Source organism: Pseudomonas sp. IPO3749 (assembly GCF_013386605.1).
GTDB lineage: Bacteria > Pseudomonadota > Gammaproteobacteria > Pseudomonadales > Pseudomonadaceae > Aquipseudomonas > Aquipseudomonas azotoformans_A.
In genome coordinates, this window is the sequence record NZ_JACARN010000060.1 from 55,421 (window position 1) to 113,091 (window position 57,671).

General features: G+C 62.8%; 21 protein-coding genes and 1 pseudogene (2 of these 22 running past the window's edge). 10 read left to right on the forward strand and 12 right to left on the reverse strand.

Annotation, left to right across the window (positions count from 1 at the left end):
• The 3 genes in view from HX812_RS22795 to HX812_RS22805 are tightly spaced (each overlapping or abutting the next) and all read right to left on the reverse strand, a layout consistent with a single transcriptional unit that may run on beyond the window.
• On the reverse strand, window positions 1–48 hold the beginning of the coding sequence (locus HX812_RS22795; RefSeq protein WP_038846655.1) for a glycerol kinase. It extends 1,368 nt beyond the left edge of the window; the window shows 48 of its 1,416 coding nt (coding positions 1–48); it begins with the start codon at window positions 46–48; its stop codon lies beyond the left edge, outside the window.
• The gene (locus HX812_RS22800) at window positions 45–1,307 is read right to left on the reverse strand and encodes an NAD(P)/FAD-dependent oxidoreductase (protein WP_050572436.1); all 1,263 of its coding nucleotides are present in this window, start codon (window positions 1,305–1,307) and stop codon (window positions 45–47) included. Before HX812_RS22800 ends, HX812_RS22795 begins: the two co-directional genes overlap by 4 nt.
• Complete coding sequence (locus HX812_RS22805; RefSeq protein WP_038846653.1) at window positions 1,297–2,700, reverse strand: NAD(P)/FAD-dependent oxidoreductase; 1,404 nt, start codon at window positions 2,698–2,700, stop codon at window positions 1,297–1,299. The genes HX812_RS22800 and HX812_RS22805 overlap by 11 nt, the downstream gene beginning before the upstream one ends.
• 499 nt (window positions 2,701–3,199) lie before the next feature.
• Between HX812_RS22805 and HX812_RS22810 the strand changes: the two genes are divergently transcribed.
• The 4 genes from HX812_RS22810 to HX812_RS22825 all read left to right on the forward strand — a co-directional run bounded on the left by HX812_RS22810 (window position 3,200) and on the right by HX812_RS22825 (window position 7,347).
• Window positions 3,200–4,111 (forward strand): arginase family protein, encoded by a 912-nt coding sequence (locus HX812_RS22810; protein ID WP_038846652.1) that lies wholly within the window; start codon window positions 3,200–3,202, stop codon window positions 4,109–4,111.
• A 77-nt stretch (window positions 4,112–4,188) separates the two neighbouring features.
• On the forward strand, window positions 4,189–5,367 hold the full coding sequence (locus tag HX812_RS22815; protein WP_038846650.1) for a cystathionine beta-lyase: 1,179 nt from the start codon (window positions 4,189–4,191) through the stop codon (window positions 5,365–5,367).
• Complete coding sequence (locus tag HX812_RS22820; RefSeq protein WP_038846649.1) at window positions 5,364–6,383, forward strand: amino acid ABC transporter substrate-binding protein; 1,020 nt, start codon at window positions 5,364–5,366, stop codon at window positions 6,381–6,383. The genes HX812_RS22815 and HX812_RS22820 overlap by 4 nt, the downstream gene beginning before the upstream one ends.
• A gap of 34 nt (window positions 6,384–6,417) precedes the next feature.
• Window positions 6,418–7,347, forward strand: coding sequence for an esterase family protein (locus HX812_RS22825; RefSeq protein ID WP_038846648.1), 930 nt, complete (start codon window positions 6,418–6,420; stop codon window positions 7,345–7,347).
• Here HX812_RS22825 and HX812_RS22830 read toward each other — a convergent pair whose 3' ends face one another.
• The 3 genes from HX812_RS22830 to HX812_RS22840 all read right to left on the reverse strand — a co-directional run bounded on the left by HX812_RS22830 (window position 7,348) and on the right by HX812_RS22840 (window position 11,537).
• Window positions 7,348–8,736, reverse strand: coding sequence for a lyase family protein (locus HX812_RS22830; protein WP_038846646.1), 1,389 nt, complete (start codon window positions 8,734–8,736; stop codon window positions 7,348–7,350).
• A 12-nt stretch (window positions 8,737–8,748) separates the two neighbouring features.
• Window positions 8,749–10,053: a cation:dicarboxylate symporter family transporter gene (locus HX812_RS22835; RefSeq protein WP_033897419.1), complete on the reverse strand. Its 1,305-nt coding sequence runs from the start codon at window positions 10,051–10,053 to the stop codon at window positions 8,749–8,751.
• Between the two features lie 128 nt (window positions 10,054–10,181).
• The gene (locus HX812_RS22840) at window positions 10,182–11,537 is read right to left on the reverse strand and encodes an adenylosuccinate lyase family protein (protein ID WP_038846645.1); all 1,356 of its coding nucleotides are present in this window, start codon (window positions 11,535–11,537) and stop codon (window positions 10,182–10,184) included.
• A 113-nt stretch (window positions 11,538–11,650) separates the two neighbouring features.
• Between HX812_RS22840 and HX812_RS22845 the strand changes: the two genes are divergently transcribed.
• Entirely contained in the window at window positions 11,651–12,382 is a 732-nt protein-coding gene (locus tag HX812_RS22845; protein ID WP_177076877.1) for a GntR family transcriptional regulator, read from the forward strand.
• On the opposite strand, the gene HX812_RS32445 is transcribed toward HX812_RS22845, so the two are convergent.
• Both HX812_RS32445 and HX812_RS32450 read right to left on the reverse strand, forming a co-directional pair.
• Entirely contained in the window at window positions 12,379–13,437 is a 1,059-nt protein-coding gene (locus HX812_RS32445; protein WP_372849483.1) for a methyl-accepting chemotaxis protein, read from the reverse strand. The genes HX812_RS22845 and HX812_RS32445 overlap by 4 nt on opposite strands.
• Window positions 13,438–13,503: 66 nt before the next feature.
• Window positions 13,504–14,019: pseudogene (locus tag HX812_RS32450) on the reverse strand (MCP four helix bundle domain-containing protein); the annotation flags it as partial.
• Window positions 14,020–14,273: 254 nt separating this feature from the next.
• On the opposite strand from HX812_RS32450, the gene HX812_RS22855 reads away from it, so the two are divergent.
• Entirely contained in the window at window positions 14,274–15,629 is a 1,356-nt protein-coding gene (locus tag HX812_RS22855; protein WP_038846643.1) for an MATE family efflux transporter, read from the forward strand.
• Here HX812_RS22855 and HX812_RS22860 read toward each other — a convergent pair.
• Window positions 15,613–16,200, reverse strand: a complete 588-nt coding sequence (locus tag HX812_RS22860) for a TetR/AcrR family transcriptional regulator (RefSeq protein ID WP_033897425.1) — start codon at window positions 16,198–16,200, stop codon at window positions 15,613–15,615. The two genes, HX812_RS22855 and HX812_RS22860, sit on opposite strands and share 17 nt — an antisense overlap.
• Window positions 16,201–16,341: 141 nt before the next feature.
• Here HX812_RS22860 and HX812_RS22865 point away from each other — a divergent pair, with 141 nt between their 5' ends.
• Window positions 16,342–17,514 (forward strand): MFS transporter, encoded by a 1,173-nt coding sequence (locus HX812_RS22865; RefSeq protein WP_038846640.1) that lies wholly within the window; start codon window positions 16,342–16,344, stop codon window positions 17,512–17,514.
• Here the strand turns inward: HX812_RS22865 and HX812_RS22870 are convergent, their stop codons facing one another.
• Window positions 17,515–17,880, reverse strand: a complete 366-nt coding sequence (locus HX812_RS22870; protein ID WP_038846637.1) for a type II toxin-antitoxin system HicB family antitoxin — start codon at window positions 17,878–17,880, stop codon at window positions 17,515–17,517. It lies immediately after the preceding gene.
• On the reverse strand, window positions 17,877–18,128 hold the full coding sequence (locus HX812_RS22875; RefSeq protein WP_038846635.1) for a type II toxin-antitoxin system HicA family toxin: 252 nt from the start codon (window positions 18,126–18,128) through the stop codon (window positions 17,877–17,879). The genes HX812_RS22870 and HX812_RS22875 overlap by 4 nt, the downstream gene beginning before the upstream one ends.
• Window positions 18,129–18,337: 209 nt before the next feature.
• Here HX812_RS22875 and HX812_RS22880 point away from each other — a divergent pair, with 209 nt between their 5' ends.
• From HX812_RS22880 to HX812_RS22890, 3 genes are read left to right on the forward strand one after another with little or no spacing between them, the layout of a single operon-like run.
• Window positions 18,338–32,374 (forward strand): non-ribosomal peptide synthase/polyketide synthase, encoded by a 14,037-nt coding sequence (locus tag HX812_RS22880; RefSeq protein WP_038846634.1) that lies wholly within the window; start codon window positions 18,338–18,340, stop codon window positions 32,372–32,374.
• Window positions 32,375–32,428: 54 nt separating this feature from the next.
• Entirely contained in the window at window positions 32,429–40,159 is a 7,731-nt protein-coding gene (locus HX812_RS22885) for an amino acid adenylation domain-containing protein (protein WP_372849486.1), read from the forward strand.
• A gap of 10 nt (window positions 40,160–40,169) precedes the next feature.
• The gene (locus HX812_RS22890; protein ID WP_256738063.1) at window positions 40,170–55,130 is read left to right on the forward strand and encodes a non-ribosomal peptide synthase/polyketide synthase; all 14,961 of its coding nucleotides are present in this window, start codon (window positions 40,170–40,172) and stop codon (window positions 55,128–55,130) included.
• Window positions 55,131–55,276: 146 nt separating this feature from the next.
• Here the strand turns inward: HX812_RS22890 and HX812_RS22895 are convergent, their stop codons facing one another.
• Window positions 55,277–57,671, reverse strand: partial view of a TonB-dependent siderophore receptor gene (locus HX812_RS22895; protein WP_038846626.1) — the 3' portion only. The gene runs 47 nt beyond the window's last position; only the last 2,395 of its 2,442 coding nucleotides appear in the window; its start codon lies off the right edge, out of view; the stop codon is at window positions 55,277–55,279.

The window sequence follows — 57,671 nt, forward strand, 5'->3', positions numbered from 1 at the left end:
CAGCACGCGGGTGCTGGTGGTGCCTTGGTCGAGGGCGGCAATTCTCATGGGGTCTCTCCTTGGCTCGGCGGGGTGTGTGCGTGGCCGACAACGTCGACATCAAGTTGCTGGATACGGGCGTTGAGTTTCAGGGCGGCAATCGGAATCAGCAGACGTCGCTCTGGCAGGCAGGCCAGTGTTTTGCTCCAGATCGGTAGCCCGTCGGCATATACCGTCAGCGCGCCTTCGCAGGCTTTGCTGACACGCAGTTGCAAGTGCTCCAGGCCCGCGACGCCGGTGGGCGCAAAACGTTGCGGTACGCAGAGCTTCAGTGGACCCCGGCAATTGATTGTCAGGGCGTGGTGGGCGGCGGGGATTTCACCGCGCAGGTCCTTGGCCAGCAGGCGCGCGATCCGTGCGCCTTCGCGATAGGACCAACCGGCGGTTTCCACCGGGCGCAGCAGGTTACCGGCGGCGAAGTAGGCCGGGTCCGAGCAGCGGCCGTACTGGTCGATCACCGGGCCCTGACTGTTGGCGTCCAATAGCAGATGGCCCTGGCGCACCAGGCTGGCTTCGGGCAGGAAGTTGCCGGTGAGCAGCACGCCATCGCACTCCAAGCGCTGCACCTGCCCATTCGCCAGGCGTATGCTGGCCGCTTCGACCCGGCCAGTGCCGTGGATTTCCAGCAGCTCGGCACCGTAATGCAGGGGCACGCCGCACAGCCGTGGGAACAGCGACAGCGGCCAGCGCGCGGTGGCGCGCCAGTTGGACTCGATCATGGCCACCGGCTGGATACCGGCGCGACGGCAACTGAGGATCGACGACAGGCTGACCAGTTCGGTACCAACAATCAGCGGGCGTTCGAAAGGCTTGAGGTGGTGCAGGTACAGGTAGGCTTGCAGGGCGCCGGTATTGATCACCCCCAGTGGCCGGTCGCCGCCGATCAAGCGTGCCGAACGCGGGTTTTCACGCACGCCGGTGGCCAGCAACACACGCTTGGCGTTGAGGGTGACGATGCCGGCGCTGCTGACCAGGCGCAGTTGGCCGCTTTCGCCCAGGTGCGTCACGGTGTGGCCCAGGCGCAGTTCAACCCCGGCCGCAACGGCCTCGGCCACGTTGCGACGGGCGTAGTCCGGGCCGGAGTAGATCCGGCCATACTCGCGAAAGCCGAACGGCGGGTGGCCGCAATGGCGGGGCACGCCGCCGGGCAGGCTTTCGCGCTCGATCACCACCACCTGTTTGACGCCCTGGCGCCGCAATTCGATGGCCGCTGACAACCCGGCCGGGCCGCTGCCGATGATGGCCACCTCCACGTATTCAGGCTTCATGGGCAGCTCCCGTGGCCAATGGCAACGCCAAGTGCCCGGCGCTCAATTCGGCCACGCGGGCACCGCAGTAGAAACCCTGGCATCGACCCATGCACACGCGGGTCCGGCGCTTGAGCCCACCCAGGTCGCCAGGGGGCAGGGGGCTGTCGAAAGCGGCCTGGATTTCCCGCGCCGTCACCCATTCACAATGGCAGACGATTTCAGCACCGGGCTGCTGATAATCGCGGGGCAGGTGCTCGGCGAGGTTGGGCATATGCGGCCAACTCGGATAAGGGACAGGTCGGTGCTGTACCCGCTGGCGGTAGAGATTGAACACGTGCCGGGCGATGCCCAGTGCCGCCGTCAGCCCAGTGGAGCGGATGCCGCCCACGGTGATCCAGTGCTGCTCGGGCACCTCCCGAATGCGATAGTCCTTTTTCTCGCTGGCCGGGCGCAGGGCTGCGTAGGTGGCGGTCACTGGCATGCCGTCGAGCGCCGGAATGCGCGCCACGGCGGCGTCGATCAACTGGCTCAACACCTCGTGGCTGAGCCCGGCATGCACGCGGTCATCCTGTTCTTCGGCGGTTGGGCCGACCAGCAGGTTGCCGAACACCGTACGGGTTATCACGATGCCCTTGGTACGCTCGTTGGGCACCGGCAGGATGATGTTGCCGAGCAAGGCGGCGGCAGCCTTGTCGAACACCACGAACTGGCCTTTGCGCGGGTGGATGCTGAAGTGGCTGTCACCCAGCAAACGCTGCTCCAGCCGATCACCAAACAGGCCGGCGCAGTTGATCACGGTCGTCGCGTTGAAGGTGCCACGAGACGTGGATAACCGCCACGCCTGACCGTCGAAATGCCCGGCGTCGACCTCCGTGGCGGTGAGCACCGTGGCGCCATGGACAAGGGCTTGTTGCAGGTAGCCGAGTGGCGCCGACCAGGGATCGATCAGGTATTCCCCCGGTACGTAGACCGCGCCCAGCAACCCCTTCGCCAAGTGCGGCTCTGCACGATGGATTTCATCGGCGGCTATTAAGCGCGCATCACTTACCCCGTTGGCATGCGCCTGCTGCAGGATGCCATCGAGCTTGGCCAGGTCATCTTGATTCCAGGCCACCACCATGGCGCCGGTCTTGAGCAGCGGCAGGTTCATCTGCGCTTGGATCGCCAGGTACTCCTGGTAGCCGGCCTGCATGCAGGCCAGTTCCACACTTGCGGGTGGTGCATCGAAGCCAGTGTGCAAGATGGCGCTATTACCTTTGCTGGCACCGGAAAGAATGTCCGTGCCTTTTTCCAGCAACAGCACCCTTGCGCCTTCCAGGGTGAAGCGTCGGGCCATGGCGCAGCCGACGACGCCGGCGCCAATGATGGCGACATCGTAAACATCGGCGGGGTGGGCAATTGAAGGGTTCATTGAGAGGCTTGATCCTTGTGTCGGTAACGTGAATCACATACCGAACAGGGAGCAGTGACTGTGCCAGTCGAGGTTCTGGGTGTGGAAATGTTGTTTTAAGGGGCATCAAGTCGGTCATACAACGGATAGTGGGCTGCTTAATGCCATAAAACATTGGTTTTCATTGGTTTTGTGTGCGGTTTGCTGGGTTTTAGTTGTTTGCTACTTTGCGACACAGTGGGGCAATTCAACGTTACAAGTGCACTCAAGTGAGGCGTTTACTTAGTGGTTATTCGAATAAGACTAATTGTTCGTCCAACTATCGATTGAACGTTGTTATTTGAATAACGTTAATTCGGTCAAATAAGCTCTGATGAATGACCGATAGCGCGGGATAAAAACCAATAACAACATTTAAATCCAACACTGGCGCACTCCCTGCGATGACCAGGGGGTAGCGGCACGAAGAAAAAACAGCCGCCCTGCAGTTGAACCCGAGAGAATCCAGAGAGGATGTTCCATGCGTAACTTCGCAATCATTGAAGCCCCGTCCGTGCTCGGGCATATCCCCACTCACCTGGGCGTGGCCCGCATGCCCGAGGCCTTGCTCAAGGCAGGTCTGGCTGAGCGGTTGGGTGCGCGGCATGCCGGTCGGGTGGAGTCGCCACCGTGGCGAGAAGAGCGCGACCCGCAAACCCATATCATGAACCCCCATGCCATCAATGAATATTCCATCAGCCTGGCCAACAAGGTTGGTGAGGTACTGGACAAGGGCGAGTTCCCGGTGGTGATCGGCGGTGACTGCTCGATCCTGCTGGGGACGCTGTTGGGGCTGCGTCGTCGTGGCCGTTTCGGACTGTTTTACCTGGATGGTCACGCCGACTTCTACGAAGCCGAAAAGAACCCGATCTCCGGCGCCGCTTCCGCCAGCGACCTTGGCTACGCTACCGGCCGAGGCCCGGCGGTGGTAGCGGATATCGAAGGGCGCCGCCCGTTGCTGCGTGATGACGATGTGGTGCTGTTCGGCTATCGCGATGGAGCGATCCAGGCGCGCAACCGCTGCCAGCCGATTCCGGAAGACCTGCTGGCGTACAACCGCAACGAAGTGCGCATCCTCGGCACCGAGACGGCAGCCGAAGAGGCCGTGGCGCACCTGACGCGCGTCGACGGCCCGGAAGGTTTCTGGATTCACGTGGATGTGGACGTACTCGACCAAGGCATCATGTGGGCCTGCGATCACCCGCAACCCGACGGTTTCTCCTGGGACGACCTGGCCACCACGTTGCGCACCGCCATGCAGTCGCCCCAGGCCATCGGCATCCAGTTCACCATCTACAACCCCGACATGGACCCCGGCCACCTGAGCGGTCGCGGCCTGGCCGGCACCATCGCGCGCGCCTTGGCTCCGTTCGGTCAACGCCAGGTCGGCTAAATGTCGCTGAAGTGGCCGGTACGCCGTGCCACTTCATTCTCTGATTTTTCCTACCACCTGGACGTGGAGGTATCCCCATGCCCCGACATCGACAAACCACTGCACTCGACCCTCGCCCTCGGGCGCCGGCTGGCTTCCGCTCGCTGGCCACCGCCACTTACCGTGGCTCCACCACACTGTTCGACAGTGCCCGCGCGGTGCGTGACGACTGGTGCCCCGAACGCGTGCCTTACGCCTACGGCCTGCACGGCACGCCCACCAGCCTCGAGCTGGCCGCGCGCGTGGCCGAACTGGAAGGCGCCGAGCATTGCTTCATCACGCCCGGCGGTCAGGCGGCGATAGCCCTGGTGTACTTCGCTTTTTGCGCTGCGGGCGACCATGTGTTGGTGCCCCAAAGCGCCTACGGCCCCAACAATGACCTGGCCCGGGACCTGCTGGGCAAGCTTGGCATCAGCGTCCAGACCTATGACCCCACGCTCGGTTCCGGCATCGCCAGCCTGATCCGGCCCAATACCCGCCTGATCTGGTGCGAGAGCCCCGGCTCGGCGACCATGGAAATCCAGGACGTGCCCGCCATCGCGGCGGTTGCCCACGCGTCCGGTGTGCTGCTGGCGTTGGACAATACCTATGCCAGTGGGGTGTTTTTCGATGCCTTCGCCCACGGCGTGGACGTGTCGATCCAGGCCCTGACCAAGTACATCGGCGGCCACAGCGATGTGCTGCTCGGTTCGGTTTCCAGCCGCAACGCCGATCACTACCAGGCGTTGGGCCTCGCACGCTCGTTGCTGGGGATGGCGGTGTCGCCCGACGATTGCAGCCTGGCACTACGCGGTTTACAGACGTTGTGGGTGCGCCTGGCCCATCTGCAAACTGCGACCTTGCAGGTTGCGCAATGGCTCAAGGGCCGGCCGGAAGTGGACAAGGTGTTGCACCCGGCATTGCCTGATTGCCCCGGTCATGAACTGTGGCGGCGTGATTTCAGCGGTTCCACCAGTGTGTTTTCAGTGGTGTTCAATCCGGAGTTATCCGGTGAAGCGCTGCTGGATTTCATCGATCGGCTGAGCCTGTTCCATATCGGCTACAGCTGGGGCGGCGTGACCAGTCTGGTGGCGCCGCATTTCAACCTCAACCGCGATGAGCGCCAGTACGGCGACCGACTGGTGCGTTTCAACATCGGCCTGGAACACGTCGACGACTTGATCGCCGACCTTGAACAAGCGTTTTCCCCAGACAAACACCGTGGAGATGGCCAATGAAAACCTTGCAGCGCTTGATGATTGCGGGTGCGGTACTCGGTGTCAGCCACCTGGCCCATGCCGGTGCGACCCTGGATGCGATCCACAAGAAAGGCTTTATCCAATGTGGGGTGTCCGATGGCATCCCGGGGTTTTCGGTGCCGGATAAAAACGGCAAGCAGCAAGGCCTGGACGTGGACTTCTGCCACGCGGTTGCCGCCGCCGTGTTTGGCGACGCCAACAAAGTGCGGTTCACCCCCACCAACGGTAAAGAGCGCCTGGCCGCGCTGCAGTCGGGGGAGATTGACATCCTCTCGCGCAGCACCACCTGGACCAGTTCCCGCGATGCGGGCATGGGCCTGGTGTTCACCGGCGTCACCTACTACGACGGTGCCGGGTTCATGGTCAATAAAAAGCTCGGTGTGAGTACCGCTCAACAGTTGGACGGCGCCTCGCTCTGCATCCAGGCTGGCACCACCACGGAGATGAACGCTTCGGACTTCTTCCGCAGTCACGGCCTCAAATACACGCCCATCACCTTCGACACCTCCGAAGAAACCGCCAAGGCCTTGCAGGCCGGGCGCTGCGATGTGATCACCGCCGACAAATCCCAGCTCAACGCCCAACGCAGCCAGATGACCACGCCGTCCGACTTCGTGATTCTGCCGGAGACGATTTCCAAGGAGCCGCTGGGGCCTTCGGTGCGTCGCGGTGATGATGAGTGGTTCAGCATTGTGCGCTGGACGTTGTTCGCGATGCTCAACGCGGAAGAGGCGGGGATCACTTCGGCGAATGTCGAGGCTGAGGCCAACGCCACCAAGAACCCGGATGTGGCGCGTTTGCTGGGCGCCGACGGCGTCTATGGCAATGACCTCAAGCTGCCGAAGGACTGGGTGGTGCAGATCGTCAAGCAGGTGGGCAACTACGGCGAAGTGTTTACCCGTGCGTTCGGCCCGGACACGCCATTGGCGATCGACCGTGGCCTGAACAACCTGTGGAACCACGGTGGCATTCAATACGCACCGCCGGTGCGCTGATCTATCCTTTGACCATACTGATGGAGCCAACTCGATGCTTCTGAAAACCCTTAGCCACGCCCTGGTCCTGCTCGCTACCCTGGCGATGACCAGCCTGGTGGCGAACGCCGACACCGGCCGCGTCGATGACACCCAGTCGATCACGAGCAAAACCCTTGGGCAGGCCGTCAAATACACGATCTACCTGCCGCCCGACTACGGCCACTCAGCCCGTTCGTACCCGGTGCTGTATATGATGCACGGCGGTGACGATGGGCGTTACAACGACTGGTTCGTGCAGGACAACCTCGGCGCCGTGCTCGACCGCCTGATCAACGAAGGGGCGATCCCGGCGATGATCGTCATCACCCCCGATGGCTTGCGTAACCCCGAGAACAAATACGCCACGTATTTCATGAACGATGCGGACGGCAAATTCCAGTGGGAGACGATGTTCATCCAGGAATTTATCCCGGCCATGCAGAAGCAGTACCGCATCCTCGATGACAAGCGCTTCCGTGCTATCGGCGGGTTGTCCATGGGCGGGTTTGCCTCGTTGATGTATGCCTTCAAGTACCCCGACCTGTTCAGTGCGGTCGCGGTGATGAGCGCTGCGGTACGCACCGACGAGCAGATCACCCAGATGGATGCGGCCGGTTACGAGCGCCGCTATGGGCATGCCTGGGGCGAGGGGTTGGTTGGCGAACAAAGGCTCAATGCGCAATACCGCCACAAAAACGTGCTGGACCTGGTCAAGAGCACGCCGGTGGCCGACATCAAGAAAACCAAGTACTACCTTGACGAGGGCACCAACGACCCGTTCTTCCTTGGCAATGTGTTGCTGCACCTGGAGTTCAACAAACTTGGCGTGGCGCACCAGTTCCTGGCCCGGCCCGGTGCGCACAATTACGATTTCTGGGCGCCGGGTTCCGAGCCTTTATTGAGGTTTGTCGGGTTGAACTTCCAGGAACGTAGCGTGCAGTGATCAGCCGGGGCTGATCATGCTTTCCGGCCGCACCCGTTGGTCATACTCTGCGGCGCTGATCAGCCCCAACTGCACCGCCGCCTCCTTGGGTGACAAGCCTTCATCCGCCGCCTTGCGGGTGATTTGCGCCACGCGGTCGTAACCCAACAGCGGGTTCAGTACCGTCGCCATCAACAACGAATGCTCCACATTGCGCGCCAACTGTGGGCGGTTCAGCTCCAGGCCGCTCAGCAGCTTGTGGGTGAACAGGCTGACGCAGTCGCTGAGGACCTCGATCGAGTGCAGCAGGTTGTGGATCAGCACCGGCTTGGCCACGTTCAATTCGAAGGTACTGGAAGCGCCCGCCAGGGTAATGGTGGTGTGATTACCCATCACCTGCATCGCCGCCTGCACCAGCACTTCGGCGATGGTCGGGTTGCGTTTTCCGGGCATGATCGAGGAGGTCAGGCCATCGTCCGGCACGATCAATTCACCCAGGCCGCAACGCGGACCCGAACCGAGCAGGCGGATGTCATTGGCAATCTTGGTCAAGGAAACAGCCAGTACATTCAGCGCCCCGGAGGCTTCGACCAGGGCATCGTGGGTGCCCATGCCTTCGAATTTGCAGGGGTTGGTTTCGAAGGGTTCGCCGGTGAGTCGGCTGATTTCTTCGCAAAACGCCAGGTCAAAACCGACCGGTGTGTTCAACCCGGTGCCCACCGCCGTGCCGCCCTGGGGCAGCAGGCGCAGGCGCGGCAGGCAGGCTTCGATTCGCGCGATGCCATGCTGGATCTGCTGGGCAAACGCACCAAAGGCCTGGCCCTGGCTCATCGGCACCGCATCCATCAGGTGGGTGCGGCCGATTTTCAGCACGTCCTGCCAGGCCTGTGCCTTGGCGTTGAGTCCATCGCGCAGATGGCCCAAAGCAGGCAGTAGGCGACCGCGCAGTTCCAGCACCGTGGTCAAATGCATCACCGTGGGGAAACTGTCGTTGGACGATTGCGAGCGGTTCACATGGTCATTGGGATGTACCGGCGACTTGCTGCCCAGTTCACCGCCAAGCGCGAGGTTGGCGTGGTTGGCGATGACTTCGTTGGCGTTCATGTTGGTCTGGGTGCCGGAACCGGTCTGCCAGACCGACAGCGGGAAGTGCAGGTCAAGGTCGCCGTTGGCCAAGGCCTGCGCCGCCAGTTCGATCGCGTGTGCCAGGCTCGGGGCCAGCGCGCCGAGCCGTGCATTGGCGCGGGCACACGCGCGTTTCTGTTGGCCAAAGGCGCGGATCAGGCTGGCGGTGAACGGCTGTTTGCTGCCGAACACCTCCAGTGCTCGTTGGGTCTGTGCGCCCCAGTAACGGTCGGCCGGGATCGACACCGGGCCGAACGCGTCATGTTCGATTCGCAGAGCAGTCATCACCAGGCTCCGTTAAAGCGCCGCGCCGGCAGCACGGCCGAGCACGCGTTGATATTCATCCTGGGCGGTCTGCTGGGAGAACTCGCCAGACCACTTGGACACCACCACCGTCGCCACGCTGTTGCCGATGGTGTTGCAGGTGGCAATCGCCATGGACATGAAACGGTACACGCCAAACAGCAGCGCCAGCCCTTCTGCCGGCAGCACGCCGATAGCAGTGACGGTTGCGGCAAACACCACGAAGCTGCCACCCGACACCGCCGCCGCGCCCTTGGAGGTCACCAGCATGATCGCGATGATGCCCAGCTGTTGCTCCCAGCTCAGCGGCACGCCGTAGGCGTTGGCGATAAACAGCACGCACAGCGACATGTAGATCGATGTGCCGTCGAGGTTGAACGCGTAGCCGGTGGGCAACACCAGGCCGACGCTCTGCTTGGAGCAGCCGAATTTTTCGAGCTTTTGCAGCAGACGCGGCAGGGCGCTTTCCGACGATGCGGTGCCGAGCACGATGAAGATTTCATCCTTGATGTAGGTGAGGAAGCGCCACAGGCTGAAGCCGCTCAACCGGCACACCGCGCCCAGCACCACAAAGATAAAGAACGCAATGCCGACGTAGAACATCAACACCAGGTTGGCCAGGGACATCAGCACCGCGGTGCCATTGCTGCCCACGGCATACGCCACCGAACCGAAGGCCCCCAGGGGCGCGAACTTCATGATCAGGTTGATGAACTCGAAGAAGCATTCGGAGATGCGGTTCAGGCCGTCTTCGATCACTTCACGGCGCTCGGGCTTCAAGGCCAGCAGGGCGAAACCGAACAACACCGAGATCACCAGCACCTGTAACAGTTGGCCACCGGCGAAGGCACCGACGAAATTGTCCGGGAAGATGCCGTAGATGAAGTCCATGGTCGACGCGGGCGCATGGCCCTTGGCAACCGCAGCACTGGCGGCGGCAGCGGCGGCACTGCTCGGGTGCGCGTCGTGCATGCCGGAGCCGATCTGCAACAGGTTGCCCCACAGCAGACCGATGGCCAGGGCGATGGTGGACACCACCTCAAAGTAGATCAACGCACGCAGGCCGACCTTGCCGACGCGTTTGATATCACCGGCCGAAGCGATGCCGTGGACCACGGTGAAAAACACCAGCGGCGCGACAGCGGTCTTGATCAGCTTGAGGAAGATATCGCCGAGGATCTTGAAACTGGCGGCCAGTTCCGGGGCGAGAAAGCCGAAGGCGATCCCGAGGAACATGGCGGCGACGACCTGGAAAGTCAGGTCCTTGTAGAGCGGTTTTTTTGCGGGGGTGGATGACATGTCTGTGATCTCATTGTTGTTATTGGCTGTGTTTAAACGATGTGTCAGGAGCCTGGCTTTTGTGGTGAGCGAGCTTGCCTCGCGCGGGGCAAGCCCGCTCACTACAAAAACCCGATGTGCCCTAAAGATCAGCGTTTGACTGAGCCTGGGCGCGCCAGCGCGATATCGACCATCTGTGGCGCCAGCCCCAGGTAGTTGGCCGGGTCGGTCAGGCGTTGCAGTTCGGCCAGGTCCAGTTGCGCGGTGGCTTCGCCCTGGGCGAGGAGAGCGTCGAGCAGGCTGGTGCCCTGGTCATTGGCCATGCGGCACGCGGCGTAGACCACATCGTGGGCGACCTGGCGGCCGAGGGCCGGGGCGAGGCCCATCATCACGGCTTCGGCGACGATCAGGCCCTGGGTCATGTCGAGGTTCTTGCGCATGCGTTCGGGGCGCACTTCCAGGCCGGCGAGCATGAAGGTCGCCTGGCCGAGGGACGCGGCGCTGAGGGCGAAGGCTTCGGGGATGGCGATCCACTCCGCCTGCCACGGGCCGGTGGAGCGTTCGAAGTCCTGGATCATCGCATCGAGCATCAGCCCGGCGTGTTGGCGCACGCCCTTGGCGGCGGCGTACATCAGCTCGCAGGAAATCGGGTTGCGCTTCTGCGGCATGGTGCTGCTGGCGCCACGGCCTTTTACGAAAGGTTCGTACACTTCGCCCAGTTCGCTGGTCATCATCATCATGATGTCGAGGGCGATCTTACCCAGGGAGCCGGTGACCAGACCGAGGAAGTTCAAGGTTTCGGCCAGGCCATCGCGGGCCACGTGCCAGGTGGCTTGCGGCACGCCCAGGCCCAGTTCGGCCATCAAGGCTTCCTGTACTTCCAGGCCCTTGTCGCCGAGGGAGGCGAGGGTGCCGGCGGCCCCGGCGAACTGGCCGATTTCGACGCGTGGACGCAGCTCCACCAGGCGCTCGGCGTGGCGATCGAACATGCTCAACCACACCGCGCACTTGTAGCCGAAGGTGATCGGCAGCGCGTGTTGCAAGTGGGTGCGGCCCGCCATCGGTGTGTCGCGATAGCGCTCGGCCAGGCCGGCGAGCAAGCCGCGTACGGCCTGGATATCCCGCTCGACGATGGCCAGCGCAGCGCGGACCTGCAGGACCACGGCGGTGTCCATGATGTCTTGGGTGGTGGCGCCCCAGTGCACATAGCGGCCGGCTTCACCGCAGATCTTCGACAGTTGCTCCACCAACGGCAGGATCGGGTAACCCACGATCTCGGTCTCGTGTTGCATCAGCGCCAGGTCCAGGGCCTCGTATTTCGATAGCGTGGCGATCTGCTCGGCGGCCTCGTTTGGGATCACGCCGCAACGGGCTTCGGCGCGGGCCAGGGCGACTTCCACTTCGATGTAGCGTTCGATCAGGGCTTTATCGGAAAACACACCGCGCATTTCGGCGGTGCCGAACATGTCACGGAACAGGGCGGAATCAAAAACGGTGCTCGACATGGGAAAATCCTAATTGTTATTTTTAAACCATACATATTTAATATGTCCGTACATTATGATTACGCCTGTGCTGATACACTGTCAACTCGACAACGAGGGTAAAAATGGAAAGCGTGAGCCAGAGGCGTTATGCGGCGGTTGCCAAGGACTTGATCGATCAGATTGGCAGCGGCCATTACCCGGTAGGGTCGTTGTTGCCGACCGAGTTCGAACTCTGCTCGCTGTACGCGGTGAGCCGGCACACCGTGCGCGCGGCCATCGATCAGTTGCAGGGGCAGGGCATGGTCTCGCGGCGCAAGCGCGTGGGCACGCGGGTCGAAGCCGCCTCACCCCAGGGCGGGTATTCCCAGGCGATGGCGTCGGTGGCCGACCTGGTGCAGGTGGCCGAAACTCATATCCGCGATATCCAGGACGTTCGCGAGTTCGTCGCTGATATCGCGTTGGCACGGCGCCTGGGGCTGGAACCGGGCGGGCATTACTTCTGCGTGTCGAGCATCAAGGTCGATGCCAGCGCCGGCAACGCACCGTTGTGCTGGACCGATGTGTACGCCGAGCAGACCTATGCCGAGGTAATTCCCGAAGCGCGCAAGCACCCGGATGAACTGATCGCCGCGTTGATCGGCAAGGCGTTCTCGCGGCATATCGATGTGGTGGACCAACAGGTGCGGCCGGTGCAGCTGTCAGCTGAGTTGGCCGCCAGCCTCAAGGCGCAGGGCGGCGCGTTGGGGCTCAATATCATCCGCCAGTATCGCGACGAGGCTGGCGGGGTGATCGCGGTGTCGGAAACGGTCTACCCCGCAGACCGTTTTACCCTGACCATGCAGATGAAGCGCGACAAACGTTAGGCCACGTTGAAAAACGCCACCTTGGTACTCAAGCGATCTGCCAGCTCCGCCAGTTCGTGATTGGAATGCTCCACCTGCTCCGAGCCCGCCGCCGATTGCACGGTGGAGCTATGGATGCGTGTGACATTCTGCGCAACTTCTTCCGCCGCCGCGCTTTGCTGCACCGAAGCACTGGCGATCTGCGCGTTCATCGCATTGATCGCACCCACTTCCTGGCTGATCTTGCCCAGGGCCACCTGTGAATCGCGGGTCTGCGCCACGGTGACCTGGGCCAGGCTGCGGCTGCGTTGCATGATATCGGCGGCGTCCTGGGTGCCGCTTTGCAGCTTGCCGATCATGTCGCGGATCTCCTGGGTCGATTCCTGGGTGCGTGTCGCCAGCGAGCGCACTTCATCGGCCACCACCGCAAAACCACGGCCATGTTCACCGGCCCGCGCCGCTTCGATGGCCGCGTTGAGTGCCAGCAGGTTGGTTTGGGCGGCGATGGCGTTGATCACTTCGATCACGGTTTCGATGCTTTCACTGTCGCTGGACACTTGGTTGACCCGGCTGGTGGCCTGGTCGAGGATGGTCGCGAGTTCTTCGATAGCCACGCTTACTTCGCCGACCAGGCGGTGGCCACTGTCGACTTCTGCGTCTGCCAAAATAGTCGCCTTGGACGCAGCGGACGCGTAGCCCGAGACCTCGCTGACCGAGGCCGCCATTTGCGTAATTGCAGCCGCTACGTGCTGGGCTTCGCTGGTTTGCAGGGTGATCTGCTGACGGTTGTCGCTGGCTACGGACAACAGGGTGACCGAAGCGTGACGCAGGGCTTGGGCTGCCGAGCGTACTTCGGTGATGGTGTCGCCCAGGCGCGCCAGGGCGTTTTTCAAAATACCCATCACGCTGTCGGGGTAGCGGGTTTCGATAGGCTGGTTCAAGTCGCCATTGGCCAGGCGACGGATCGCCTCGGCGACTTCTTCCGGCTCGGCGCCAAGGGTGGCCTTGACCTTGCGGATGATCAACAGGGAAACCAGCACGCTCAAGAGGATCGCGACGGCGCTGGCCAGCAGCATCAGCACGGCAAAGTTACTGGCGGCGGCTTGCACCGTGTCCAGGCGTTGCTTGATCTGGGCTTCTTCGAAGTCGATCAGGGCATTCACGCGTTTGAGCCATTCGGTGTAGTGAGCCGACGACTGGGCCAGCAGCAAGTCCTGGGCGCCGGCGATGTCATTGCCGCGACGCAGGCTGATCACCCGTTCGGTGGAGGCCAGGGCCTGGGTCTCGATGGCCTTGATATCAGCCAAAAGACGGGACTCTTCGGCGCTGGCGGCGGCGTTGGCGAACAGGCGATCCATCATCACCGCAGAGTCCTGGTAATCGCGCTTGAGCTGGTCGATCTCGGCCAGGTGGCGGTTGATCGACGGTTCATCCTTGACCAATACGGCATCGCGGATGGCGATGGCGCGGTTGTGCACGCTGCCACGGAAATTGATCGCATAGCGCTGCACCACGGCGGCTTTTTCGGCCACGTCCTTGAGGGTGCTGTCGATAAAACCCACGCGCTGGATACCGACGGCGGTGATCAGCACCAGCAACGACAGGGTGGACGCAAAGCCCAGTCCGATACGCATCGCCAACGAGACAGGTTTTTTCATGGAAAGCTCGATATTCAGGGAGTTGAGAGGTGATGGCTAATAGCTATCTTCGCGGGGGAATCTATCGACCCGCCTGTCACGCGTCCAATCAGAAATTGCTGACCCTGCCATCGAGCGAATTGATGGAATAAAACCTGGATATCCCGAATGCCTGCGCGACGCTTGCCGGGTGGTGGAACCCGAAAGCACAGGAAGATGGGATCCACTTACGGTATAACCCTCGGACGCTTTAGTGATCCGAGGCCCCGTTTTTCATGCAAAGCCCTCTGCAACGCCCGCTGTGGCAGATCTACCTGATCTTTCTGGCACCGATGGTGCTGTCCAACTTCCTGCAAAGTTTTTCCGGCACCCTCAACGGCATCTATGTCGGGCAAATGCTCGGCACCCAAGCATTGGCGGCGGTGTCGGGCATGTTCCCCATTGTGTTTTTCTTCATTGCCTTGGTGATCGGCCTGGGGGCGGGCGCCTCAGTGTTGATCGGCCAAGCCTGGGGGGCGCAGGAAACGGGGATGGTCAAGGTGATTACCGGAGCAACCTTGACGCTGGGCGCGCTGGTGGGTGTGATCGCAGCGGTGCTGGGCAGTCTGTTTGCGCGCCCGGCCTTGCAGGCGTTAGGCACGCCGGTTGATGTGCTGGACGATGCGGTCGGCTATGCGCAGAAGATGATGTTGATCATGCCGTTATTGCTGGTGTTCATCCTCTACACCCAGTTGCTGCGTGGCGTCAGCGACACGATCTCGCCGTTGCTGGCGTTGATGGTGTCGACCCTGGTCGGCCTGTTGCTGACCCCGGCCCTGATTGGCGGCTGGATCGGGCTGCCGCCCATGGGCATCCAGAGCGCGGTGTATGCCGGGCTGGTGGGTAACGCCCTGGCCATGCTGTTTTTGATCTTGCGCCTGCGCCACAAGAATCATGTGATGGCGCCCGATCGTGAGTTGCTTGCGGCCTTGCGCCTGGACCGCGTGATTCTCGGAAAAGTCCTGCGCATCGGCTTGCCCACCGGCCTCCAGATGGTAGTGCTGTCGCTGTCGGAATTGGTCATCCTTGCCCTGGTCAACGGCCACGGCTCCCAGGCCACGGCGGCGTATGGCGCGGTGACACAGATCGTCAACTACGTGCAGTTCCCGGCCTTGTCGATTGCCATCACCGCTTCGATCCTGGGTGCCCAGGCGATTGGTGCCGGGCGGTTGGAGCGTATCGGGCCGATTCTGCGCACGGGGTTATTGATCAACCTGTGTCTCACCGGTGGCCTGATTGTATTGGGTTATGTGTTGTCCCACTGGTTGCTCGGGCTGTTCATTACCGACGATGCGGCACGGGTCAACGCTGAGCACCTGCTGCATATCATGCTGTGGAGCATCCTGGTGTTTGGCTTCCAGGCGGTGGTGGGCGGGATCATGCGGGCCAGCGGTGTGGTGCTGATGCCGGTGGTGATTTCGATTTTCTGCGTGCTGTGCGTGGAGCTGCCGATGGCTTACCTGTTCAACGCGCATTTTGGCCTGGAAGGCGTGTGGATGGCGTTCCCGGTGACCTACCTGGCCATGCTGGCCTTGCAGACCGCGTATTACCGGTTGGTGTGGCGACACAAGCAGATCAAGCGGTTGGTGTGAGGCTCAGGCCGCGCAGCAGCAGTTCAAGACCTAACAGGCCCTGTTCGAGTCGCTCGTCCGGGTGTTCATCCCGGGCGATCCACAGGGCAGTGCTGACCAGGCTGCCGTTGATCAGTTGCGCCAGCGCAAGGCTCGGGACGTGGGGGACGGCTCCAGCCTGCATCAACGCCTCAATCAGTTGGCGCAATGACTCCACGCAGTGTTGCTGGGAGCCCGTGTCACCCAGCACGGCCGGCGCATCCTGCAATACGATGCGTTGGATTTCGTCATCCTGTGCCATGCGCAAGTAGGCACGGCAACGTTCGCAAAAGCCGCTCCAGAGGTCTGAAGCTTCATCTGAGATGCGCTGTAAACGCGCGTCCATCTCGCTGTCGAGTTGGGCAACCACGGCGGCCAGCAGACCTTTCTTGTCCCCAAAGTGATGGTACAGCGCCCCTCGGGTCAGGCCGGCACGGGCGGTGAAGTCGTCCATCGATGTATTCGCGTAACCTTGTGTAGCAAAAGCCTGGCGCGCGCTGGCAATCAGCCGGGCGCGGGTGTCTTCGATCATTTCGGCACGGGCTCGGCTCATGGTAGGGCTCACAATCGACAAGGGAAAGATTGACATACGCCGCGTATGTTAAGCATGATTTATCACATACGCACCGTATGTATTTTGCCTCGATTCTTGCGGATAGCAAGTTTCGGGGCATTCATGAAGAGGTCGAGCAGGATGGCAAACCCTTACGCCGAGTTGTTCCAGGTCCCTGGCGCCCGGGCTTTTGTGCTGGCGGGCATGCTGGCGCGCATGCCGGTATCGATGACGGGGATCGGTTTGATCACCATGCTCTCGCAGGTGCATGGCGGCTATGGCCTGGCGGGCTCGGTCGCAGCGGTCTTTGCCTTGGCCACGGCGTTTTGTGCGCCGCAGGTGTCGCGGCTGGTGGACCAATACAGTCAGGGCCGAGTGCTGCCGATTGCCGCATTGATGGGTGGCGGGGCGTTGTTGATGTTGCTGCTGTGTACGCGTCTGCAAGCACCGAACTGGCTGCTGTTCCTGTTCGCCGCGTTGGCCGGATGCATGCCCAACATGTCGGCCATGGTGCGGGCGCGCTGGACCGAGGTGTACCGGGGCCAGCCCAAGCTGCAAACCGCGTTTGCCCTGGAGTCGGTGCTGGACGAGGTGTGCTTTATCATCGGCCCGCCGATTTCGGTCGGGTTGAGCGTCGTGCTGTTTCCGGAGGCGGGGCCTTTGGTCGCCGCGTTGTTGCTGGCGGTGGGTGTCACCACCTTTGTATTGCAGCGTGAGACCGAACCGCCCGTGCATGCACATCAGGGCAACCACGGTCGCTGGCTGATTGCGTCACCCTCGGTGCTGATCCTGATGATCCTGCTGCTGGCCATGGGCGTGATTGTCGGCGTGGTGGATGTGGTCAGCGTCGCCTTTGCCCAGCATCAAGGCCGGCCGGCGGCGGCGAGCATCGTGTTGTCGGTGTACGCCATTGGCTCGTGCCTGGCAGGGCTGGCGTTCGGCACCCTGAAACTCCAGGCGTCGCTGCCCCGGCAGTTCCTGTTCTGCGGCATGGCGACGGCGTTGACCACCTTGCCATTACTGCTGGTGACTAACATTCCGGGGCTCGCGGTGGCGATCTTTATCTCCGGGTTGTTCTTCGCCCCTACGTTGATCGTGTCCATGGCCCTGGTGGAGCAGATCGTACCCGCCAGCCGCTTGACCGAAGGCATGACCTGGCTGATCACCGGCCTCAGCATTGGCGTGGCCATTGGCGCTGCCAGTTCCGGGTGGATGATCGACCACTTTGGCGCCACCAGCGGGTTCTACGTGGCGTTGGCGGCGGGCGCGGTGGTGCTGGGGGCGGCAGTGTTGGGTTATCGGCGGTTGGGCTAATCAGCTAACCGCAGGGCATGCATCATTGTCATGATGCTGTAAAAACTCGTTCAAGGCCTGGCGCGTCAGGTCATTGAGGGTCACCTTTTTACGGGTTGCCGCCAGGGCTGCCGCCAAGTGCAGGTCATGGCCGACCCGAACATTGAAGGAACCTTTACAGGGCTTCTCCGGGGTATGCCCTAGGGTCTGGCAAGTGACGAGGTAGTCATCCACCGCCTCACGAAATGCAGCGTCCAGCTCAGCGACGGTTTTACCTTCGTAGCTCACCAACGCCTTGATGAACAGAATCTTGCCGAACAGGCAGTTGTCTTCGACGCTGGCTTCGATGGAGCCGATGTAGCCCTTGTGTTTCAGTTGGTTGTTCACTGAATCAGTTCTCCTGATTTCAATTGTTCGATGATCTGGCGCCGAATGTAGTGTTTCAGTTCGTTGCCAGGGTGAGGCTTGTGCAAGGTGATCATTGCACTGGGGTCGCCGATGTCGAACTTGACCCGGCTTCCAGCCCCTTCAATCTGTGTGTAGCCCAGTCGACGCAGCAGCGTTACGAGCTCAGGCCAGGTAAATGCCATGTGCTCATTGAGCAGTTTGGCGAGCAGCTTTTCATTTTTGGACACGGCGTTCCCTGCGTGTAACTAAATGTAGTTGCAAAAAGTGGTGTTCGTCAATGCTAGCTCGGGTTTGGATGTCTTTGCTGAGATTGATGTAACCCTTGATGACACCTCGCTCCACGCCTTCCACTCCCCGCTAATTTTTCCCTGTCCGGTTCGTTTTATAGGGACGACGTGCCTTTGTGCTTCCCGCCTATTGCTCCGGACTCCAAGAAATGAATGCTGAAGACTCCTTGAAACTTGCTCGCCGGTTTATCGGGTTGCCCCTGGAAAAGCGCCAATTGTTCCTGCAGGCCTTGCAGAAAGAAGGGGTGGATTTTTCCCGGTTTCCGATTCCGGCAGGGGTGGAGGCGGAGGATCGCCAGGCGCTGTCCTACGCGCAGCAGCGCATGTGGTTTCTCTGGCAATTGGACCCGGCCAGTGGCGCCTACAACCTGCCGGGCGCTGTACGCCTCAAAGGCACGTTGAACCTGGGTGCGTTGGAACAGGCGTTTTCTAGCCTGGTCGCGCGGCACGAAACCCTGCGCACGGTGTTCCAGCAACAGGCCGATGAGCGCCTGTTGCAAGTGGCGACAGCAACGCCGTTGGCCGTCGATCAACTCGACCTGAGTCACCTGGCTCCCGCTGAGCGCGAACAAGCCGTCAACGACGCCGCGATCCGTCAATCGCTGCTGCCGTTCGATCTGGAGAACGGCCCACCGTTGCGCGTGCAATTGCTCACGCTCGACACGCAGGAGCACGTGTTGCTGCTGACCTTGCACCACATCGTCTCCGACGGTTGGTCGATGAATGTGCTGATTGAGGAGTTCATCCGCTGCTACGACGCCCATGAACGCAATGAAGCACCGCAACTGCCGGCCTTGCCGATCCAGTACAGCGACTACGCCCTGTGGCAACGTCGCTGGTTGGAAGCCGGTGAGCAGGCCCGCCAATTGGAGTACTGGCAGGCGCGCCTGGGCGATGAACACCCGGTACTGGAACTGCCCACGGACCGCCCACGCCCTGCCATGCCGAGCTACCAGGGCACACGCCATAACTTCGCGATTGAACCCGCGCTGGCTGTACAACTGCGCAGCGTTGCGCAAAAACACAACGTTACCCTGTTCATGCTGTTGCTCGGCGCGTTCAACGTGTTGCTGCATCGCTATACAGGGCAAGGCGATATCCGTGTCGGCGTGCCAATCGCCAACCGCAACCGTACTGAAGTCGAAGGGCTGATCGGCTTTTTCGTCAACACCCAAGTGCTGCGCACCGAGCTGAGCGGGCAAACCCTTATCACTGAGCTGCTGCAAAGCATCAAGGAGCATGCACTGGGCGCCCAGGCCCATCAGGAATTGCCGTTCGAGCGCCTGGTGGAGGCCCTCAAGGTCGAGCGCAGCCTCAGCCATACGCCGTTGTTTCAGGTCATGTACAACCACCAGCCGGTGGTCGCTGATATTGCGAGCGTCAGCACGGCCTCTGGCCTGGAGCTGGCGCTGGTGGAGTGGCAAAGCCGCACCACTCAGTTCGACCTGACCCTCGACACCTATGAAAAATCCGGCACCCTGCACGCCGCGTTGACCTACGCCAATGACCTGTTCGACGCGGCGTCCGTCGCGCGCATGGCCGGGCATTGGATCCGCTTGCTGCAAGCCATGGTGGCTGACGGTGAGCAGCGCATCGGTGAGTTGCCGATGCTGGATGCGGATGAGCAGCAAGTGCTGGTCCTCAACTGGAACCAGACCGCCGAGGCTTATCCGACCGAGCGCGGCATCCATCACCTGATTGAAGACCAAGTGCAGCTCGCGCCCGACGCGCTCGCGCTGGTGTTCGGTGCCACAACGCTGACCTATGCGCAGTTGGATGCTCGCGCCAACCAGTTGGCCCATGCCTTGCGCGAGAAGGGCGTAGGCCCGGACGTGCTGGTCGGCATCTGCGTGGAGCGCTCGATTGAAATGGTGGTCGGTCTGCTGGCCATTCTCAAGGCGGGTGGCGCCTACGTCCCGTTGGATCCTGAATATCCTCAGGAACGCCTGGCCTACATGATCGAAGACAGTGGCATTCAGTTGTTGCTCAGTCAGCACAGCCTGTTGCCAAACCTGCCTGTCGAGGGCATTCAGGTGATTGCCCTGGACCAGCCCGCCAACTGGCTCGATGGCTACAGCACCGACTCGGCAAACGTCACCCTTCACGCGCTGAACCTGGCCTACGTGATCTACACCTCCGGCTCCACCGGCAAGCCCAAGGGCGCCGGCAACAGCCATCGCGCGCTGGTCAACCGCCTGTGCTGGATGCAGCAGGCCTATGGCCTGGACGCCAGCGATGCGGTCCTGCAGAAAACCCCGTTCAGCTTTGACGTCTCGGTGTGGGAGTTCTTCTGGCCGCTGATGACCGGCGCACGCCTGGTGGTCGCGGCGCCTGGCGAGCATCGCGAACCGGCACGCCTGATCGAGACGATTGGGCAGCACCGCATTACCACGTTGCACTTCGTGCCCTCGATGCTCCAGGCGTTTATCCATGAGCCGGGCGTGCAGGCTTGCACCCGCCTCAAGCGCATCGTATGCAGCGGCGAAGCCTTGCCGCTGGATGCGCAATTGCAGGTGTTCGCCAAGTTGCCCCAGGCCGGTCTGTTCAACCTCTACGGGCCGACCGAAGCAGCCATCGACGTCACCCATTGGACCTGCGTCGACGAAGGCGCCGACAGCGTGCCCATCGGCCGCCCCATCGCTAACCTCGGCACCTACGTGCTCGATGCCCAGCTCAACCCGGTTCCCGCTGGCGTCAGCGGCGAGCTGTACCTGGGCGGCACTGGCCTGGCTCGTAGTTATCATCGACGTCCGGCACTTACTGCCGAACGTTTTGTGCCCAGTCCTTTCGGTGACGGCACGCGTCTGTACCGCACGGGTGACCGCGTGCGTCAGCGCGCCAATGGCGTCATCGAATACCTCGGCCGCCTCGACCATCAGGTCAAGCTGCGTGGCCTGCGCATCGAGCTGGGTGAAATCGAGACGCGCCTGATGCAGCACCCCTCGGTGCGCGAGGCGGTGGTACTTGTGCAGGGCGGCAAGCAGTTGGTGGCCTACCTGGTGCTGGAAGACCAGGCGCCGGTCGATCTCAAGGCCTGGCTGCTGAGCAGCCTGCCGGAGTACATGGTACCCACCCATATAATGTACTTGGCCAAGCTGCCGGTGACCGCCAACGGCAAGCTCGACCGCAAGGCCTTGCCGGTGCCGGATGCTGCGCCACAACAGGCTTATGTCGCACCGGAAAATGACCTGCAAAAAGCCCTGGCTGCCATCTGGAGCGATGTGCTGGGTGTGGAGCAGATCGGCCTGGAAGACAACTTTTTCGAGCTGGGCGGCGATTCGATCATCTCCATCCAGGTGGTCAGCCGTGCGCGCCAGGCGGGGATTCGCCTCAACCCGCGGGACCTGTTCCAGTACCAGAACATCCGCAGCCTGGCGCGTGTGGCGACTTTCGAGCAGGCGACGATCATCGACCAGGGGCCGGTCACCGGCGAGGTGATCCTTACGCCTGTGCAGCACAGCTTTTTTGAGCAGGCGATTCCAGCGCGTCAGCATTGGAACCAGTCGCTGCTGCTGACGCCACGGGAAACCCTGGAACCTGCACGGCTTGAAGCGGCTTTGACCCAACTGATCAACCACCACGACGCCCTGCGCCTGCGGTTTGTGCAACAGGCTGACGGGTGGCGGCAAACCCATGCCGAGCCCGTGACAACGGCTGAGGTGTGGCAAACCCAAGTCGCTGACGACGCTGAGTTGGCCGCACTCTGCGACGAAGCCCAGCGCAGTCTTGACTTTGAGCAGGGCCCGTTGTTGCGTGCTGCCCTGGTGGCGATGGCCGACGGCGCCCAGCGCTTGCTGTTGGTGGTGCATCACCTGGCGGTAGACGGCGTATCGTGGCGCATCCTGCTCGAAGACCTGCAACAGGCTTACCGCAATGCCGCGTTGCCGGCCAAGACCAGTGCCTATCAACTGTGGGCGCAGCAATTGCAGGCCCATGCGTTGACGCTGGGCGAGCAACTGCCGTACTGGCAGGCCCAGACTGTTAGCGCCGATCTGCCGTGCGATAACCCCCAGGGCGGCCTGCAAAACCGCTTGGGCAGCAAAGTCGAAATTCGCCTGAGTACCGAACGTACCCGTCAACTGCTGCAAGACGCGCCAGCGGCCTACCGCACCCAGGTCAACGACCTGCTGCTGACCGCACTCGCACGGGTCATCAGCCGCTGGAGCGAACAGCCCGCCGCGCTGATCCAACTGGAAGGCCATGGCCGCGAAGACCTGTTCGACACGGTTGACCTGAGCCGCACTGTCGGCTGGTTCACCAGCCTGTTCCCGGTACGCCTGCAAGCCGATGGCGAGCTGTCGGGTGCAATCAAATCGGTGAAAGAGCAACTGCGCGCCATACCGCACAAGGGCATCGGCTACGGCCTGCTGCGCTATCTCGGGACGCCTGACGCCCGTGAAGCCCTGTCGAACCTGGCTACACCGCGCATCACCTTCAACTACCTGGGCCAGTTCGACCGCCAGTTCAACGAGTCGGCGCTGTTCGTTCCGGCTGCCCAAGGCAGTGGGCAGGCCCAGGATCCCGAGGCGCCGCTGGCTAACTGGCTGACGGTGGAAGGGCAGGTGTATGGCGGTGAACTGGCCCTGCAGTGGGGTTTCAGCCGTGAGATGTTCGATGTCGCGACGGTCCAGCGCCTGGCGGATGACTACGTGGCCGAACTCAAGGCCTTGATCGAGCATTGCTGCGACACGCCGGCAGGGCAAGTCACCCCTTCCGATTTTCCGTTGGCACGCCTGACCCAGCCGCAGTTGGACGCCTTGCCCATCGCCGGGCCGGCGATTGCCGATGTCTACCCGCTGTCGCCGATGCAGCAGGGTATGTTGTTCCATACGCTGTACGAGCCCGAGGCCGAGGCTTACATCAACCAGTTGCGCCTGGACATCGACGGGTTGGACTTGCTGGCATTCGGTCGGGCCTGGCAGGCCGCGCTGGACCGCCATGACATCCTGCGCAGCAGCTTCCACTGGCTCGGTCTGGAAAGCGCCCACCAGGTGATCCAGCGCCAGGTGGATGTGCAGTTGCAAGTCATCGAAGACATCGACGCCGACTTTGATGCGCTCGCCGCTGCCGAGCGCGGCAAAGGCTTTGTGCTGAATGCGGCGCCGCTGTTTCGCCTGATGCTGGTGCGCGGTGCCGGCACCGCCTGGCATCTGATTTTCACCAGCCACCACATCCTCATGGACGGCTGGAGTAACGCCCAGTTGCTCGGCGAAGTCATCGCTCACTACGCCGGGCAACACGTGCCGACGCCGCTGGGGCAGTTCCGTGATTACCTGGGGTGGTTGCAGCAGCAAGCCTCAGGTGAAGCGTTCTGGAAAACCAGCCTGGCACCGTTGCAAACGCCGACCTTGCTGGCCCAGGCGCTGCGTGTGCCGACCGACGGCAAGGGAATGGCCGATCATCAGGTGCTGCTGAAGGGCGATTTCACGCAGGCCCTCGGTGAGTTTGCCCGCCGCCAGAAAGTCACCCTCAATACTGTGCTGCAAGGCGCCTGGAGCCTGTTGTTGCAACGCTATACCGGGCAAGACTGCGTGGCCTTTGGTGCCACTGTCGCAGGCCGCTCGGCGCCATTGCCGGGGATCGAACAACAACTGGGCCTGTTCATCAACACACTGCCCATCATCAGCACAGCCTCGCCCGCGCAGTCGGTTGCCGGCTGGCTGAGCGAACTGCAAGCGCTCAACCTGAGCCTGCGCGACCACGAACATGTGCCGCTGTATGACATCCAGGGCTGGGCGGGGCAGCAGGGTAGTGCGCTGTTCGACACCTTGCTGGTGTTTGAAAACTTCCCGGTGGCTGAAGCCTTGAAACAAGGCGCTCCCGCCGGCCTGGCGTTCGGCCGCCTGCACAACCATGAACAGACCCACTATCCGCTGACCCTGGGGATTGAGTTAGGCACCAGCCTGCGCCTGGAGTTTGGCTATGACCAAGCGCGTTTCAGCGCACAGCAGGTCGCTCGACTGAGTGGCAACCTGCAACATTTGCTGGTTCAGATGCTCGCCGATGCCCAGGCACCGCTTGGCAATCTGCGTCTGCTCGACACCGTTGCCCAGCGCGACGTGCTCGCCCTCAGCCAGTCGGCAGGTGCCGCACAAAATGACCTGCGCGTGCACGAACGTATCGCCGCCCAGGCCGCTGCCACGCCGGAGGCGCTGGCGGTACAAGCAGGCGATGCACGCTTGAGCTATGCACAGCTCAATGCTCACGCCAACCGTCTGGCCCATCGCCTGTTGGCGCTGGGCGTTGGGCCTGGCCAACGCGTCGGCCTGGCGGCTCGACGCGGTCCGCAATTGATTGTCAGCTTGCTCGCCGTGCTCAAAAGCGGCGCCGCCTATGTGCCGCTCGACCCGAGCTACCCGGTGGATCGCCTGACCTACATGCTGTCGGACAGCCGCCTCGATCTGCTGCTCAGCGAAATCGGGTTGCTTGCCGACCTGCCGCTGCCTCAAGGGCTGGAGCGTGTGGACTTCACCGCCTCCGGCACAGAGTTGGCAGACTACCCGTCGACCAATCCACTCAATCACACAAGCGCCGCTGACCTTGCGTATGTGATCTACACCTCCGGCTCCACTGGCCAGCCCAAGGGTGTGGCCATCGATCATGCCGCCCTCGGTCAATTCTGCGACAGCGCCGAGGCCTACAGCCGCTTGAGTGCTGCGGACCGCGTGCTGCAATTCGCGACCTTCAGCTTCGACGGTTTCGTCGAGCAATGCTACCCACCCCTGTGTGTCGGCGCTGCGTTGATCATGCGCGGCGATGAGCTGTGGGACGCCGGGCAATTGGCCCGGGAAATCGTCGAGCAAGGCGTGACCCTGGCGGATTTGCCGGCCGCTTACTGGTACTTGCTCGCCAAGGAATGTGCTGTCGACCCACGCCGCCTGGGCAACCTGCGCCAAGTGCATGTGGGCGGCGAGGCGATGTCGGTGGAAGGGCTGCGCGCCTGGCACGCCGCTGGCCTGGGCAATGTGCGCCTGGTCAATACCTACGGGCCTACCGAGGCAACGGTGGTGTCCAGCGTGCACGACTGCCAGTTGGCGGATGCCAGCGACGCGTTTGGCGTGCCGATTGGCCGGGCGATCCAGGGGCGCTCCTTGTATGTGCTGGACAGCGGTTTCGACCTGTTGGCAACAGAGGGTGTTGGCGAATTGTGCATCGGCGCCGAACACGGCCTGGCCCAGCGCTATTTCGACCGTCCGGCGCTGACCGCTGAACGCTTCTTGCCGGACCCGTTTTCTGCCGTGCCGGGTTCGCGTCTCTATCGCAGCGGCGACCTGGCCCGTTACAACGCGGCGGGTGCGCTTGAGTATGTCGGGCGCATCGATCATCAAGTGAAGATCCGTGGTTTCCGCGTGGAAATGGGCGAGATCGAAGCCAGCCTGCAAGCCGTGCCGCAGTTGCGCGAAGCCGCCGTCATCGCGCAGTCGAGTGCGACGGGCACGCAATTGGTGGCGTACGTGGTGCCCGTCAATGGGCAGTCCCTGGACTTGCCCGCATTGGCCGCCACCTTGCGCCAGTCCCTGCCGGACTACATGGTGCCGGGGCATTGGGTCATCCTCGATGCGTTGCCGTTGAACAGCAACGGTAAGCTCGACCGTCGTGCGCTGCCGGCCCCCGACCTGAATCAAGCGCGCCAGGCCTATGCGGCCCCGCACAATGCCCTGCAAATGCAACTGGCCGCCATCTGGCAAGCCGTGTTGCAGGTGGAGCAGGTGGGCCTCAATGACCACTTCTTCGAGCGTGGCGGCCATTCGCTGCTGGCCACCCAAGTGGTCTCGCGGGTACGCCATGACCTCAAGCTGGAAGTGCCTTTGCGCACGCTGTTCGAACAGCCGACGCTGGAAGCCTTCGCAGCCGCTTGCGCAGGGTTGCAGGCCACCACGGCACTGCCGCTTGTGGCAGTGACACGTGACCAGCCGCTGGCGCTGTCGTTTGCCCAGGAACGCCAATGGTTCCTCTGGCAACTCGACCCGGCCAGCGCTGCCTATCATGTGCCGAGTGCGCTGCACCTGCGCGGCAAGCTGGATGTCGCGGCGTTGGAGCAGGCGCTCCAGGCCCTGGTGAACCGTCATGAACCGTTGCGCACCACCTTTGTGGAAGAGGGCGAGCACACCTGGCAAGTCATTCATCCAAGCCTGGCTATGCCGATCGAACAGCAGCGCGTGGAGGCCTCGGCCATCGAGCACGCCGTGGCGCAGGAAATCCAGCGCCCGTTCGACCTGGTGACTGGCCCGCTGATGCGCGTCAAATTGCTGGAGGTCGAGCCTGAGCACCATGTGCTGGTAATCACCCAGCACCACATCATCTCCGACGGTTGGTCTATGCAAGTGATGGTCGACGAGCTGGTGGCGCTCTATCAGGGCCACACCCCGTTGGCTGCGCTGCCGATCCAATATGCCGACTATGCCCTGTGGCAACGCGAGTGGATGGCGGCCGGTGAAAAACAGCGCCAGCTCGATTACTGGTGCACACGCCTGGGCACCGAGCATCCGGTGCTGGAGTTGCCCCTGGACCATCCGCGCCCTGCGGTGCAAAGCCATCGCGGCGCGCGCCGGCAAGTCCATCTGGACAGTGGGTTGGTGGCTGAACTCAAGGCCCTGGCCCAGCGTCAGGACGTGACCCTGTTCGTGGTGCTGCTGGCGTCGTTCCAGACCTTGCTGCATCGCTACAGCGGCCAGTCGCAGATTCGCGTGGGCGTGCCGATCGCCAACCGCAATCGCCTGGAAACCGAGCGTCTGGTCGGCTTTTTCGTCAACACCCAAGTGTTACAGGCGGACGTGCACGGGCAGATGGCATTTGAGCAATTGCTCGCCCAGGTCAAGCAGCACGCCCTGCAAGCTCAGTCTCACCAGGACCTGCCGTTTGAACAGCTGGTGGAAGCCCTGCAACCGGAGCGCAGTCTCAGCCACAACCCGCTGTTCCAAGTGATGTTCAACCACCAGGACAACCTGCGCGCCACGTCGGTGCGGTTGCCTGGCCTGGACTTGCAGCCGGTCGACTGGACCGGGCACAGCACACAGTTCGACCTGAACCTGGAGACTGAAGAGTCCGCTGACGGTCTGTGGGCGTCCCTGACCTATGCCACCGACCTGTTCGACGCCGCGAGCGTCGAGCGCTTGGCCGAGCACTGGCAAAACCTGCTGCGCGCCGTGGTGCGCGATGCATCGCAAGCGGTGGACGAACTGGCGATGCTCAACGCGTCGCACTGGCAACAGATGGTCGAGAGCTGGAACGACACGGCTGTCGACTATCCCCGCGAGCGCTGCGTCCAGCAACTGTTCGAGGCTCAAGCCCTGGCACAACCGGACGCGCTGGCACTGCAATTCAATGGCCAAGCCCTCAGCTACGGCGAACTCAACCGCCGCGCCAATCGCCTGGCCCATCGCCTGATCGCGGCCGGTGTGGGGCCGGACGTGCTGGTGGCGGTGCATGTCGAGCGCTCCCTGGAGATGGTGGTCGGCTTGCTGGCGACCCTCAAGGCCGGTGGCGCGTATGTACCGCTCGACCCGCAGTTCCCGGCGGACCGTTTGGCTTACATGCTTGAAGACAGCCGCGCTCGCGTGTTGCTGACCCAGCCACCTCTTGAGGGTCGTCTGGTACAGCCGCAGGGGCTACAGGTGCTGATGGTCGAGGATGCCGACGCTGCCGAGCACAACCCGCACGTCAATGTCACACCGGAACACCTGGCCTACGTGATCTACACCTCCGGTTCCACGGGCAAGCCCAAGGGGGTGATGGTGCGCCACCAGGCGTTGTGCAGCTTTACCTGTGGGATGGCCGACACGCTGGGCATCGTTGCTGAAGCGCGGATGTTGTCGCTGACGACATTCTCGTTCGATATCTTCGCCCTGGAGCTCTTTGTGCCGCTGGCGGTGGGCGCCACCGTGTTGTTGAGTGACCAGGCACTGGCCCTCGACCCGGAAGCGATCATTGACCTGGTGCACAGCCAGTCCGCCAACGTACTGCAAGCCACACCATCGACCTGGCGCATGCTGCTGGAGAGCCCGCGTGCGCCACTGCTGCACGGCATCAAGAGCCTGTGCGGCGGCGAAGCGTTGCCGACGGACCTGGCCCAGCGTCTGCTCGACCTGCGGGGGACTTTGTGGAACCTGTATGGACCGACGGAAACCACCATTTGGTCGGCCGCCCATCGCCTGCACGTGGCGCAGCCTTTGGTCGGGCGGCCTATCGCCAATACCGCATTGTTCATCCTCAACGCCGGGTTGACACCCTGCCCGGTAGGCGCGGCTGGTGAGCTGCTGATCGGCGGCGTTGGCCTGGCGCGGGGTTACCACGAGCGCCCTGCACTGACGGCCGAGCGCTTTGTGCCCAACCCGTATGGCGAGCCCGGTGAGCGTCTGTATCGCACCGGCGACCTGGCCCGCTACCGCGTCGACGGTGTGGTGGAGTACATCGGCCGGGTCGACCATCAGGTCAAGGTGCGTGGGTTCCGCATTGAACTCGGCGAAATCGAAGCCTGCCTGCGCGAGCATGCCGGCGTGCGCGAGGCCGTGGTCCTGGCCGACAACGACCGCCTGATCGCTTATCTGGTCAGCACTGCGCCTGATGCGCCAGAGGTCTACAAGGCCGCCCTGCGCGAACGCCTGCCGGACTACATGGTGCCGGCGCACCTGATGTTCCTCGACAGCCTGCCGCTGACCCCCAACGGGAAGCTGGACCGCAAAGCATTGCCGGCCGTGGACGCATCGCTGCTGAGCAAGGGCCATGTCGCGCCAGTGACGCCACGTGAGCAACAGGTCGCGGCCATTTGGGCCGAAGTGCTGGACCTGCCGCAGGTCGGTCTCGACGACCACTTCTTCGAACTCGGCGGGCATTCACTGCTGGCCACGCGCATCGTGTCGCGGGTTCGCCAGGCTCTGGCGTTGGAAGTGGCGCTCAAGACCCTGTTTGAACACCCGTTGCTGGGCGACTTTGTGCGGGCGCTGGGTGAGGAGGGCGTGACGGCGCCAGCGTTGCTTAAGGTCGATCGCAGCCAACCGTTGCCGCTGTCCTATGCCCAGGAACGCCAATGGTTCCTCTGGCAGTTGGACCCGCACAGCACGGCGTATCACATCCCCAGCGCATTACGTTTGAAAGGCCCGTTGGGCTTGTCCGCACTGCAACGCAGTTTCGACACCTTGCTGGCACGCCATGAAAGCCTTCGCACCCATTTGCGCCAGGACGCCGCTGGCACGGTGCAGGTGATTGAAGACTCGGGCCTGATTGAAATCGACTTGGCCGAAGCAGATGAAGCCAGCCTAAGGGCACGCGTCGCTGGCGTCGTTGCGCAACCGTTCGAGCTGCTGCGCGGGCCGCTCCTGCGTGCCAAGCTGCTGCGCCTGAGTGAAGACGAACATGTGCTGGTACTGGTGCAGCACCACATCGTGTCCGATGGCTGGTCGATGCAATTGATGGTCGAGGAGCTGGTGCAGCTCTATGCCGCCTTCAGCCAGGGGCAGATGCCCGATTTGCCGACCTTGCCGATTCAATATGCCGACTACGCCCTGTGGCAGCGCAACTGGATGGAGGCCGGTGAAAAGGCCCGCCAATTGGCCTACTGGCAGGCCCAGTTGGGCGGCGTGCAGCCGGTACTGGAGTTGCCTTTCGATTACCTGCGCCCAGCGGTTCAAAGTCACCGTGGCGCGCGTCTGGGTATTGAACTGCAGCCGCAGCTCCTGGCCGGTCTGCGTCGCTTGGCGCAGAGCGTCGGCGTGACGTTGCCGATGGTGCTGTTGGCGTCCTACCAGGCGTTGCTGCACCGCTACAGCGGCCAGGAAGACGTGCGTGTCGGCGTGCCGATTGCCAACCGCAATCGCCTGGAAACCGAAGGGCTGATCGGCTTTTTCGTTAATACCCAGGTGCTCAAGGCCGATATCCACGGGCAGATGAGCGTGGTGCAACTGCTGCAACAGGCCCGCCAGCGTTCACTTGAGGCCCAGGCCCATCAGGACTTGCCGTTCGAGCAACTGGTCGAAGCCTTGCAACCTGAGCGCAGCATGAGCCTCAGCCCGCTGTTCCAAGTGTTGTTCAACCATCGCGTGACCTCGGCCGACCATCATTTGCAGCGCCTTGCCGAGCTGGACGTCGAGGTGCTGAGCTGGGATGAAGACGTGGCGCAGTTCGACCTGGCACTGGACGTGGAAGAAAGCCAGGCGACGCTGCGTGCCTCGCTGAGTTACGCCACCGACCTGTTCGCCCCGGCGACTATCGAGCGCATGGCTGGCCACTGGCAGAACCTGTTGCAGGCGATGGTTGCCGATCAACAGCAACCCATCAGCCAATTGAAACTGATGGGCCCGGATGAGCAACAGCACATCCTGCAACTGTGGAACCAGACCGACGCCGGCTTCTCGGCCGAGCGTCTGGTGCACGAGCGGGTGGCTGATCGTGCCCGTGAAACCCCGCAGGCCGTGGCGGTGAAGTTCGATGCACAGACACTCACCTACGGCGAGCTGGACCGCCAGGCCAATCGCCTGGCCCACGCGTTGATCGCCCGTGGTGTCGGCCCGGAAGTGCGCGTGGCGATTGCCATGCCGCGCAGTGCTGAAATCATGGTGGCGTTCCTGGCGGTGATGAAAGCCGGTGGCGTGTATGTGCCGCTGGACATCGAATACCCACGTGACCGCCTGCTCTACATGATGCAAGACAGCCGTGCGCAATTGTTGCTGACCCATAGCCGCGCGTTGCAGCAATTGCCGATTCCCGAGGGCTTGGACACTCTGACGATTGATCGCAGCGAAGACTGGGCTGATTACCGCGACACCGCACCGGACGTGAAACTGGACGGCGACAACCTCGCCTACGTGATCTACACCTCCGGCTCCACCGGCCTGCCCAAGGGTGTGGCGGTGTCCCACGGCCCGTTGGTGGCGCACATCATCGCGACCGGCGAGCGTTATGAAACATCCCCGGTCGATTGCGAACTGCACTTCATGTCGTTCGCCTTCGACGGCTCCCACGAAGGCTGGATGCACCCGTTGATCAACGGCGCCAGCGTGTTGATCCGTGACGACAGCCTGTGGCTGCCGGAATACACCTACCAGCAAATGCATCGCCATAACGTGACCATGGCGGTGTTCCCGCCGGTGTACCTGCAACAGCTGGCCGAACATGCCGAGCGTGACGGCAACCCACCGAAGGTCCGTGTGTACTGCTTTGGCGGTGACGCGGTCGCCCAGGCCAGTTATGACCTGGCGTGGCGCGCGCTCAAACCGACCTACCTGTTCAACGGCTACGGCCCGACTGAAACCGTGGTCACGCCGTTGCTGTGGAAAGCCCGCCGGGGCGATCCGTGCGGCGCGGTTTATGCCCCAATCGGCACCCTGTTGGGCAACCGCAGCGGCTACGTGCTCGACTCGCAGCTCAACCTGCAACCGATCGGCGTGGCCGGCGAGTTGTACCTGGGCGGCGAGGGCGTGGCCCGAGGTTATCTGGAGCGTCCGGCACTGACGGCTGAGCGCTTTGTACCGGACCCGTTCGGCAAGCCCGGTAGCCGCGTGTATCGCAGCGGCGACTTGACCCGTGGCCGCCCGGATGGGGTGGTGGATTACCTCGGTCGCGTCGACCATCAGGTGAAGATCCGTGGTTTCCGTATCGAATTGGGCGAGATCGAGGCGCGCTTGCGTGAGCAGGACAACGTTGGCGAAACCGTGGTGGTCACCCAGGATGGCCCGACCGGCAAGCAACTGGTGGCCTACGTGGTGCCGGCCGATGCCAACCTGGCCGACCAGGCGGAGTTCCGCGACAGCCTGCGCCGCGCCCTGAAAACCCGCCTGCCGGACTACATGGTGCCAGCGCACTTCATGTTCCTGGCGCAGATGCCGCTGACGCCCAACGGCAAACTCGACCGCAAAGGCTTGCCGCAACCGGACGCAAGCCTGCTGCAACAAGCCTATGTGGCCCCGGAAACTGAGCTTGAGCAGCAGATCGCCGCGATCTGGGCCGAGGTGCTGCGCCTGCCGCAAGTGGGCCTGAACGATAACTTCTTTGAAGTGGGCGGCCATTCCCTGCTGGCGATCCAGATTACCTCACGGGTCCAGGCCGAGCTGGGCCTGGAAGTGCCGCTGCTGGAAGTGTTCCAGACCGAAACGCTGCGCGCCTATGTACAGGCCGCCGCCACCTTCCGTGCCGGCAGCGCGGAAGATTTTGATGATCTTCGTGACTTTTTGAGCGAACTAGAGGCGATTTGAACCATGCTTTCCAACCCTAACATCGATCTGGTTTCGCGCTTTCTTCGCCTGCCTCTGGAACAGCGCGAGCAGTTTTACCAGCGTCTGCAAAGCCGGGGCATGAGCTTCGCCCAGTTGCCGATTGCCTCGATCCGCGAGGACGGCCAGCACCTGCCGCTGTCCTACGCCCAGGAACGCCAGTGGTTTCTCTGGCAGTTGGACCCGGACAGTGCCGCCTACCACGTCCCCGGCGCGCTGCGCCTGAGCGGGCGCCTGGACAAGGCGGCCTTGCAACGCAGTTTCGACACTCTGGTGGCACGTCACGCAAGCCTGCGCACGCGCCTGCATCTGGATGGTGAGCAGCGTGCCCAGGAGGTGCTGGCCTGTGCAGAGATTCAAATCGCCGAAAGCGCGGTTGACGAGGCCAACCTCAAGGCATCGGTAGAAGCTGAAATCGCCCGTCCCTTCGACTTGCAGCAAGGCCCGTTGCTACGCGTCAGCTTGTTCGCACTGAGTGAAGAGGAACACGTGCTGGTCCTGGTGCAACACCATATCGTCTCCGACGGTTGGTCGATGGGCGTGATGGTGCAAGAGCTGATGCAACTCTACGCCGCCTACAGCCAGGGCCAGGACTGTGCGTTGGCGCCGCTGCCGATCCAGTACGCCGACTACGCGCTGTGGCAGCGCAGCTGGATGGAAGCGGGGGAGAAGGCCCGTCAACTGGCGTACTGGCGCGAGCAGCTCAGCGGCACGCAGCCGGTACTGGAATTGCCCTTCGACCAACCGCGCCCGGCGCAACAGAGCTTTCGTGGCGCGCGCCAGGACATTGCCTTGGAACCGGCATTGATCGAGGGGTTGAAAGCCCTGGCTCAACGCGAAGGCGTGACGATGTTCATGCTGTTGCTGGCCTCGTTCCAGGCGTTTCTGTACCGCTACAGCGGCCAGCCGGATATTCGCGTCGGCGTGCCGATTGCCAACCGCAACCGTGTCGAGACCGAATCGCTGATCGGTTTCTTTGTTAACACGCAAGTGCTCAAGGCCGACCTCGATGGCCAGATGAGTTTTGCCCAGTTGCTGCAGCACACCAAGCGCCGCGCGCTGGAAGCCCAGGCCCACCAGGACCTGCCTTTCGAACAACTGGTGGAAGCGCTGCAACCCGAGCGCAGCCTGAGCCATAACCCGCTGTTCCAGGTGATGTTCAGCCACCAGGCCAATTCAACGGCCGCCGCGCAGCAGCTACCCGGCCTGCGCGTGGCCAACCTGGAATGGGACAGCCACAGCGCTCAGTTTGATCTGAGCCTGGATACCCAGGAGAGCGGCGAGGGCATCTGGGCCTCGTTGACCTACGCCACCGATCTGTTCAGTGCCGCGACCGTCGCGCGCATGGGTGAACATTGGCTGAGCCTGCTGCGTGCTGCGGTGGCGAACAGCGCGTTGCCTTTGCAGGACCTGGCGACACTCAACGCCCATGAGCGCGAGCAAATCCTCTGTCAGTGGAACGCCACCGAGCGCGACTATCCGCAAGGGCAGTGGGTGCACCAGTTGATCGAAGCCCAGGTGCTGGCGCAGCCGGAAGCACTGGCGCTGTGTTTCAACGACTTGTCCCTGAACTACGCCCAATTGAATAGCCGCGCCAACCGCCTGGCCCATCGCCTGATGGAAGCCGGCGTTGGGCCGGACGTACTGGTGGGGCTGGCTGTGGAGCGCTCCATCGACATGGTGGTCGGCCTGCTTGCCGTGCTCAAGGCCGGTGGCGCCTATGTGCCGCTGGACCCGGAATACCCGCGTGAGCGCCTGGCCTACATGCTGGAAGACAGTGGCGTGAAACTGCTGCTGACCCAGGCGCATCTGCGTGAACAGTTGCCGATTCCCCAAGGCCTGGAAACCCTGCTGTTGGGTGAGTCCGATTACGCCGGCTACAGCGACGCCAACCCAGGTATTGCCCTGGATGGCGAAAACCTGGCCTATGTGATCTATACCTCGGGCTCCACCGGTCAGCCCAAAGGTGCGGGCAACCGTCATTCGGCGTTGCTCAACCGCTTGCACTGGATGCAGGAGGCCTATGGCCTGAGCGCCAGCGACACGGTGCTGCAAAAGACCCCGTTCAGCTTCGACGTGTCGGTGTGGGAGTTCTTCTGGCCGCTGATGACCGGCGCGCGCCTGGTGGTGGCCGCGCCGGGTGATCACCGTGATCCGGCCAAGCTGATCAACCTGATCAATCAACAAGAGGTCACCACGCTGCACTTTGTGCCGTCGATGTTGCAGGCCTTCCTGCAGGATCCGGCGGTGTCGACCTGCCAGAGCCTGCAGCGCATCGTGTGCAGCGGCGAGGCCTTGCCGGTGGACGCCCAGCAGCAGGTCTTCGCCAAGCTGCCGCACGCCGGGCTCTTCAACCTGTACGGCCCGACCGAAGCCGCCATTGACGTGACCCACTGGACTTGCGTTGATGAAGGCCGCGATGTGGTGCCAATCGGCCGTCCGATTGCCAACCTCGGCTGCTACATCCTCGACAGCAACTTCGAACCGGTGCCGGTGGGCGTGCTGGGCGAGTTGTACCTGGGTGGTATCGGTCTGGCGCGGGGTTACCACCGTCGACCGGCGCTCACCGCCGAACGTTTTGTCGCTCACCCGTTCGTCAAGGGCGAGCGCCTGTACCGCACGGGCGACTTGGCGCGCTACCGCGACAACGGTGTGATCGAATACGCCGGGCGTATCGACCATCAGGTCAAATTGCGTGGCCTGCGCATCGAGCTGGGCGAAATCGAAGCGCGCCTGCTGGAACACGCCTGGGTACGTGAGGCCGCTGTGCTGGCGGTCGACGGCAAATACCTGGTGGGTTACCTGGTGCTGCAAAACGCCGGTGATGACTGGCGCGACGCGTTGGGCGCGCACCTGGGTCAACATCTGCCGGACTACATGGTGCCCGCACAATGGCTGGTGCTGGAGCAGATGCCCCTGAGTCCCAACGGCAAGCTGGACCGCAAGGCGCTGCCCAAACCCGAAGCCACTCAGCAGTACGAAGCGCCGCAAAGTGCGCTGGAGCAGCAGATCGCCGCAATCTGGGCCGACGTGTTGGGTGTCGAGCAGGTGGGTTTGAACGACAACTTCTTCGAGCGTGGCGGTGACTCGATCATCTCTATCCAGGTGGTCAGCCGCGCTCGGGCGGCCGGTATTCATTTCACCGCCAAGGCGCTGTTCCAGCACCAGACGGTACGCAGCCTGGCGCGGGTGGCGCAATTGCAGACGGCACAGGTGATCGATCAGGGCCCGGTGCTGGGCGAGACGCCGTTGTTGCCGTTCCAGCAACTGTTCTTCGACATGGACCTGCCGGACCGCCATCACTGGAACCAGTCGTTGCTGCTAACGCCGCGCGAGCCCCTTCTTGCTGAGCCATTGGAAGCTGCGCTTCAAGCGCTCACCCAGCACCACGACGTGTTGCGCCTGAGCTTCAGCCAGCAGGCCGAAGGCTGGACCGCGCGGCATGATGCGCAACCTGCAACGCTGTTATGGCAGGCCAACGTGCAGGACGCCGCTGAACTGCAAACCCTGTGCGAGCGCGCCCAGCGCAGCCTCGACCTGCAACAAGGCGCATTGCTGCGTGCAGTGCTGGCCGAGATGGCGGACGGCTCCCAGCGCCTGCTGCTGGTCATGCACCACCTGGTGGTGGACGGCGTGTCCTGGCGGGTGTTCCTCGAAGACCTGCAATGCCTGTATCGCCAGCAGAAATTGCCGGCCAAAACCTCGTCGTTCAAAACCTGGGCCGAGCGTTTGCAGGCGCATGCCCGCAGCGAATCGATCGAGCCGGAAAAAGCCTTCTGGCTGCAACAGCTTCAAGGCGTGTCGACGGATCTGCCCTGCCGTGATCCGCAAGGCGCACGTCCGGGCCGCCTGGCCCAAACGGTGGTCAGCCAACTGGATACCGAGCGCACCCGGCAATTGCTGCAACAGGCGCCCACGGCGTATCGCACCCAGATCAACGACCTGCTGCTGACCGCCTTGGCACGCGTCATCTGCCAATGGACCGGGCAAGCCTCCAGCCTGATCCAGCTGGAAGGCCATGGTCGTGAAGAGCTGTTCGACGACATCGACCTGACCCGCACCCTGGGCTGGTTCACCAGCCTGTTCCCGGTGCGCCTGACTCCGGCCGAATCCCTCGCCACCTCGGTCAAGCAGGTCAAGGAGCAACTGCGTGCGGTGCCGGACAAGGGCCTGGGCTTCGGCGCACTGCGCTACCTGGGCGACGATGCCACGCGTGAGGTGTTCAGCGCGTTGCCGGTGCCGCGCATCACCTTCAACTACCTGGGCCAGATCGACGGCAGCTTTGACCAGCCGCAAGGGCTGTTCGTACCCTCGGCAGAAAGCTCCGGCACCGAACAAAGCCCGGATGCGCCGCTGGGCAACTGGTTGACGTTGAATGGTCAGGTGTACGGCGGTGAACTGCACATGGGGTGGACGTTCAGTCCGCTGATGTTCGACGCCACACAGATCGAAGCCTTGAGTCTGGCTTTCACCCGCGAACTGACGGCCTTGGTTGAACACTGCTGCACCCCCGGCAATAGCGGCGTGACGGTCTCCGACTTCCCGTTGTCGCGCTTGAGCCAGCAGCAGTTGGAATTCCTGCCGCTGGCCGCCGACGCCGTTGAAGACATCTACACCCTGTCGCCCATGCAGCAGGGCATGTTGTTCCACACCCTGTACGAACAGGCGGCCGGCGACTACATCAACCAGATCCGCGTGACGGCCGATGGATTGGACGTGGCGCGGTTCCAGCAGGCCTGGGATGCCACAGTGCAAGCCCATGACGTACTGCGCAGCGGGTTCTTCTGGGAAGGCCAGCTGGAATGGCCCTGCCAAGTGGTCTACCGCGAAGCCCGTTTGGTCATCGAACACCTCGATTGGCGCGCCATGCCGGAACGCGAGCTGGAATTGCAGAGCCTTCAGGAGGCCCAGCGCCGCCAAGGCTTCGACCTGACCAAGGCGCCCCTTGTGCGCCTGGTATTGGTGCGCACCGATGAGCAACGCCATGAATTGATCTACACCCACCATCACATCCTCATGGACGGGTGGAGCAATTCGCGGCTGTTCGGTGAAGTGCTGCAACGTTATGCCGGTGTCTCGGTGCCTGAAGCGGCCGGGCGTTATCGCGACTACATCGGCTGGCTGCAACAGCGTGATGGCGCAGCGACTGAAACCTTCTGGCGCGAACAACTGAGCGTTCTGCAAGCACCAACGCGCCTGGGCAGCAGCCAGCCGACGGCGGCGGACGGGCATGGCGAGCATCAGCTCAGCCTGGATCGCGCACTGACTGAACGGCTTGAAGCCTTCGCGCGCAATCACAAGGTCACGCTCAACACCCTGATCCAGGCGGCGTGGCTGGTCCTGTTGCAGCGCCATAGTGGGCAGTCGGTGGTGTCTTTCGGTGCCACCGTGGCCGGTCGCCCGGCAGAGTTGGCGGGGGTGGAGCAGCAGATTGGGCTGTTCATCAACACCTTGCCGGTGATCTGTGCGGTGGATGCCCAGCAGACCGTGGCCGACTGGCTGCAAGCGGTGCAGGCGCAGAACCTGGCGTTGCGTGAGCATGAACACACCGGGCTGTACGATATCCAGCGCTGGGCCGGGCAGGGCGGTGAGGCCTTGTTCGATAATATCCTGGTGTTTGAAAACTACCCGGTGTCCAAGGCCCTGGAGCAGAGCGGCGGCAGCGGTATCCGTTTTGGCCTGCCGGATTCGCGCGAGCAAACCAGCTTCCCGCTGACGGTGTTGGTGGACGTCGGTGACACGCTGTCGGTGCAGTTCGGCTTTGCCCGTGCGCATTTCGAGGCAAGCACGGTGCAAAGCTACGGCCGCCATCTGGTCAACCTGCTGCAAGCCATGCTCGACGGCGACCAACAACGCCTGGGCGACTTGGCGATGTTGGAGGTGGCGGAACGCCAACAAGTGGTCGTTGACTGGAACGCCACGGCGCGGGATTACCCGTTGCAGCACTGTGTGCACCAACTGATCGAGCAGCAGGCGGCGCGCACGCCGCACGCCCCGGCATTGGTATTTGCCGAGCAGCGCTTGAGCTACGCCGAGCTGAACCGTCGTGCCAACCGCCTGGCTCATCGCCTGATCGAAGCGGGTGTGGGCCCGGACGTGCTGGTGGGCCTGGCCGTGGAGCGTTCCATCGAAATGGTGGTCGGTCTACTCGCCGTACTCAAGGCCGGTGGCGCCTATGTGCCGCTGGACCCGGAATACCCGCGTGATCGCCTGGCCTACATGCTCGATGACAGCGGCGTGAAACTGCTGCTGACCCAGGCACATCTGCTTGAGCAACTGCCGATTCCGCAAGGCTTGGATAGCCTGGTGCTGGGTGAAGCCACATTCGAAAGCTACAGCGACGCCAATCCTGAAGTCGTGGTGCATGGCGAAAACCTCGCCTACGTGATCTACACCTCAGGCTCCACCGGCCAACCCAAAGGCGCCGGCAACCGCCATTCAGCCCTGGCCAACCGCCTGCACTGGATGCAGGAGGCTTATGGCCTGGACGTCAGCGACACGGTGCTGCAAAAGACCCCGTTCAGCTTCGATGTGTCGGTGTGGGAGTTCTTCTGGCCATTGATGACCGGATCGCGCCTGGTGGTGGCCGCGCCGGGGGATCACCGCGATCCGGCGAAGTTGATCAAGCTGATCAACCAAGAGCAGGTCACCACGCTGCACTTTGTGCCGTCGATGTTGCAGGCCTTCCTGCAAGACCCGACGGTGGCGACCTGTCACACCCTGCACCGCATCGTGTGCAGCGGCGAAGCCTTGCCGGTGGATGCCCAGCAGCAGGTGTTCGCCAAGTTGCCCCAGGCCGGGCTCTACAACCTGTACGGCCCGACCGAAGCCGCCATCGACGTGACCCACTGGACCTGTGTCGATGAAGGCCGCGATGCGGTGCCCATTGGCCGCCCGATTGCCAACCTCGGTTGCTACATTCTCGACAGCAACTTCGAACCTGTCCCCGTCGGTGTGCTGGGTGAGTTGTACCTGGGCGGCATCGGCCTGGCGCGAGGTTACCATCGCCGTCCGGCACTGACTGCCGAGCGTTTTGTTGCCCACCCGTTCGTCAAGGGCGAGCGCCTGTACCGCACGGGCGACCTGGCGCGCTACCGCGAAGACGGTGTGATCGAGTACGCCGGGCGTATCGACCATCAGGTCAAGCTACGTGGCCTGCGCATCGAGTTGGGCGAAATCGAAGCGCGCCTGCTGGAGCACGACTGGGTGCGGGAGACCGCCGTGCTGGCGGTGGATGGCAAGTTCCTGGTGGGCTACCTGGTGCTGCAAAACGCCGGTGACGATTGGCGCGATGTGTTGAGCGCCCACCTGGCGCAACAGCTGCCGGACTATATGGTCCCGGCCCAGTGGATGCTGCTGGAGCAGATGCCCCTGAGCCCCAACGGCAAGCTGGACCGCAAGGCCCTGCCGAAGGCGGACGCCAGTTTGCAGGCCCGGGAATACGTCGCCCCGAACAGCGAACTGGAGCAGCAGATCGCCGCCATCTGGGCCGAAGTGCTGGACGTGGAGCGGGTAGGCCTGCACGACAACTTCTTCGAACTGGGCGGGCATTCCCTGTTGGCCACCCAAGTGGTGGTGCGCTTGCGCGAGCAGTTGCACGCCGAATTCGACGTCAAATCGATCTTCACCACGCCGACCCTGGCCGAGTTCAGTGCCCATGTAGCGGCCCAGCAGACAAATAATTCGCCGGTGCAGGACGCATTGGCTAAATCCTTGGAGGCCCTCAAACGTCTATCAGCAGAAGATTTGGATAAATTGATTTCCTGAGGGGCGTGGCGTGCAAGCATTAATCGAGTCGGTAGGGTCACTTTCGGCGCAACAAAAGAAAGCGTTGGCGGTAATGCTCAAGCAGCAAGGCATCAACCTGTTTGAGATTGCCCCGGTTTTCAAGCGCCAGGAAGGCGAACCCCTTCGACTCTCCTATGCCCAGGAACGCCAGTGGTTCCTGTGGCAACTGGAGCCGCAAAGCACCGCCTATCATGTGCCCAGGGCGCTGCGCCTGACCGGCCACTTGGATGTGGCCGCGCTGCAGCGCAGTTTTGACACGCTGGTGATGCGCCATGAAAGCCTGCGCACGCATTTGCAGGAAGAGGGCGACAGCGCCTTGCAGGTGATTGCCGAGCAGGCGCGGGTGGACATCGCGCTGGTCGATGCTCAGGAGTCACAGCTCAAGGCCCTGGTGGAGGCTGAAATCGCCCAGCCGTTCGATTTGCAGCAAGGCCCGCTGTTGCGGGTCAAGCTGTTGCGCCTGGCGCCCCAGGAACATGTGCTGGTGCTGGTACAGCATCACATCGTTTCCGATGGCTGGTCGATGCAGGTCATGGTCGACGAGTTGGTCCAGCTCTACGCCGCCCATGCCCAGGGGCAGGACCTGCAATTGCCGGCCTTGCCGATCCAGTACGCCGACTACGCGCTGTGGCAACGCAGCTGGATGGAGGCGGGTGAGCGCGAGCGCCAGCTGGGCTATTGGACCGGCATGCTCGGTGGCGAGCAACCGGTGCTGGAAATGCCGATGGACCGACCGCGCCCTGCGGTGCAGACCTACCGCGGGGCGCGGCTCGACCTGACACTTGAAACGTCGCTGGTGGCGGGTCTCAAAAGCCTGGCGCAACGCGAAGGCGTGACGGTGTTCATGTTGCTGCTGGCGTCGTTCCAGGCCGTGCTGCATCGCTACAGCGGCCAGGGCGACATCCGCATCGGTGTGCCGGTGGCCAACCGTAACCGGGTAGAAACCGAGCGTTTGATCGGCTTCTTCGTCAATACGCAGATCCTCAAGGCCGATTTCGACGGCCAGATGACGTTCCGCGAGCTGCTGCAACAAACCCGCCAGCGTGCGGTCGAGGCCCAGGCGCATCAAGACTTGCCGTTCGAACAATTGGTGGAAGCACTGCAGCCGGAGCGCAGCCTGAGCTACAACCCGCTGTTCCAGGTGATGTTCAACCACCAGACCGACACCCAGCGCGCTGGCGGCAGCGTCACGGGCCTGCAGGTGCAGGGGCTGGAGTGGGACAGCAAGACGTCGCAGTTCGATCTCAACCTCGACACCCAGGAGTCGGCTGACGGCATCCACGCATCCCTGACCTACGCCACCGACCTGTTTGACGCACCGGGCCTGGAGCGTTTCCTTGCGCACTGGCACCGTCTGTTGCACCAGGTGGTGCAGGATTGCAACGGCCGCGTCGGCGAGTTGCCATTGCTGGACGATGCGCAATGGCAGCAACTGGTGCACACCTGGAACGACACACACCAGGCATTCGCGCAGGATGTGGGGGTGCATCGGCTGTTTGAAGCCCAGGCACAGATGCGTCCGGACGCAACGGCGCTGCTCTGCAATGGCCAGGCGCTGAGTTACGCCGAACTGAACCAGCGTGCCAATCGCCTGGCCCATCGCCTGCGTGCGGCGGGTGTAGGCCCGGACGTGCTGGTGGCCGTTGCCCTGGATCGTTCGGTGGACATGGTGTTGGCGTTGCTGGCGACCCTCAAGGCCGGCGGCGCCTATGTGCCGCTGGACCCGCAGTTCCCTGCCGACCGGCTGGCGTTCATGCTCCAAGACAGTCGCGCACAGGTCCTGTTGACCGCCGGCGACCTGCACGAGCGCCTGCCCCTGGCAGCCGACCAGCAGCTGCTGTTCATCAGCGAGCAGGAGGATGCGCGCTACGGCAGTGACAACCCGCAGGTCGAGCTGAGCGGCGAACACCTGGCCTATGTGATCTATACCTCCGGCTCCACCGGCAAGCCCAAGGGGGTGATGGTGCGCCATGGCGCCCTGGGCAGCTTCACCCTGGGCATGGCGCAGACCCTGGACATCGACGCCAGCGTGCGCCTGCTGTCGCTGACTACGTTCTCCTTCGATATTTTCGCCCTTGAGCTGTACGTCCCGCTGTCGGTAGGTGCCACCGTGGTACTGGCGGACAAGGCGGTGTCCCAGGACCCTGAGGCGATCCTGAATCTGGTGCATGCCCAGGCAATCAACGTGGTGCAAGCCACGCCGTCGACCTGGCGCATGTTGCTGGACAGTGACCGTCGCGCCTTGCTGCACGGGGTCAAGTGCCTGTGCGGTGGCGAAGCGTTGCCGGCCGACCTGGCCCAGCGCATGCTCGCCCAGGGCGGCGCGGTGTGGAACCTGTATGGCCCGACGGAAACCACCATTTGGTCGGCGGCCTACCCGCTGGTTGAACCGATGCCTTTTGTCGGTCGGCCGATTGCCAACACCTCGTTGTTTGTCCTCAATAGCGAACTCACCCCAAGCCCGGTCGGCGCCAGTGGCGAACTGCTGATTGGCGGCGTCGGCCTGGCACGGGGTTACCACGGCCGGGCAGCCATGACCGCCGAGCGCTTCGTGCCCAACCCGTTTGCGCGCAATGGCGAGCGGCTGTATCGCACCGGCGACCTGGCGCGCTATCGCGTGGATGGTGTGGTCGAGTACATCGGCCGTGTCGACCATCAGGTCAAGGTGCGTGGGTTCCGAATCGAGCTGGGTGAGATCGAGGCGTGCCTGCGCGAGCAGCGTGGCGTGCGCGAAGCCGTGGTGATGGCCGAGAATGACCAGCTGCTGGCGTATCTGGTGACGCACACCGCGATCTCGGATGCCGACCAGGGCGCCTTGCGCGAAACACTCAAGGCCGCGTTGCGCGACGTGCTGCCGGACTACATGGTGCCGGCGCACATGCTGTTTCTGGCGCGCCTGCCGCTGACGCCGAACGGCAAGCTCGACCGCAAGGCACTGCCGAAACCGGACGCCAGCCTGTTGCAGAAACGCTACGTGGCACCGGTTGGCGAGAAAGCCCAGCAAGTGGCCGCGATCTGGGCCGAAGTGCTGGGTGTGCCGCAGGTTGGCCTTGAAGACCATTTCTTTGAATTGGGCGGTCACTCGTTACTGGCGACCCGCGTGGTGTCACGGGTACGCCAGGCATTGGCGATCGACGTGGCCCTCAAAAGCCTGTTTGAACAGCCGGTACTGGGTGCGTTTGTGCAGGCGCTGGGTGAAAAGGGTGCCGACGTTGCGCGCATCACTCTGGCCGATCGCGAACAGCCGTTGCTGCTTTCCTATGCCCAAGAGCGCCAGTGGTTCCTCTGGCAACTGGAGCCGGGCAGCGCGGCCTATCACATTCCTGCCGCGTTGCGCCTAGAGGGCACGCTGGATCGCGTAGCCCTGCAACGGGCCTTCGATACCCTGGTGCAGCGCCACGAAACCCTGCGGACTGTGTTTTTCGCTGACACGCACCAGACTGTCCAGCGCGTGATCGGGCAAGCCGCGCCGATCATCGACTATCAAGTGCTGGGCTCGACTGAGCCGGCCCAGTTGCAGGCGTTGGTCGAAGACGCAATCGCCCAGCCATTCGATCTGCAGGCCGGCCCGTTGCTGCGCATCAAGCTGCTGCAACTGGGCGAGCGCGAGCATGTGCTGGTGCTGGTACAGCACCATATCGTTTCGGATGCCTGGTCGATGCAAGTGATGGTCGATGAGCTGGTGAGCCTGTATGCCGGCTACAGCCAGGGCCTTGAGCCGACCTTGGCGGATCTGCCGATTCAATACGCCGACTATGCCCAATGGCAGCGTAGCTGGATGGAGGCGGGTGAAAAGGACCGCCAACTGGCGTACTGGCGTGCCCGCTTGGGCGATGTGCAACCTGTGTTGGAGCTGCCGCTGGACCGTCCGCGCCCGGCCATGCAGAGCTATCAGGGCGCACGCCTGGACCTGGTGCTGCAACCGTCGGTGGTCGAGGGCTTGCGTGCCTTGGCGCAGCGCGAGGGCGCCACGCTGTTCATGGTGTTGCTCGCGTCGTTCCAGTCGCTGCTCTATCGCTACACCGGCCAGTCGGATATCCGCGTCGGCGTGCCCATCGCCAACCGCAACCGCCTGGAAACCGAACAACTGATCGGCTTTTTCGTCAATACCCAGGTGCTCAAGGCCGACATTGACGGGCACATGACCTTTGCCCAACTGTTGCAGCAGGTCAAGGAACAGGCACTGGGCGCACAAGCGCATCAGGACTTGCCCTTCGAGCAATTGGTCGAGGCGTTGCAGCCCGAGCGCAGCCTGAGCCACAACCCGTTGTTCCAGGTGATGTTCAACCATCAGTCGGCTGCCCAAGCCAATCGTGACGGCCAGCAATTGCCTGGCCTGCGTGTGGAAGGGCTGGCGTGGGACAGCCATACGGCGCACTTCGACCTGAGCCTGGACACCGAAGAGTCAGACGATGGCCTGCTGGCTTCGCTGACTTACGCGACCGCACTGTTCGACGCGAGCACCTTGCAGCGCTTTGCCGGGCACTGGCAGAACCTGCTGAAGAGTGTGGTCAGCGATGCTCGTCATTGTGTTGCTGACCTGCCGATCCTGGGCAGTGATGAGCAGGCGCAGATGCTGTACCAGTGGAACCCGCCGCAGCCGACGCGTGCCGCCCACAGCAGCGTGCTGCATAAGTTCGAGCAACAGGTGGTGAACCAGCCGCAGGCGATTGCACTGATCATGGATCAGCGGCGCATGACCTATGCCGACTTGAACCTGCGCGCCAACCGCCTGGCACACAAACTGATCGAGCAGGGCGTTACTGCCGACAGGCTGGTCGGCGTAGCGGTGGACCGTTCGCTGGAAATGATCGTTGCGCTGTTGGCGGTCCTCAAGGCCGGTGGCGCCTACGTCCCGCTGGACCCGCAATACCCGGCGGACCGCCTGCAATGTATGATCGAGGACAGCGGCTTGCAGTTGCTGCTGACCCAGCAGCCGCTGCTGGAGCGCCTGCCGATCAGCGCCGGGCTGGCGCTGATTTGCCTGGAAGCCGACGCCGAATGGCTGGCCGAATATCCGGACAGCACCCCCCCCGTACGTGCGTTCCCCACGAACCTGGCTTACCTGATGTTCACCTCCGGTTCGACCGGGCGGCCCAAGGGCGTCGGCATCGACCAGGCCTCGCTGGCGCGGCATGTTGAAGTGTTTATCGAGCTGTTCGAACTGACCGCCGCCGACCGCGTGCTGCAGTTCGGTACGTTCAATTTCGACGGGTTTGTCGAGCAACTCTACCCGGCGCTGTGCTGCGGTGCGGCCGTGGTGGTGCGCGGCGGTGAGCTGTGGGACAGCGACACCTTCTATGCGCAACTGATCGAACATGAGATTTCGGTGGTCGACCTGACCACCGCCTATTGGCACTTGATCGCCCGTGACTTTGCCGAGCGCGGCGTACGCGACTACGGCCGCCTGCGCCAGGTGCACGCGGGCGGCGAAGCGATGCCGCCGGAAGGGCTGGCCTCCTGGCGTGATGCCGGGCTGGGCCATGTGCGGCTGCTCAACACCTACGGACCCACCGAGGCGACCGTCACGGTCACCGCCCTGGATTGCGCGGGGTATGTGGAGGGGCGCGAAGCCGTCACGCAGATGATGCCGATCGGTCGTGTACTGGATGGTCGCGCCATCTACCTGCTGGATGCCAGCCTGAATCCGGTGCCTGTGGGCGTGGCCGGCGAGCTGGTGATTGGCGGACCACTGCTGGCGCGCGGTTACTTCAACCGGGCCGGGCTGACCGCCGAACGTTTTATTCCCGATCCCTTTGATCCTATCGGCGGCGGGCGGCTCTACCGTACCGGCGACCTGGCCCGCTACCGTGCCGACGGCGTGATCGAATACATCGGGCGTATCGACCATCAAGTCAAGGTGCGTGGTTTCCGTATCGAGCTGGGTGAAATCGAATCCCGCTTGCTGGCGCAAGACACTGTGCGCGAAGCCTTGGTGATTGCGGCTGACCAGCAGTTGATCGCCTACCTGGTCACCTCTCTGCCGGCGTCCGAGCACGCAGAGTTGCGCGAGCAGATTCGTGCTCTCCTGCGCGATGAGTTGCCGGACTATATGGTACCGGCGCATTTCATGTTCCTGGAGCGCTTGCCGTTGAGCCCCAACGGCAAACTGGACCGCCATGCCTTGCCACGTCCTGACGCCAGCCAGGTCACCCACCACTGGGTGGCGCCCGTCAGTGCGCTGGAGCAGCAGGTGGCAGCGATCTGGGCCGAGATTCTCGGCGCCGAGCGCATTGGCCTGACTGACCATTTCTTCGAACGCGGTGGCCATTCGTTGCTGGCCATGCAAGTGGCTTCGCGCCTGCGGCATAACCTGGGGATCGAGTTGCCGTTGCGCGTGCTGTTCGAGCAGCCGCGCCTGGAGGGCTTTGTGGCCGCGCTGCACACCGAGGGCAAGCGCGGTGGTTCGGCCGCGCCTGCGTTGGTGCCGGCGAATCGCGATCTGCCGTTGGTGTTGTCCTACGCTCAGGAGCGTCAGTGGTTCCTCTGGCTGCTGGACCCCGAAAGCACCGCGTACCACGTGCCCAGCGCCTTGCGCCTCAAGGGGCAGCTGGACCTGGATGCCCTGCAACGCAGCTTCGATACCCTGGTGGCGCGCCATGAAAGCCTGCGCACGCATTTGCATCAGGGCGATGAGCAAACGGTGCAGGTGATCCTGCCAGAAGCGCGCATCGAGATTGCGTCGGTGCGCAGCGATGAAGCGCAGGTCAAGGCGCAGGTCGAGGCCGAGATCGCCCGGCCGTTCAACCTGCAAGAGGGCCCGTTGCTACGCGCCACGCTGCTGTGCCTGAGTGAAGACGAACACGTGCTGGTACTGGTGCAACACCATATCGTCTCTGACGGTTGGTCGATGCAGATCATGGTCGATGAGCTGGTGCAGTTGTACAGCGCCTACAGCCAGGGCCAGGCCGTGCAACTGCCGGCCCTGCCGATCCAATACGCCGACTATGCCCGCTGGCAGCGCGAGTGGATGGACGCCGGAGAAAAAGCACGGCAACTGGCCTACTGGCAAACGTTGCTCGGCGGTGAGCAACCGGTGCTCGAGCTGCCGTTTGACCACCAGCGCCCGGCTGAGCAAAGCCATCGCGGTGCGCGCCTGTTTGTAGAGCTGCCGTCCGCCTTGGTCGCAGACCTCAAGGGCCTGGCACAGCGTGAAGGCGTGACGATGTTCATGCTGTTGCTGGCCTCGTTCCAGGCGCTGATGCACCGCTACAGCGGCCAGGAAGATGTGCGCGTGGGCGTGCCGATTGCCAACCGCAACCGTGTCGAGACCGAGCGGTTGCTGGGCTTTTTCGTCAACACCCAGGTGCTCAAGGCCGATATCGACGAGCAGACCTCGGTGTTGCAACTGTTGCAGCAGGCCCGCCAACGCGCGCTGGAAGCCCAGGACCATCAGGACCTGCCATTCGAGCAACTGGTGGAGGCGCTGCAACCCGAGCGCAGCTTGAGCCTCAACCCGCTGTTCCAAGTGATGTTCAACCATCAGACCGAAGCGCGGCTGGGCGGCACGGCCCATCAACTGTCCACGCTGCGGGTGGAAGGGTTGGAGTGGGAAAGCCAGACCGCCCATTTCGACCTGGACCTGGATGTGCATGAGGGCGCCGAGAACATCTGGGCCACCCTGGGTTACGCCACCGACCTGTTCAATGCGTCGACCATCGAGCGCATGGCCCGGCACTGGCTGAACCTGTTGCAGGGCATGGTTGCCGATCCGCAGCAGAGCATCGACCAGTTGAACCTGCTCGATCCGTCCGAGCGCCAGCAGATCCTGCAACTGTGGGACCGCAGCGGTTCGGGCTTCTCTGCTGAGCGGTTGGTCCATGAACTGTTCGCTGACCGTGCCCGGGAAAACCCGCAGGCCGTGGCGGTGAAGTTCGATGCACAGACACTCACCTACGGCGAGCTGGACCGCCAGGCTAACCGCCTGGCCCATGCGCTGATCGCCCGTGGTGTCGGCCCGGAAGTGCGCGTGGCGATTGCCATGCCGCGCAGTGCTGAAATCATGGTGGCGTTCCTGGCTGTGATGAAAGCCGGTGGCGTTTATGTGCCGCTGGACGTGGAATACCCGCGTGACCGCCTGCTGTACATGATGCAGGACAGCCGTGCGAAGTTGCTGTTGACCCACACGGCGGTGCAGCAGCAACTGCCGGTGGCCGAGGGCCTGGACAGCCTGGCGATTGACCGCACTGAAGAATGGGCGGGCTACAGCGACACTGACCCCGACGTGAAACTGGACGGCGATAACCTGGCCTACGTGATCTACACCTCGGGTTCGACCGGTATGCCCAAGGGCGTTGCGGTGTCCCACGGTCCGTTGGTGGCACACATCATCGCGACCGGCGAGCGTTATGAAACCAGCCCGTCTGACTGCGAACTGCACTTCATGTCGTTCGCCTTCGACGGCTCCCACGAAGGCTGGATGCACCCGTTGATCAACGGCGCCAGCGTGTTGATCCGTGACGACAGCCTGTGGCTGCCGGAATACACCTACGAACAGATGCACCGTCACAACGTGACCATGGCAGTGTTCCCGCCGGTGTACCTGCAACAGCTGGCCGAGCATGCCGAGCGTGACGGCAACCCACCTAAGGTGCGTGTGTACTGCTTTGGTGGTGACGCGGTCGCCCAGGCCAGTTACGACCTGGCGTGGCGCGCGCTGAAGCCGACCTACCTGTTCAACGGCTACGGCCCGACTGAAACTGTGGTCACGCCATTGCTGTGGAAGGCACGCCGGGGCGATCCGTGCGGCGCGGTTTATGCCCCAATCGGCACCTTGCTGGGCAACCGCAGCGGCTACGTGCTCGACTCGCAACTCAATCTTCAACCTGTCGGCGTGGCCGGCGAGTTGTACCTGGGCGGCGAGGGCGTGGCCCGAGGGTATCTGGAGCGTCCGGCACTGACGGCGGAACGCTTTGTACCGGACCCGTTCGGCAAGCCCGGTAGCCGCGTGTATCGCAGCGGCGACCTGACCCGTGGCCGCCCGGATGGTGTGGTGGATTACCTTGGACGTGTCGACCATCAGGTGAAGATCCGTGGTTTCCGTATCGAACTGGGCGAGATCGAAGCGCGCCTGCGTGAACAGGACAACGTCGGCGAAACCGTGGTGGTCGCCCAGGAAGGTCCGACCGGCAAACAACTGGTGGCCTACGTGGTGCCGGCCAATGCTGGACCTGCCAACGAAACCGAGTTTCGCGAAACCCTGCGCCGCGCCTTGAAAACCCGTCTGCCCGACTACATGGTGCCGACGTACTTCATGTTCCTGGCGCAAATGCCGCTGACGCCCAATGGCAAGCTCGACCGCAAAGGCTTGCCGCAACCGGACGCAAGCCTGTTGCAACAAGCCTACGTGGCGCCGCAAAGCGAGCTGGAACAACAGCTCGCCGCCATCTGGGCCGACGTGCTGCGCTTGCCGCAGGTGGGCTTGAACGACAACTTCTTCGAGCTGGGCGGCGATTCGATCATCTCGATCCAGGTGGTCAGCCGTGCACGGCAAGCGGGCATCCGGTTCACGCCCAAGGACCTGTTCCAGCACCAGACCGTACAGAGCCTGGCTGGCGTCGCGCGCCAGGGTGTCGAAGGCTTGACCATCAGCCAGGCTGCCTTGAGTGGCGAGACGTTGCTGTTGCCGATCCAGCAAGCCTTCTTCGCCGATGAGATTGCCGAACGTTACCACTGGAACCAATCGGTGGTGCTGCAGCCCCACCAACACCTCGATGCCGCGACATTGACCCAGGCCTTGCAAGCGTTGCTGGTGCATCACGATGCGTTACGCTCGCGGTTTGTCGAAGGCGCGCAGGGCTGGCAGGGCCTGTACCGTGCGGCCGAGCACCATCAGGCCGATACTGTGTTGTGGCAGAGCACGCTGCACGGCGTTGAAGCACTCACGGCATTGGCCGAGGAGGCGCAACGCAGCCTTGATCTCGACCAGGGCCCGCTGATGCGCGCCGTGCTGGTTCAATTGGACGATGGTTCGCAGCGCTTGCTGCTGGTTATCCATCACTTGGTGGTCGATGGCGTGTCGTGGCGGATTCTCCTGGAGGATTTGCAAACGGCCTATCGCCAACTCGCCGCAGGCACCCCCGTGGCATTGCCTGCCAAGACCAGTTCCACCCGCGACTGGGCGCAACGTCTCCAGCAATACGCCCAAGGCGAGGCACTGACCCAGGAACTGGCGTGGTGGCAAGCACAATTGCACGGCGCCGAGGCCGACCTGCCAAGCGCCAAGCCAGGAGCGAGCCTGAGCAACCGCCATGCCGGCAGCGCAACCACGCACCTGGACGCCAGCCATACCCGTCGCCTGCTGCAGGACGCCCCGGCGGCCTATCGCACTCAAATCAACGACCTGTTGCTGACGGCGCTGGCGCGGGTGATCGGGCGCTGGACCGGCCACGATTCGACCCTGATCCGCTTGGAAGGGCATGGCCGCGAAGACCTGTTCGAGGACATCGACCTGACACGTACAGTCGGTTGGTTTACCAGCCTCTACCCGGTAAACCTCACCCCGGCTTCGACCCTGGCGGATTCATTGAAGGGCATCAAGGAGCAGCTGCGCGCGATTCCCGACAAGGGCATCGGTTTTGGTGCCCTGCGTTACCTCGGCCAACCCGATGTGCGTGACGCATTGGCACGCCTGCCGCAGCCACGCATCACCTTCAACTACCTGGGCCAATTCGATGCCAGTTTTGATGGCAATGAACAGCAGGGCTTGTTTGCGCCTTCTGGTGATGCCGCCGGCAGCGACCAGAGCCCGGATGCATCGTTGGGCAACTGGCTGGAAATCAACGGCCAGGTGTATGGCGGTGAGCTGAACCTGAACTGGAGCTTCAGCCAGCAGATGTTCGATTCGGCGAGCATCCAGCAGTTGGCCGATGACTACGCGCAAGAACTCAAGGCGCTGATCGAGCATTGCTGCCAGCCTGAACATACCGGCGCCACCCCGTCGGACTTCCCACTGGCCCGCTTGAGCCAGGTTCAGTTGGATGGCCTGGCGTTGCCGTTGAGCCAAGTCGACGATATTTACCCGCTGTCGCCGATGCAGCAGGGCATGCTGTTCCAATCCCTGTTCGGCCAGGGCTCGGGCGACTACATCAACCAGATGCGCGTTGACGTGCAAGGGCTGGATGTGGCGCGTTTCCAGGCGGCCTGGCAGGTCGCCCTGGAGCACCACGACATCCTGCGCACCGGGTTCCTCTGGCAGACCGAACTGGAGCAGCCGTTGCAGGTGGTTTACAAGACGGCCCAGGTGCCTTTGGTCGAGCACGATTGGCAGCAGCGTGAAGACCTCGGTGAGGCGCTTGATGCTTTGGCGCAAACCCTTCGTGCAGATGGCTTCGTGCTTGAGCAGGCGCCATTGCTGAGCCTGGTCGTGGTGCGTACCGGTATCGACAGCCATCACCTGATTTACACCAACCACCACATTCTGATGGATGGCTGGAGTGCTTCGCAGCTGTTTGGAGAGGTGCTGCAACAATACGCCGGCGAATCGCTACGCGCGCCGAACGGACGCTATCGCGATTACATCGGCTGGTTGCAGGCACAGGATCCACTCACCAGCGAGACCTTCTGGAAAGCCCAGCTCGCGGGCTTGCAGACGCCAACGCGACTGTCCCGTGGGCTCACCCGCGAACAGGACGTGTCCCAGGTCAATGGCATTCACCGGCTGACCCTGGAACAGACGGCCACCGACCAGCTCAAGGCGTTTGCCCAGCGCCACAAGGTGACGCTCAATACCTTGGTGCAAAGCGCCTGGCTGTTGCTGTTGCAGCGTCATACCGGCCTGGACACCGTCGCCTTTGGTGCCACGGTGGCGGGACGCCCGGCCGAATTGCCGGGTATCGAACAGCAGGTGGGGTTGTTCATCAACACGCTGCCAGTGGTGGCCACGCCGAGCCCGCAGCTGAGCGTGGATGATTGGTTGCAGCAGGTGCAGGCACAAAACCTGCGCCTGCGTGAACAGGAGCACACGCCGCTGTTCGAGATCCAGCGCTGGGCAGGGCTGGGCGGCGAGGCGCTGTTCGACAGCATCCTGGTATTCGAGAACTACCCGGTGTCCGAGGCTTTAGAGCAGGGATCCCCGGCGGGCCTGCGTTTCGGCACGATGGACAGCCTGGAACAGACCCACTATCCGCTGACCGTACTGCTGGCCATGGGTGATCGCCTGGCGATGGAGTTCAACTACGATCACGCCGCGTTCGACACGCAGGATGTCGTTAACCTGTCGGCGCATTTCCAGCAGTTGCTGCTGGCGTTGACGCTGCCGCAGGTGGAGCGCCTGGCGGACCTGCCGTCGTTGCCCGCGGCTCAGCGCCAGTTGATCGTCGAGGACTGGAACGCGACAACGCGGGATTATCCGTTGCACCGTGGCGTGCACCAGATGATCGAAGACCAGGTGGCCCTCGCGCCAGACGCACCGGCCCTGGTGTTTGGTGCGCAGCGCCTGAGCTATGCCGAGCTGAACCGTCGCGCCAACCGTCTGGCTCATCGATTGATCGCCGCCGGCGTAGGGCCGGACGTGCTGGTGGGCCTGGCCGTAGAGCGATCCATCGAAATGGTGGTGGGCCTGCTGGCAGTGCTCAAGGCCGGTGGTGCCTATGTACCGCTGGACCCGGAATACCCGCGTGAACGCCTGGCCTACATGCTCGATGACAGCGGCGTGAAGCTGCTGTTGACCCAGGCGCATCTGCTGGAGCAGTTGCCGATTCCTCACGGGTTGGAAACCCTGGTACTGGAGGCGAGCGGTTTCGAAGGCTATAGCGACGCCAACCCAGGTGTTGTCCTGGACGGCGAGAACCTGGCGTATGTGATCTACACCTCCGGTTCCACAGGCCAGCCCAAAGGTGCGGGTAACCGTCATCGTGCGCTGACCAACCGCCTGTGCTGGATGCAGGAGGCCTATGCCCTGGATGCCAGCGATACGGTGTTGCAGAAAACCCCGTTCAGTTTTGACGTCTCCGTCTGGGAGTTCTTCTGGCCCTTGATGACCGGCTCACGCCTGGTCGTCGCCGCGCCCGGTGATCATCGCGATCCGGGCAAGCTGGTCAGCCTGATCAACCAAGAGCAGGTCACCACATTGCACTTCGTGCCGTCGATGTTGCAGGCATTCCTGCAGGACTCGGCGGTGTCGACCTGCGTCAGCCTGCAGCGCATCGTGTGCAGCGGTGAAGCGCTGCCGGTGGATGCGCAGCAGCAAGTGTTCGCCAAACTGCCGCGCGCCGGCTTGTACAACCTGTATGGCCCGACGGAAGCCGCGATCGATGTGACCCACTGGACGTGCGTGGACGAGGGCCGAGACGCGGTGCCTATCGGCAAACCGATTGCCAACTTGGGTTGCTACGTGCTCGACAGCCATTTCGAGCCAGTGCCTGCCGGCGTGCTGGGCGAGCTGTTCCTGGGCGGCGTGGGTCTGGCGCGGGGTTACCACCGCCGGCCGGCGTTGACCGCTGAGCGCTTTATCGCGCACCCCTTCGTCAAGGGCGAGCGCCTGTACCGCACCGGTGACCTGGCTCGCTATCGCACCGACGGCGTGATCGAATACGCCGGGCGTATCGACCATCAGGTCAAGCTGCGCGGCCTGCGTATTGAGCTGGGTGAAATCGAGGCGCGGCTGCTGGAGCATCCGTCGGTACGTGAAGCTGCGGTGTTGGCCGTGGACGGCAAGCATCTGGTGGGTTACCTGGTCTTGCAGGAGCCAGGTGAAGACTGGCGTGAAATCCTCAGCGCTCACCTGGCCACCCACTTGCCAGACTACATGGTGCCGGCGCAGTGGCTGCTGTTGGAGCACATGCCCTTGAGCCCTAACGGCAAGCTGGACCGCAAGGCGCTACCGAAGCCGGACACGCACTCGACCCAGCCATTTGAAGCGCCGCACACCGATCTGGAACAGAAAATCGCCGCAATCTGGGCGGATGTACTCGGTGTGGAACAGGTGGGTGTGAACGACAACTTCTTCGAGTTGGGGGGGCATTCGCTGTTGGTATTGATGCTCAAGGAGCGCATTCGCAAGGCCAGCGGCATCGGTCTGTCGGTCAGCCAGTTGATGCTCAACCCGACCGTACGCACTCAGGTCGCTTGTCTGGAAGGGACGACGCGCAGTTCGTTGCTGGTCCCGCTCAACAGCCAGACCGAGGGCACGCCGCTTTACCTGTTCCACCCCAGCTACGGTTCGGTGCATTGCTACAAGGCCCTGGCCCTTGCGCTGCGTGAGCAGCGGCCGGTGGTGGGTGTGATCTGTCGCGCGTTGGCGCAGGAGGGCACAGAAGTCCCGGCATGGGCCGCCATGGTTGAGGATTACACGGCGCAGTTGCTGGAGGCCCAGCCCGAAGGTCCTTTCCGTCTAGCGGGCTGGTCACTGGGCGGTAACCTGGCGGTAGAGGTTGCGCACGGCCTGGAACGGGCGGGCAGGGACGTGGAGTTTGTCGGCTGGATCGACTCGGCACCGCCTCGCTGGCTCACGCAATACTGGGACGCAGCGGTGATCACCGATGCGGGTGAACTCTCTGACAACGAGCGGCGCGTGGCCCTGCTGGGCGTGATGTTCCCAGGGTTTGCCGAAGCCATCGAGGCTGCGTGGCAGGACGTGCAGGTGAATAACCAGGATGAAGATCAGCAGTGGACGCGCTTTGTCGAATGGGCCGAGGGTTCGCTGGGTGACGCGTTCCGTGAGGTCAAGCAAGCGCTGCTGGATGGCAATGAAGCACAGGTTTCCTGGGACGTTGACCGCGCCTTGTTCAAACGCCTGGAACAGGCTGACTTCAAGGCGCTCAAGGCGCCTGTCAGCTGCTGGTGGGCGGCCATGAGTCGCGCGGGCCAGCACAAGGCATTGATCGAGGCCGGCATGGAGCGGGTGATCGGCCAGGGGTGTGTGGTGCGCTCAACGATGATTGAGGTGGATCATGAACGCATCATTGATAACGCTGAGTTCGTTCGCAGCTTTGTGACGGCCATGGCGTAAAGGTCGGTAAAACAGAAAGCCCCAGGTCACGTGGTGTGACCTGGGGCTTTTTTGTGGGCGGCATGAACCTTCATGCATAAAAAAACACCCTGCGAAGGCTGGGCCTGCGCAGGGTGTCGGGGGTTGCTGGGGTTCAGCCTGTCAGATCAGAAATCCCAACGCGTCGAAAACATTACGTTGCGTGGGTCGCCCGAGTAGGACGAGGTGTAGAAGCCGATGTTGGTGTAGTAGCGCTTGTCGAACACGTTGTTGACGTTGACCGAGGCCGACAGGTTTTTGGTGATCTGGTAGCGCGCCATCGCGTCAACCAGCCAGTACGGGTCTTGGGAGAAACGCTGGGTCACGCTTTTGCCACGGTTGTAGACATCCTGCCAAGCCTCGCCCTGCCAGCGGGCGCCGCCACCGATGGTCAGCTTGTCGAGGGCGCCGGTCAGCTTGTAGCTGGTGTAGAAGTTCAGTTGGTCCTGTGGTTCCCAGGTCGAGAACTTCTTGCCGTCGTCGTCGCGGATCACCTTGTGGGTATAACCCGCCTGCACTTGCCAGCCCGGCAGCAGTTCACCGGACATCTCGGCTTCCCAGCCCTTGGTCGTGGCCTGGACGCCCATGTAGGCCCACTCGACAGGCGAGTTGGCCGGCATATTGTTGTTGTACTCGGTGTCTTCCTCGGCACGATTGGACTCATGAATCTCGAAGTAGGCGAGGCTGGTGTTCAAGCGACCGTCGTAGAATTCGCCCTTCAAGCCGATCTCGTAGTTCTCGCCCTCGTCGGGCTCGACCATCTTGTTGTTGCGGTCCGGCCGCAGTTGTTGCGGCATGAAGATCGAGGTGTAGCTGCCGTAGACCGAGAAGTTTTCGTTGAGGTCGTACACCACGCCCGCATACGGGATGAGTTTGCCGGTTTCACGCGAGTCGTTGGTACCGGTCAAGCGGTAGTCGGTCAGGCGTGAGCCGAGCAACAGCGACAGGTCGTCGGTGAGGCTCAGGCGTGTAGAGAAGTAGACCGCCGCCTGGCGGGTGATGTCGTCTTTCTCGTGGGCCGGGCCCCATTGTGGTTCAAGGCTGTCACCGTTCCATTCATAGAGCGGGAAGTTGTTGCTGTCCCGATAGGTCGCTTCATAGCCGTAGTAGTCGTTGCCTTCCCAATGCGAGCGCGAAACCGAGGAGCCGACGACCAATTGATGCTCACGTCCCCCCAGGCTGAACGGCCCGGAGAGATAGAAGTCCCCGTTGTTGCTGATGGTCTTGCCGGTGAATTTGGAGCCATAGACCGACGCTCTGTCGGTCGTCCCCGAGATCGGCGACGCGTAACCCAGTGGCGCGTTATAACCATTGAGCTGGTTGCTGTAGTTGGCCTTGGCGATCCAGCCGTTATCCAGGGCGTGTTCCAACGTCGCGAACACGCTGCGGGTGTATTGTCCCCAGCTGCTCCATTTCGGCCCGTTGTTGTAGCCACGGTCGAACTTGATTTCATTACCTACGCCATCGAACAGCGAGCGGCTGCCGGACCAGCTAGAGCCTTTGGGATCACTGTCCTGGTAATCGGCACCGACCGTCAGCAGGGTGTCCGGCGACAGGTCGAATTCGAGGATGCCGTAGTAGACATTGGTCTTGCGCTCGTAATGGTCGATGAACGAATGCTTGTCCTGGTAGGCCACTACGGCGCGCCCACGTACGTTGCCGCTGTCGGTCAGTGGGCCGCTGACGTCCAGCTCCGAACGGTAGTTGTCCCAGGAACCCGCACCCAGGCCCACGTGGCCCTGGAATTCGGCGGTGGGTTTTTTACGCACCAGGTTGATGGTGCCGCCAGGGCCGCCCGCGCCGGTCATCAGGCCGGTGGTGCCCTTGAGGATTTCGACGCGGTCGTAGATCGCCATGTCGCTGAGGGTCTGGCCGGCCGAGTAACCTTCGTTGCGCGTGGTGGGTACACCGTCGTACTGGAAGTTCTGGATCGGGAAGCCGCGAGAGTAGTAGTTGGTCCGTTCGCTGTCGAAAGTCGAGACGGTGATGCCGGGCGTGTGGCGCATCACATCGTCAATACCGTTCAGGCCGAAGTCGTCCATGGTCTGGCGGGTCACGACGGAAATCGACTGCGGCGTCTCGCGCGGCGTCAGCACCATCTTGGTCGCGGTGGCGATGGTGCCCGGCGTGTAGGAGCCGGTGCCTTCGGTAATGGTGCCCAGTTGGTTGGCGTTGATCTGGGTGGCACCCAGTTCCACGGCGCCGGTCCCGGAGCCGGGTGCGTTGATGATCATCGAGCTGCCTTGCAGGCTGTAACTCACGCCGGTCCCCCCCAGGAGGCGCTCGATGGCTTGCACCGGGTCCAGCTTGCCGCTGACGGCGCTGCTGTGCTTGTCCTTGACGGTATCCGGGCTGTACAGGATCTGCAGGTTGGTCTGTTGACCGAATACCTGCAGCGCCGTATTCAAGGGTTGCGCCGGGATGTTCAATTCGAACTCTTGCGCCTGAACATAGCCCGCCACCGGCAGGCTGACCGCAAGGGCCAGGGCGCTGGGGAGGACGTTTAATTTCAAGGCCCGCCGC

What these genes read in the sequence shown, in the direction of transcription:
- HX812_RS22800 (WP_050572436.1), bottom strand. Translation starts at nt 1,307, where the DNA reads ATGAAGCCTGAATACGTGGAGGTGGCCATCATCGGCAGCGGCCCGGCC.
- HX812_RS22805 (WP_038846653.1), bottom strand. Translation starts at nt 2,700, where the DNA reads ATGAACCCTTCAATTGCCCACCCCGCCGATGTTTACGATGTCGCCATC.
- HX812_RS22810 (WP_038846652.1), top strand. Translation starts at nt 3,200, where the DNA reads ATGCGTAACTTCGCAATCATTGAAGCCCCGTCCGTGCTCGGGCATATC.
- HX812_RS22815 (WP_038846650.1), top strand. Translation starts at nt 4,189, where the DNA reads ATGCCCCGACATCGACAAACCACTGCACTCGACCCTCGCCCTCGGGCG.
- HX812_RS22820 (WP_038846649.1), top strand. Translation starts at nt 5,364, where the DNA reads ATGAAAACCTTGCAGCGCTTGATGATTGCGGGTGCGGTACTCGGTGTC.
- HX812_RS22825 (WP_038846648.1), top strand. Translation starts at nt 6,418, where the DNA reads ATGCTTCTGAAAACCCTTAGCCACGCCCTGGTCCTGCTCGCTACCCTG.
- HX812_RS22830 (WP_038846646.1), bottom strand. Translation starts at nt 8,736, where the DNA reads ATGACTGCTCTGCGAATCGAACATGACGCGTTCGGCCCGGTGTCGATC.
- HX812_RS22835 (WP_033897419.1), bottom strand. Translation starts at nt 10,053, where the DNA reads ATGTCATCCACCCCCGCAAAAAAACCGCTCTACAAGGACCTGACTTTC.
- HX812_RS22840 (WP_038846645.1), bottom strand. Translation starts at nt 11,537, where the DNA reads ATGTCGAGCACCGTTTTTGATTCCGCCCTGTTCCGTGACATGTTCGGC.
- HX812_RS32445 (WP_372849483.1), bottom strand. Translation starts at nt 13,437, where the DNA reads ATGCTGCTGGCCAGCGCCGTCGCGATCCTCTTGAGCGTGCTGGTTTCC.
- HX812_RS22855 (WP_038846643.1), top strand. Translation starts at nt 14,274, where the DNA reads ATGCAAAGCCCTCTGCAACGCCCGCTGTGGCAGATCTACCTGATCTTT.
- HX812_RS22860 (WP_033897425.1), bottom strand. Translation starts at nt 16,200, where the DNA reads ATGAGCCGAGCCCGTGCCGAAATGATCGAAGACACCCGCGCCCGGCTG.
- HX812_RS22865 (WP_038846640.1), top strand. Translation starts at nt 16,342, where the DNA reads ATGGCAAACCCTTACGCCGAGTTGTTCCAGGTCCCTGGCGCCCGGGCT.
- HX812_RS22880 (WP_038846634.1), top strand. Translation starts at nt 18,338, where the DNA reads ATGAATGCTGAAGACTCCTTGAAACTTGCTCGCCGGTTTATCGGGTTG.